Here is a 57,671-nt window from a genome sequence, read left to right on the forward strand (position 1 = left end):
CGCTGGTGGGCATGGGCGTGGAGCCCGGCCTGAGCGACGTCTTCGCCCGGTACGCGTCCGATCACCTGTTCAGCGAGATCGACGAGCTCGGCACCCGGGATGGCGCCAACCTGGTCGTGCGCGACGAAGCCGGAAACGAGATCTTCGCGCCGTCGTTCAGCATCTGGACCACCATCGAGGAGTGCCTGAACCCGCCGGTGATCTTCGAGAAGGACCGCGGCTGGTTCACGACGCCGCCGTTCAGCGAGCCCGAGGTGTTCGACTTCCCGGAGGGCATCGGCCCGGTGGAGTGCGTGAACGTGGAGCACGAAGAGGTGCTGCTCATGCCGCGCTGGCTGGATGCGAAGCGGGTCACCTTCAAGTACGGCCTCGGCGAGGAGTTCATCGGGGTGCTGCGCACCCTGCACCTGCTCGGCCTCGACAGCGTCGCGCCGGTGCGAGTGCGCACCGCGGACGGGCAGGCGTCGGTGGCGCCGCGTGACGTGGTCGCGGCGAGCCTGCCCGACCCGGCCACGATCGGCCCGCGGATGACCGGCAAGACCTGCGCCGGCGTCTGGGTGACCGGCCTGGGCCTGGATGGTGCGCCGCGGGAGGTCTACCTCTATCACGTGAGCGACAACGAGTGGACGATGGCGGAATACGACGCCCAGTGCGTGGTCTGGCAGACCGCGCTGAACCCCGCGATCGCCCTGGAGCTGCTCGCGACCGGGGTATGGACCGGCACCGGGGTGCTCGGCCCGGAGGCCTTCGACGCCCAGCCCTACCTCGACCTGATGGCCGCTCCCGAACCCGCCGGCTACGGCCAGCCCTGGGGCCTGGACCAGCGCACCCCCGCCCCCCGCTGACCCGCCTCCGTCAGCCGCGTCCGTCTTCGTTGGTTGAGCGAGTCGAGAACCCGTGCGGTGCGTGCTGCTCGTCGGCGGCTGCGCTTTTGCTGCGGAGTTCGATGAGGGTTTGGCCGGGGTCGACGGATGCCGGGGGCCGTAGCCAGTAGCGGCCCCGGTTCTCGAAGATCTGCCAGCCCTGGTTGTGCAGCAGCCGGTGGTGCGGCCCGCAGAGCAGGATGCCTGACCGAATATCGGTCGCCCCATGGTCGCGCACCCATTCCTCCAGGTGGTGGGCTTCGGTGCGGGAGGGCGGTCTGTCGCAGTCTCCCCACCGGCAGCCGCCATCTCGGGTGGCCAGGGCGAGGCGTTGAGCCTGACTGAATATCCGCTCTTCCCGGCCGAGGTTCAGTGGTTGGCCGTCGGTGTCGAGGGACACCTCGACAGTGCCGAACGTGCAGATCAGCCGGTCGATGGTCTCCTGGGACACCGGCGCCAGATTGCCCTCGAGAAAGCCGTGCCCGGTGCCATCCGGGACCGGGATGAGCACCGTGGTCCCCTCGGGAGTGAGAGTTCCGGCACGGTCAGGGTGCCCGACCGGGCGCTGGGTGGGCGCGGTGACCAGCACACGCACCGCGGGGAGGCGACCGCCGAGGATCCGGTTCGGGTTCACCTCGCTGCCGGCCTTGAGCAGGTCGATGAAGGTGTCCGCGGCCATCTGCCCGGTGCTGCGCGGGTCGTCCTGAACGGCCTGAGCCCATGCGGCCCGGTCCGGGTCGACGAAGCGGACTCCACCGCGCCGCGGGCCGGTCAGGCTGTCGTAGACGGAGAGGATGAACTCGCCTTGTTCCGGCGGGAACAACCCGTGCACGTGCACCTGACCGGCGTCGGTGGTCCACACCCGCAGGTACCGGTCGTCCCAGGCCTTCTTCTCCCGCTTGGCTATGCCGGCTTCATCGAGGGTGTCGCGCATCCGACGAGACCGCCGAAGCAGCTGGTCCACGTTCATCCGCGTCGCCTCACCCAGAAGGGTCTTCACGGCGTCGGTGAGCACCGCCCCGGTGACGACGGCATCAACATCGCCCAGGCCGGTGCGAATGGCGTGCGCGGCGGTCACCGAGAGGGTCCCGGCGTTCACGGCCGAGGAGATCGGCCAATGCCAGGGCAGTGCCGCGGAATGCTCCACGAAGGCCTGGCCGTCGAAGAGGCCGCCCGACCCGGCCGTCTCAGGTGGTGCGTCCGAGCCGTCCGGCCCGCCGCCGGCCACGTCGAACAGCCGGAGCGCCACCTCCGCTTCCTCTTCCGCCTGATGCGCCTGAGCAGCCTCGGTGTCGGCGAGCATTCGACCCACGTCGACCAGCTTGAGAGCGTCTCTGCGCGTCGACCCGGTCATGGTCTGGATCAGCTCGTCCGGCGAGGTGAACCCCTGCCGCGCCGCCAACCCCTTCTGGCCCAGCTCGGGCCTGGAGCGGTGGGAGAGGGTCTTCGCCATCCATACCGATCTGGTCTCGACCAGGCCGCGCAACCGGGCGAGAGCACGCTGACCGGCGAGAAGCTCGGTATCGCTGAGGGAGTCATAATCGGCGCTGCAGACGCCCAGACCGGCCACCGCCTCCACCGCGGCCAGCAGTGGCTCAGTATCCGACCGCTCAGCCGCCACGGGCACGGCCCCGGGGGAGAAAACTTCTTCGATGGTGGACATGCAGTGAGAGTATCCCGATATCGCATACGTGTGTGAGAAAATCTCGCATTGTGGATAACATTCTTAGGCCTGCTGTCCCTGGCTTTCGATGCTCGGCGCTCCGGTCACCGATTCGGGGTCGCTGCTAGGGTGAACGCCTGCGGTCGTCCTCCCGATGGCCCATAAATGGGGGATTTAAGAACACTGTGCTGACTCCGCAAGCGGCTATCAAGTCTGTTTTCCGCAACTACGCCACCCTGGCCGGACGGGCCCCGCGCAGCGAATTCTGGTGGTTCGCACTGTTCCAGACCGTGCTCGTCGGGGTCGTGCTGCTGCTCGGCGCTCTGGGCGCGGGCATCGGCACACCCGAGCGCGGCGAGATGCCGGTGTCGATAGGTCTTTCCATCGGCGTCGTCCTGCTTCTGGCCCTTGGCCTCACCATCCCCAACATCACCGTCTACGTGCGCCGCCTGCACGATGCCGATTTCTCCGGGTGGCTCTACTTTCTTGCCTGCATCCCGTACGCCGGCACCCTGGTCGTCCTGATCTTTGCCCTGCTGCCCAGCCAGCCGGCCGGCGCGCGTTTCGACGCAGTGACGAACACCGGCACCGCCACGCCGCCGTGGACCCCGAGCCGGCCGATCTCCTGACCCTCGCCCAGTCTCCGAAAGGACCCGCCTGACGTCTCTGCAAAAAGCCATCACCCCGCAGACCAGCAACGCCTACCTCACCGCCGGCTTCGACCGGGTCTACAACTTCGTGGTCACGGTGCCCGACGCCGCCTTCGCCACCACGTCCGCGCAGCTCTTCGACGTGCACGCGCTGGGCTTCCCGGCGTCACCATTCACCTGCGACGACCGGTACGTCGACCTGATCCGGTTTCCGGCCCGCGCGACGATGCGGCTGGAGAAAGCGGTCGGCGGCACGGAGCAGGCCACCCGGGCGCTCACAGGCGGCAAGTCCGTGGGACGGGCGACCCCGTTCTCCCGCTACATCGGCACCCTGGCTGAGTTCAACGGTGCGCACCTCACCGCCGACGTGATCGACCAGGGCCGCCGCATCGTCCTGGCGACCGACACCAAGCCCGGCGACGAACGCTTCGTGCGCACCGGGCGCGGCAGGTGGAAGTACGAGATCCCGTTCGACCAGGCGCAGGGCATCATCGAGCTGGACATGGAGGCCAAATGGAACGGCCTGAACCTGCGTCCTGGGCGGAGTAGCCCGCCCGGTGCCGCCGGCACAGCTCGTGCTCGACCGGCGGCGCTAGAGTCTCCCCATGGATGACGACGATTACGAGAGCCGCCCGGTCGGTTTCATGGGAAAGATGCGCGGCGGGCTCAAGGGGCTCACCTGGGTGCTGATTCTGTCCCTGATCGCCATCACGGTCGGCGCCACGTCGCTGCTGTTCCTCTTTCAATAGACCGGATGTGCGCGCCGCCCCGGTAGCCTGACGGTGGGGGCGCACGGCCTCTGTCGGCCTGCGCCGACTCGATGGAGCCGACGAAAGAGACCCCATGCTGACACCCGCCGCGGCGATTGCCTCCGTTTTCCGTAAGTACGCCGACTTCACCGGCCGGGCGCCGCGCAGCGAATACTGGTGGTTCGCTCTGCTGCTCTGGGTCTTCTTCGGGGCACTGTCGCTGCTGCAGCTGATCCCGACCGGCATCGACCGGAACGGGTACCCCTCGCACAACTTCGAGCTCGTCTACATGCTGGTGGCCCCGATCGTGGCGATCGGCGTGCTGCTGCCCGGCCTCGCGGTGCTCGTGCGCCGGTTGCACGACGCGAACTTCTCCGGCTGGTTCGCGCTGCTGGGCCTGATCCCGGGCGTGGGAGCCATCATCCTGCTGGTCTTCACCCTGCTGCCCAGCAACGCCGCCGGCGCCCGGTTCGACGTGACCCGGCAGCCGAAGGCGCCCGGACTCTCCTTCCAGGGCTCGGGACTGCGCTAACCGCCTACCGGGCGCGGATGCGGGATGATCTCCCTATCGAGTGGGACCATCCGGCAGACGAAAGCGGTGCGCGCATGATCAACGGGGACGTCTCCTTCTGGTGGAACCAGATCGGCCGGCCGGCGCCGCGGCCGCCGCTGCCCGGTTCCACCCGCGCCGACGTGTGCATCGTCGGCGCCGGGTACACCGGCCTGTGGGCCGCGTACTACCTCAAGAAGGCCGCCCCGCAGTTGCGCATCGTGATCCTCGAGCAGCGTTTCGCCGGCTACGGCGCGTCCGGCCGGAACGGCGGCTGGCTGACCAACTCGGTCACCGGTGGGCGCGAACAGTACCTGCGGAGCCACGGCCGTGACGCGGCCGCCGGTTTCCAGGCCGCCATGAACGACACCGTCGACGAGGTGAGCAGGGTCGCCGCGGTCGAGGGCATCGACGCGGACATCGTCAAGGGCGGCGAGTTCACCGTCGCCTACGACCGGCCGCAGCAGCGGCGGCTCGAGGCCGCGGTGCGGGCCGAGCAGGCCTGGCCGCACACGGATGTCGAGCTGCTGAGCGCCGAGGCCGCCACGGCGCGCATCAACGTCGCCGGCAGCACCGGCGCGATGTGGCACCCGCACTGCGCGCGCATCCAGCCGGCGAAGCTGGTCGCCGGGCTCACCAGCGCCGTCCTGGCGTTGGGCGTGGAGATCTACGACGACAGCCGGGTGAGCGAGATCACCCCGCACACCGCCCGCACCCCACACGGCACCGTGCAGGCCGAGTTCATCGTGCGCGCCACCGAGGGTTTCACCGCCGGACTGGCCGGGCTGCACAGGGCGTGGCTGCCGATGAACTCGTCGTTGATCGTCACCGAACCGCTGCCCGCGGCCGTCTGGGCCGGCATCGGCTGGGACGACCGGGCGACCCTGGGCGACATGGCGCACGCCTACATGTACGCCCAGCGCACAGTGGATGACCGCATCGCCATCGGCGGCCGTGGGGTGCCGTACCGGTTCGGCTCTCAGACCGACTCCGACGGCCAGACCCCGGCGAGCACCGTCGAGGCGCTCACCCACATCCTGCACAGGTTCTTCCCCGGCACCGCGGATGCGGCCATCGAGCATGCCTGGAGCGGCGTGCTGGGCGTTCCCCGCGACTGGGCCGCGACGGTGGGCCTGGACCGGCAGACCGGTCTGGCCTGGGCGGGCGGCTACGTGGGCACCGGCGTGGCGACCACCAACCTGGCCGGTAGGACGCTCACCGACCTGATCCTCGGCCGCGAGAGCGCCCTGACGGCGCTGCCGTGGGTGAACCACCGGGTGCGCAACTGGGAGCCGGAGCCGCTGCGCTGGCTGGCCGTGACCGCCCTGTACCAGGCCTACACGCACGCCGACCGGGCCGAGCTCACCCGCCGCCGCAGCACCTCGCCCCTGGCGACCCTCGCCGACCGGGTCTCCGGCCGCGGCCACTAGCTCGGCATCCGCCCGCTGCCCGCGTCGCCGAACCCTCGATTCGGGCGCCGTCCTGTGGTGTACTCGTGGAATGAGCGTTGCTGAGCAGAGCGTGACCGAGGCCTACAGGCTGGCCACCATTGCCGCGGCGTCGGCCGCGGTGACGGTGCGGACGGCGGAACCGCGCGACCTCGATGGCATCATCGGCCTCTTCGAACGCACCTGGGGGGTGGGCCGCAGCCCCGACCGGGCGATGCTGCTCGCGCTCGACTTCGCGGGAAACCCGGTGCTGCTGGCCACCCAGCACGGCAAGCCGGTCGGCGCGACGCTCGGGTTCCTGGGTTGGACCGACGGGGTGCACCTGCACTCGCACATGGCCGCGGTGGTGCCGTGGCACCGGGGCGGCGGCGTGGGCTACGCCCTCAAACTCTTTCAGCGTGCACTGTGCCTGGAGCAGGGCATCACCGAGATGCGCTGGACCTTCGACCCGCTGATCCGCCGCAACGCGCACTTCAACCTGGTCAAGCTCGGGGCCGAGGTGACCGGGTTCCTACCCGATTTCTACGGCCGGCTCGACGACGTCATCTCGGGCAGCGACCGCAGCGACAGGTTCGAGGTGCGCTGGAGTCTGGACTCCCCGAGGGTGCTGCACGCGCTCGCCGGGGGACCCGTCCGGGACTGGACCGCCGTGACCAGCTGGCCGCTCGACGTGGATTTCGAGCAGCTGAGGGCCGACGACCCTGTCGGCGCCGCCCGACGCCGGGAGGACTCCAGGCTGGTCTTCGCCGAGGCGCTCGGCCGCGAACTCCGGCCAGAGCTCACGGCGGACAACGACTACGTCTTCACCACCGACGCCAGCGACCCGCGCGGCTAGGGTTCGGCCGCCGGGGGAGTCGGCGGTCAGGAACCGTCAACGGCCGAGGTCGGCGCCGGGGTCGAAGTCTTGCGGTGCCCGGCCGGTGATCCGGCGTTCGAACCAGTACAGGAGTTCGGGGCGCAGCCGGTTGAGCTCGGTGAGGGTCATCGGGTCCGGCACGCGCACCACGGGGGCGCCCAGCTCGTCCACGACCGTGTCCATCGCGCCGCGAGAATAGAACTGGCCGCGCATCCGCACCAGGAGCTGACCGTCGGCGCCGGTCACGAATAGCTGCGGGTGCGTGTCGATCGCGCCGCTCTGGTACAGCTCGAGAACCACGACACTGGCGACCTGCTCCACCGGAAAACTTGTCACCTGGCCGAAGAAGCCCCGCTCGGAGATGCCGGTGTCGTCGACCCAGACGCAAGTGCGCAGAAAACCGACGATGCCGACGGAGGCCCCGAGCATCACCAACAGCTGCACGATGAGGACCGGCATCCACTCCCCGAGGGGGATGGTGAGCCAGTAGAGGACGGCGAAGACGGGGGCGAAGAAGGCCAGGATCGAGAGGGTCGTCTGACGCAGCAGATGCCCGTGGGGTCGCAGCACTTGCACACGCAAGGCCGTACCCGTGATTTTGCCCACCCTCGTATCCCCTCCCCCCGGTGTACTACAGAGTATGCCCCATGCCCCGGCAACCCAGTAGACACCGTTCGGGGGGGTACGCGCGAGAGGACAGGGCGAAGAATCTCGTGCGCACGGGTTCGCCCAAGGGTCGTAGAGTGACACAGTGAACTCGCGGGCGAAGACGGGGCCGGGCCTCGGCCGGCCGAGATTCCGCCTGCACCCCGCCCAGGCGGTGGCCGCGGGTTTCGCCCTCACCATCCTCCTCGGCACCGGACTGCTCTCATTGCCGATCGCCAAGGTCGGCCCCGGCGGTGCGTCGTTCGCTGAGGCGATCTTCACGGCCACCTCCGCGGTCTGTGTCACCGGGCTCACCGTGGTCGACACCGAAACCTTCTGGACCCCGTTCGGCCAGGTCGTGATCCTGGTCCTGATCCAGATCGGCGGTTTCGGCGTGATGACCTTCGCGTCGGTGATCGGCCTGGCCGTGGTGCGACGGTTGTCGTTGCGCTCCCGCGTCACCGCCGCATCCGAGGTGCGCAGTGTGGGCCTCGAGGACGTCAAGGGCCTGGTGCTCGGTGTCGTCACCATCTCGCTGATTGTCGAGGGTGTCGTGGCGGTGCTGCTCAGCCTGCGGTTCCTGTTCGGCTACGGCGAGCCGGTCGGCCGGGCGATCTGGTTCGGGGTGTTCCACTCGGTGTCCTCGTTCAACAACGCCGGTTTCGCGCTGTTCAGCGACAACCTGATCAGCTACGCCGTCGACCCGTTCATCTGCCTGCCGATCGCGGCCGCCGTGATCCTGGGCGGGCTGGGCTTCCCGGTGATCGTGCAACTGCGGAAGCACCTGCGGTCCCCGCTCCTGTGGAGCATGAACACCCGCATCGTGCTCGCCGGCACCATCACCCTGCTGGTGGCCGGCACGGTCTACATCACCGCCGTCGAATGGTCCAACCCGGCCACGCTCGGCCCGATGGACTGGCCGGCGAAGATCCTGGTGGGCTTCTTCCAGTCGGTTCAGACCCGCACCGCCGGGTTCAACAGCGTGGACATCGGGGCGATGGACTCCGCCAGCCTGCTCGGCATGGATGTGCTGATGTTCATCGGTGGCGGGCCGGCCGGCACCGCCGGTGGTATCAAGATCACCACCTTCGCGGTGCTGTACTTCATCCTCGTCGCCGAGATCCGTGGCGACGGGGTGGTGAACGTGTTCGGCAAGCGGCTGTCGCGGGCCGTGCACCGGCAGGCCATCTCGGTGGTGCTCCTGGCCGTGTTCGTGGTCGTCGCGTCGACGGCCGTTCTGATGGTGCTCACCGACCTCACCCTCGACGTGCTGCTGTTCGAGGCGATCTCGGCGTTCGGCACCGTCGGGTTGTCCACCGGCATCACGGCGAATCTGCCGCCGGCCGGTCAGGCCATCCTGATCATGCTGATGTTCATCGGCCGGCTCGGGCCGATCACCTTCGCCTCCGCCCTCGCCCTGCGCGAGCACCCGGTAACGTACGAACTCCCGAAAGAGAGGCCCATCATTGGCTAAGTTCAGGTCGTCGTCGTATTCCCTGTTCGGCCAGCGGCAGACCGCTCGCCTGGCCGAGGAGGACTCCGTGGTGGTCATCGGCCTCGGCCGGTTCGGCAGCGCCCTCGCGCTGGAACTGATGGACAGCGGTACGGAGGTGCTCGGCATCGACGGCGACGAGGAGATCGTGCAGGCGCACAACCGGCTGCTCACCCACGTGGTCCGGGCCGACTCCACCAAGGAGGAGACCCTGCGGCAGCTGTCGGTGCCGGAGTTCAGCAGCGTGGTGGTCGCCATCGGCAGCGACATCCAGGCGAACATCCTCACGGCGTCGCTGCTGATCAAGATGGGCATCCCCAACATCTGGGCCAAGGCGGTGAGCGAACCGCACGGCGAGATCCTGCGCCAGCTGGGCGTCAAACACGTGATCTCCCCGGAGAAGGACATGGGCAAGCGCGTCGCGCACCTGGTGCGCGGGGTGATGCAGGACTACATCGACATCGGTGAGGACTTCGCCCTGGTGAAGACCGCCCCGCCCCAGGAGATCCTCGGCAAACCCCTGAGCGAGACCAGGGTACGCACGGTGCACGGGATCACCGTCACAGCCTTCCACCGGGCCGGCCAGGGCTGGAGCTACGCCACCATGGAAACCGTGATTCTCGCCGGCGACATCATCCTGGTCGCCGGGCAGACCGAGCGCGTCGAATCGTTCAGCCGGCTGCCGTGACGGGTCCCGTCGAGTTCCTCACCGGCACCGCGCTCGGCACCAGGGTCGTGGTGCGCACCCGCATCGCCGGCGGCTACACGGATGCCCTCGGCTACCTCCGCTCCTGCGACACCACGCACTGCACAGTGGAGACCAAGCGCGGCACCCTGACGCTGGCGCTCGCCGAGGTCGTCGCCGCCAAAGAGGTGCCGCCGCCCCCGCCACCCCGCCCCCGCCGTCACGTCGGCGAGTAGCCCCGCCCGACAACTGTTGCCCGTGCGGACTTCTGCGTCCGGCGCACCGGGCGCAGAAGCCCGCTTCGGCAACAGTTGCTGCCGGGGCGTGAACTGGGCGCGGCCCGCGGACGGGTTGCGGCTCACCCGGGCGGCAGGGCCCCCGCCCGACGCCGCAATGCCGCGCGCAGCCGCTCATCACCGGCCAGGTCCACGGCCCGGTCGTACGCGGCGCGGGCATCCGCCACCCGCCCGGCCTCGGCGCAGAGGTGCGCCCGGGTGGCCCAGAACGGCTGGAACGACGCCGTGTCCGGGCGGTCCCCGGCCACCGCGTCGAGCACGTCGAGTCCGGCCGGCGGCCCGTCCACCTCGCCGATGACCGCGGCCAGCGCCACCCGGGCGCCCGCGGTGGGGGAGAGGCGCACCAGTGCGGTGTGCAGGGTCTTCAGCGCCGCCCAGTCCGTCACCCCCGAGCGGGCCCGGTCGCAGTGCGCCGATTGGATCGCCGCTTCCAGCTGGAACCGGCCGATCCGGCCCAGCGGTTGGGCGCGCCGCAGGTAGCGCTCCCCGCGCTCGATGAGCGCGGTGTCCCACAGGGCCGGGTCCTGGTCGTCGAGGGCGACGAGCTCACCGGTGCTGCTGATCCGGGCCGGCAGCCGCGCGATCGAAAGGGCCAGCAGGGCGGCCAGGCCGAGCACCTCCGGCTCCTCGGGCAGCAGCGCGGCGAGGGTCTCGGCCAGGTACAGCGCTTCGCCGGCCAACGAGTCCGGCGCCGCGCGGGCATCCGGCTCGGCGCTGGCCCAGTCGATCGCGTAGGCGCCGTAGACGGCCTCGAGCACCGCGGGCAACCGCTGGGGCAGGTCGGTGAGCGACGGCAGCACGAACGGGATGCGCGTGGCGCGGATGCGCCGCTTGGCCCGCACCAGTCGCTGCGCCATGGTCTGCTCCGGCACGGCGTAGGCGGAGGCGATGTCGGCCGCGGTCAGGCCGAGCACGGTGTGCAGCATCAGCGGGGTGCGCACGGCCGGGTCGATGGCCGGGTGCGCGCAGACGCAGAGCAGCTCGATGCGCTTGTCGGGAATCGCCTCGGTGTCGAGGGACTCGAGCGCATCAATGCCCACCGTGCCGGCGCTGCCGACCCAGGCGTCCGGCCCCGGGCGCCCGGGCCCGTTTCCCGTCGATCGGGCGCCGTCCCGCGCGGGGCCGTCGAGCGCGCCCTCCGCCAGCGGGGCACGCAGCCGCACCGCCGCGGATTTCCACAGGTCCCTGAGCCGATTGCGGGCCACGGTGAGCAACCATCCCTCCGGATTGTCGGGAACACCATCGCGCGGCCAGGTGATGAGCGCGCGCTCGAAGGCGTCCGAGAGCGCGTCTTCGGCGGCCGCGATGTCGCCGGTGGGCGCGGCCAGCACGGCGAGCAGGCGCCCATAGGAGGCGCGGGCGGCCAATTCCGCCCGCGCCAGGGCGGTCACGCTACCTGGTGCCATTCGCCGTCGGTGAACACGATCGCCGACGGGCGCACCTCGATCGCCCCGTACTGGGCGGCGGGGCATTTCCCGGCCCAGTCGAGGGCGGCGTCGAGGTCGGGCACCTCGATCACGAAGGTGCCGTTCAGCCGTTCCTTGGTGTCGGCGAACGGGCCGTCCTGAATCTGCAGGGCGCCATCCCGCAGCGACACCGTCGTCGAGGCCGACACGGGCTGCAGGATGTCGGCGGACACGAGCACGCCCGCCGCGTCGAGGGCCTTGCCGTAGGCGTCGAACGCCGCCCGGCCCCATTCCATGTCCACTTCGGTGATTCCGGCGTCCCCGGACTCCTGGCTGATGACGAGAAGCGAATATTGCATGACCTGTCCTTTCACGCGTAACGGATACTGACACCCCCATGACGACTGAACCAGCCCGAAATCGACATCCGGGCGACATCCGGGCGGTAACTGTTGCCCGTGCGGACAAGTGCGCCCGGCGCACCGGGACCATTTGTCCGCTTCGGCAACAGTTGGGCGCGGCTCAGGCGGACGGAACCGCCACGGTCGCGGGCGCCGCGTCACGGCCGACCCGGCCCACCAGCAGCAGGCCGCCGACCGCGAGCAGCGCCGAGAGCGTGAACGAGGCCGTGTAGGTGGCGGTGCCGCCCAGCGGCGCGAAGGCCACGAACACCACGGCCGTGGCCGCCAGGGCCAGCGCCGCGCCGATGGAGTCGGCGATCAGCAGCGCCGAGGAGTTGAAGCCCTGCTGCTGGGGCGCCGACAGCCGCAGCACCCGGCCGCTCTGCCGCGGCACCAGGGTGCCCATGCCGGCCCCGGCGACGGCCCAGCCGGCGATGGCGACAGCGGGCGCCAGGCCCAGGGCGCTGGTCAGCGCCGACGCGGCGATCGCCACCAGCAGCAACGCGCTGCCCAGCAGCATGCTGCCCGCATCGCTGAGCACCGTGGCGTACCGCCCCTGCAACCAGGACGCCAGCGCCCAGGTGACCCCGGCGCAACTCAACGCCAGCCCGGCCAACACGGGGGAGAGCCGGTACTCGCCGGTGAGCAGCGCCGGCAGGTACACCTCGGTGGAGAGGAACGCCCCCGACACCAACCCGCGGATCGTCATCACCACGGGCAGTCCACGCCGGCCGCTGAGCGTCCCGGCCGGCAGCAGCGGACGCAGCGCCACCCCGGCCAGCACGAACGCGGCGCCGGTGCCCACCCACAGCAGCGCGCCGGGCAGCTGCGCCGCCATCGACGCGCAGAGCACCGCCGCCGCCGCACCCAGCGACCACAGCGTGCGCGACAGCCGCCACGGTTCCCGCACCCCGACCGGCCGCTCCCGTTCCGCCGCGGCGATCGCAACCAGCCCGGGCCGCAGCATCCCCATCGCCGCCACCACCAGCACCACCACGCCGAGGAACACCCACCGCCAGCTGGTGTACTCGGCCACCAGACCCGCGATGAACGGCCCGATCAGCGACGGCACCACCCAGGCGCCGGCGAAGGCGCCGAAGATCGCCGGATGCATCCGCTGCGGGTACACCCGCGCCACCACCACATACAGCGACACGCTCAGCGCCCCGCCGCCGAGGCCGTGCACCAGGCGTCCCACGATGAGGGCGGGCATGGATGCGGCGGTGCCGGCGATCACGAGCCCCACCACGAAGAGCACCACCGCGGTCAGCACCACGGGCACCGGCCCTGAGCGGTCCGCCCAGTTGCCCGCGGCGACCATGCCCACCACGCCCACGGCGAGCGGACCGGAGAACGCCAGGGCGTACAACGAGTCGCCGTCCAGCGCCGCACTGATGATGGGCATCACCGTGGTCACGGCCAGGGCCTCGAACGCGGCCAGGAAGATCAGCGCGAGGATCCCGACGGTGACCCAGACGTACTCCCGGCCGAAGATCGAGGCCGGGCGCAGCGGGACCGAAGGCGGCGAGGAGGGGAGGGGCACGAGAGCGATAGTAGGACCTCAACCGTGGTTGAGGTCAACCGCACCCCCTAGGCTGTGTCCAACAAGGGTTCACCACCGGGGGGTTGTGTGTGACGGATTTGCGGATTGACGTGGCGTTCTTGAACGCGCTCTCGGCCACGGTCACGCTGGCCGCATCCGAACTGGAGTTCACCGGCTGGCGGTTCCGTACGCCCGGCGCGCAACTGCAGTCGGATTCGGTCGAGGCCGCACTGTCGGCGAGCACGTCACAGCAACTGGCCCGGGCGCAACTGCTCGAGGCGCTCATGGTCGAGGCCGGTCGATATCCGTCCACGGCCGCGGATGCCTTCCTGGCCGCCGATGCGAGCCTGGCACGGACGGACTTCTGACCGTGTGGACTCATGCGCACCCAGGCCTGGGCGATCCGGCAGGCATCCTGCACGAGGCGCGCACCCGCCAGAACAAGGCGGCGGCGCTGCGGGCTATGCAGACGAGCTTGGCCGGCGCCCGGGCCGATGCCGGCAGTGCGGAGTGGTCGGCACTGTCCCGGGACGCGTACGTGGCGCGGCTGGAGTCGATAGCGCCCGACGTCGACCTGCTCATCCGCGGCCTCGACGCGCAGGCGGATGCCCTCGGCCGGTACTCGGTCGAGGTCGAGCAGATTCAGGAGCTGGCGGTGGCGCTGGAGAGCCAGCGCCTCGCGGCACAGATGGATCTGATGACCTCCCAGCGCGAGCTGTCGACGGCGCACCTCGGAGGGGGCGGGGAGGGCTTTTTCGCCGATCCGACCGGGGAGAAGAACCGGGCCAGAATCGAGGGGCTGATCACCGACGAGCAATCCCGGCTCGCCGGACTCGCCGTGCAGGCCGAGGAACTCATCCACCGCCGATACGCCGCCGATGCCGCGTGCGTGCAGGGGCTGGCATCGGAGGGCGTCCTCGGTGCGACGGCGCAGTTCACGGCGGCCGCGATCTCGACTGCCACGCCAGAGACCCTGCTGGCGAAGCTGGCGCTGCTGCCCGAACGCGACCTGGCCGTGCTGCTGGCCACGCATCCGGATCTCGTCAAGCAGGCGTTGGGCGCCGACCCGGCGGCGGTGCAGACCTGGTGGGCGAGCCTGGCAGCACCCGGCAGCACGGAGCTGTCGGCCGCGCAGCTCGCCCTGATCGGCGGCGCTCCAGCGATCGTCGGCACCCTGAACGGGCTGCCCGCACTCGTGCGCGTGGCCGCCAACCGCCTCAACGCGGGCACCAGGCTCGCCGAGATCGACGCCGAGGTCGACACCCTCGCACGGTCCCCGATGCCCTCAATCGAGGCGTATTACGAGAGGACCGACAAGCTGGCCGAGTTGGAGAAGGAACGGGTCTACCTGCAGCGCACCGTCGACGGCAAGAACCAGCTCTACCTCTACGACCGGGCCGAGTCCCGAATCGTGGAGATGCTGGGGACCCCCTCCGCGGATACCCAGCACCGCGTCACTTACGTGCCCGGCACGATGAGCAATATGGCCATGTTCTATGACGGCTCCGTGCAGGACTTCTCTGCGTGGTTTGTGAAAAGGCATCCCGACACCGTGGCGTTCGTCTACAAAGACGGTCTGTTTCCGGGTGACACTGACGGGCCGTTGGGCGACGACGCCGGATATTGGGCGGAAAAGGCCCTGGGCACGCCGGCGGGCGTACTGGATGCGAATTCGGCCGATTTCGCCGAGAAGGCGGGCCAGACCCTGGCCGACTTCGAAACCGGGGTGGTGCTCGACCCGCTCCTCGCCGGGGCCGAGAAGACGGCCTTTGCCCACAGTTGGGGGCTCGCCGACGTCACGTCGGCGGAGAGCCACGGAGCCACCTACGACTCGGTGGTCTCGCTCTCCGGAGCCTGGATGCCGGAGGATTGGGCGCCCAATCCCGCTACGACGTACTCGGACTATTCCTACTGGGACGCTCTGCAGGTCGCGCAGGGCACCGGCGTTGTGGGTGACGGGAACAACCCGCGATCGAGCGAGGCCTTCGAGGTCGGGGAGTACTACCAGGGACCCGACCCCGTGATGACCCGGGATTGGTATGGGCGAACGGTTCCCGATCCGGGCGTACTGCTGGACAATCACAATCTTGTCGCGACCGACCGTGGAGCCAACCGACAGGTCCTCGAGGACATCGAGAAGGAAATGTACAAATGAAACTGAAACGTCGAACAGTCGAAATCGCAGTATCCGCGGTGCTGGCTTTGACCGTGAGCGTGTCGGTGGCGTCGTGCGCGATGTCGCCAATGGAGGAGACGAAAGCTATGGATCTGAAGACGGCGAAGGGCATTGCGTTGGCGATGGAGGACGAGGCTGCAGCGCTTGTGCCGGTGGAGAACGCCGGAGAGCAGACCCAGTTCGAGACGGCACCGCTGTTGGGCTGTGGCGACGGGCTGTACTCGTGGTCTGGGCGGTCGTCGGTCGCGTTGGTCGGCGGGGCGGATGCCGAGGCGATCCTCGAGTCGATCGCCGTCATGTGGGAGCAGATGCCCGGTGTCGTGGTGGAGCGACAGGACGAGCGGGTCGACATGACGGGTAGCCAAGGCGATTTTTACAGTGCCGGAGTCTGGGAGTCCGGAACGATGCTGAAGATTGATTCGTTTTCGCCGTGTTTCCCACTCGAAGACGGTCAGCATCCTTCGGACGAGTACTGAGTCGTGGGCGAACCACAAGGGAAGTTGCGCGTGATGGCGCGTGCGGCGGTGCGGGCTCTGACCGTGGATGCCGAGGCGATCTAGTAAAGGCGGAGATTTTCGCGACCCGCGGCATCCGCCGGCCACCACACCCGGCGTGTCGCAAAAAACCCCGCCTTCAGGTGCGCTGGGCGACGTGGGGCGGGGTCTTGAGCTGGAACTACTGGCGGAGAATGGGGGATTCGAACCCCCGAGGGCTTTCACCCAACACGCTTTCCAAGCGTGCGCCATAGGCCACTAGGCGAATTCTCCTAAGCCGATCGATTCGTGAAGACAACGACCAGGGAAAATCTTACCTGCTTCCGGGGGCCCCGAGTGACACGTCACCAAACCGCCGGTTTTGGGCCCGGGGCCCGGACGCCCTAAACTGGCAATGGCTCCTCGCGTGGCGCTATCTCAGCCAACTCCCCCAGGACGGAAACGTAGCAAGGGTAACTGGGCTCTGGTGGGTGCGCGAGGAGTTTTACTTTGCCCGGATGCGCCAGCGCCGCCCCGGCAAACCGGTCAGACTACCTCCCCAACTGTTCACTTGTCGGGACCAACGTCCCCCGCTCATCCGCCTGCCCGCTCCTAGACTTGGACGGCGCTACGAGCGCCAACAGAACACTTGGAGACCGCGATGGAACATGCCGCTGACACCACCTCATTCACCTGGCCCAGCCGCCTGCCGCATGCGTTGAGCGCCGAAGCTCTCGCCAGCGTCGACGCGTGGTGGCGAGCCTCGAACTATCTCTCGGTCGGGCAGATCTACCTGCTCGACAACCCGCTGCTGCGGGAGCCGCTCCAGAAAGAGCACATCAAACCGCGGCTGCTCGGCCACTGGGGAACCACCCCCGGCCTCAACTTCCTCTACGCGCACCTGAACCGGGTCATCCGCGAACGCGAGATCAGCACCCTCTACATCACCGGCCCCGGCCACGGCGGGCCCGGCATGGTCGCCAACGCCTACCTCGACGGCACCTACTCCGAGGTCTACTCGAGCATCGACCAGTCCGAAGACGGCATCAAGGGCCTGTTCCGCCAGTTCTCCTTCCCCGGCGGCATCCCCAGCCACGCCTCACCCGAGACCCCCGGCTCGATCCACGAGGGCGGTGAGCTCGGCTACGCGCTCAGCCACGCCTACGGCGCCGCGTTCGACAACCCCGACCTGCTCGTGGCCGCCGTCGTCGGTGACGGCGAGGCCGAAACCGGCCCGCTGGCCACCAGCTGGCACTCCAACAAGTTCGTCGACCCGCTGCAGGATGGCGTCGTGCTGCCGATCCTGCACCTCAACGGCTACAAGATCGCCAACCCCACCATCCTGGCCCGCATCCCCGAGAGCGAACTGCTCGAACTCATGCGCGGCTACGGTCACAACCCGCACATCGTCTCCGGCGGTTTCGACGGCGAAGACCCCCTGGCCGTGCACCAGCGCATGGCGCAGACCATGGACGAGGTGCTCAACGAGATCGCCGCGATCAAGCGCGCCGCCCTCGCCGGCGACACCAGCCGGCCGCGCTGGCCGATGATCATCCTGCGCACCCCCAAGGGCTGGACCTGCCCGCCCGTCATCGACGGCGTACAGGTGGAAGACTCCTGGCGCTCGCACCAGGTGCCGCTCGTCAACGCCCGCGACACCCAGTCGCACACCGACGTGCTCGAATCCTGGCTGCGTTCGTACCGTCCGGAGGAACTCTTCGACGACGCCGGCGCCCCCGCCGCCAACATCACCGCGCTCGCCCCGCACGGCGACCTGCGCATGAGCGCCAACCCCGTCGCCAACGGCGGGCTGCTGCGCCGCGAGCTCAAGCTGCCCAACTTCCGCGACTACGCGGTGGAGGTGCCGACCCCCGGCGCCACCGTCGACGAGGCCACCAAGGTGCTCGGCATCTGGATGGCCGACGTCATCCGCCAGAACCCGGACAACTTCCGTATCTTCGGACCGGACGAGACCGCCTCCAACCGGCTCGCGCCATCCGTCTACGCCGCCACCGACAAGCAGTGGAACGGCGAATACCTGCCCGAAGACACCAACCTCGCCCGCGCGGGCCGGGTCATGGAGATGCTCAGCGAGCACCAGTGCCAGGGCTGGCTCGAGGGCTACCTGCTCACCGGCCGGCACGGCGTCTTCAACTGCTACGAAGCGTTCATCCACATCATCGACTCGATGTTCAACCAGCACGCCAAGTGGCTCAAGGTCACCCGCGAGATCCCGTGGCGCCGCTCCATCTCGAGCCTGAACTACCTGCTCTCCTCGCACGTCTGGCGCCAGGACCACAACGGTTTCAGCCACCAGGACCCCGGCTTCATCGACCACGTCGTGAACAAGAGCGCCGACGTCGTGCGGGTGTACCTGCCCTTCGACGCCAACACCCTGCTGTCGATCTACGACCACTGCCTGCGCAGCGTCGACTACGTCAACGTGGTCGTCGCCGGCAAGCAGCCGGCGCCGAACTGGCTCACCATGGACCAGGCCGTCGCGCACTGCGAGCGGGGCCTGGGCATCTTCGAGTGGGCCGGAACCGAGATTCCCGGCACCGAACCCGACGTGGTGCTCGCCGCCGCCGGCGAGGTGCCCACCCTCGAGGTGCTCGCCGCCGCCAAGATCCTGCGTGAGGCCATGCCCGACCTCAGCGTGCGCGTGGTCAACGTGGTCGACCTGATGCGCCTGCAGAGCGAGGACGACCACCCGCACGGCCTGAGCGACCGGGAGTTCGACGCCTACTTCACCGCGAACAAGCCCATCGTGTTCGCCTACCACGGGTACCCGTGGCTGATCCACCGGCTCACCTACAAGCGCCACGGCCATGGCAACCTGCACGCCCGCGGGTACAAGGAGAACGGGACGACGACGACGCCGTTCGACATGGTCATGCTCAACGACCTCGACCGGTACCACCTGGTGATGGATGTCATCGACCGGGTGCCCGGACTCGGAGCCCGTGCCGGACTGCTTCGCCAGCAGATGCAGGATGCCCGCCTGCGTGCCCGGCAGTACACCCGCGATCACGGAGAAGACATTCCCGAGGTCACCGACTGGGTGTGGGCTGGGAACGATGCCGCGGCAGCCGCTGCGCGCGCACTGGATACCACCGGCGGGGATAACGTATAACCGTGGCTCGAAGCATTTACATCACCTCCGCCGAGGGAAATACCGGCAAATCTACTATCGCCCTGGGTGTTCTTGACACCCTGTTGCACTCCATCGAGCGGGTGGGTGTCTTCCGTCCGATCGCTCGCTCCAAGCACAAGCCCGACTATGTGCTGGAACTCCTGCTCAATCACCTGCAGGCCCGCAAGCCCGTCGGTACCCACTCCGTCGCGCAGCCGGCGCTCAGTTACGACGAGTGCGTCGGCGTCACCTACGACGATGTGCACGCCGACCCGGATGCCGCGCTGGCGCGCATCGTGGCCCGTTACAAGGCCGTCGAAGCGCAGTGTGACGCCGTCGTGGTCATCGGCAGCGACTTCACCGACGTCGGCAGCCCGACCGAACTGGCCTACAACGCCCGCATCGCCGCGAACCTCGGCGTGCCGGTGTTGCTCGTGCTGGCCGGCCGGGTGGCCTTCGGTCAGGGCGAGGGGCTCAACCAGAGCGACCAGCTCGGCCAGAGCGAACCGCGCACCAGTGACGACATCCGCCAGCTCACCGATGTGGCCCTGACCGAACTCGCGTCAGAGCACGTCTCGCTGCTGGGCGTCGTGGTCAACCGCGCCGACCCCGCCAACCTCAACGGCCTCATCGCCGCGGTGCGCGAGGGCGTCGACAACACCCCGGCCACCGCGGATGCACTGCACGCCGCGGTGGTGCCCGTCTGGGCCATCCCCGAGGACGCGTTCCTCGTGGCCCCGAGCATGAAGACCATCCTCGAAGCCACCCACGGCACCCTGGTGCAGGGTGACCCGGAGCTGCTCTCCCGTGAGGCGCTCAGCGTCGTCGTGGCCGCCATGTCGATGGTCAACGTGCTGCCCCGCCTGGCCGAGGGCGCCGTTGTCGTCATCCCCAGCGACCGCCCCGAGGTGCTCCTCGCCGCCCTGATGGCCAACTCGTCCGCGACCTTCCCGTCGCTGGCCGGTGTGGTTCTCGTCGGCGGTTTCGCGCTGCCCGAGTCGATCGAGCAGCTCATGAAGGGCCTCGCCCCGTCGGTGCCGATCATCCGCACCGACCTGGCCTCCTACGAGGCGGCCCTCCGCATCACCCACACCCGCGGCCGCCTGGCCGCCGACTCGCAGCGCAAGCACGACACCGCCCTGGCGTTGTTCGAGCAGCACGTCGACGGTGCGGCCCTGCTCGACCGGCTCAAGGTGAGCCGCGCCGACGTGGTCACCCCGCTGATGTTCGAGTACACCCTGCTCGAGCGTGCCCGGCAGAACCGCATGCGCATCGTGCTGCCCGAGGGCGACGACGACCGCGTGCTGCGCGCCGCCGCCACCCTGCTGGCCCGTGATGTGGCCGACCTGATCATTCTCGGCGAAGAGTTCGAGGTGCGCTCGCGCGCCATCGGCCTGGGCCTGGACATCGCCAAGGCGCAGGTCGTCAGCCCGTTCGACGACGTGCTGCGGATGCGTTTCGCCGAGGAATACGCGCGCCTGCGCTCGCACAAGGGCGTCACCATCGACCAGGCCCGCGACGTCGTCACCGACGTCTCGTACTTCGGCACCATGATGGTGCAGCTCGGCCTGGCCGACGGCATGGTCTCCGGCGCATCGCACACCACCGCGCACACCATCCGGCCCAGCTTCGAGATCATCAAGACCCGCCCCGGCGTGTCCGTGGTCTCCAGCGTGTTCCTGATGGCCCTGGCCGACCGGGTGCTCGTCTACGGCGACTGCGCGGTCAACCCCGACCCCACCGCCGCCCAGCTGGCCGACATCGCCATCTCGGCGTCGGAGACGGCCATCGAGTTCGGCATCGAGCCGCGCATCGCGATGCTGTCCTACTCCACCGGCGTCTCCGGCAACGGAGCGGACGTCGAAAAGGTGCGGGAGGCCACCGCGATCGTTCGCGAACGCCGCCCCGACCTCGCCGTTGAAGGCCCGATCCAGTACGACGCCGCGGCGGATGCCGCCGTGGCCGCCGCCAAGATGCCGGACTCGGACGTGGCCGGCAAGGCCACCGTCTTCATCTTCCCCGACCTCAACACCGGCAACAACACCTACAAGGCGGTGCAGCGCAGCGCTGGCGCCGTGGCGATCGGCCCCGTCCTGCAGGGCCTGCGCAAACCCATCAACGACCTTTCCAGAGGAGCCCTCGTGCAGGACATCGTGAACACCGTGGCGATCACCGCCATCCAGGCCGCATCGCTCGCAGCGGTGGTGGCAGCCGTATGACCGCCATCCTCGTCATCAACTCAGGTTCGTCCTCGTTCAAGTACCAGCTGATCGACATCGACACCGAGACCGAACTGGCCGGCGGACTCGTCGAGCGCATCGGTGAGGCCAGCGGACACGCCAGGCACACCAACACCGCCTCGGAGGCCGGCCGCCAGGAAGCGAACCTGCCGATCCCCGACCACACCGCCGGTTTCGACGTCATGATCGCCGCGTTCGCCGAGCACGGCCCGCAGCTGTCCGACGCCAACCTCATCGCCGTTGGCCACCGCGTCGTGCAGGGCGGGGCCATCTTCACCGGCCCCACCGTGATCGACGACGCCGTTCAGCAGCAGATCAGCGACCTCGCCGACCTCGCCCCGCTGCACAACCCCGCCCACGTGCAGGCCATCGTCGCGGCCCGCACCAACTTCCCCGACGTGCCGCACGTGGCCGTCTTCGACACCTCGTTCCACCTCACGATGGCGCCGGCCGCGTACACCTACGCGATCAACACCGAGTTGGCCGCCAAGCACGACATCCGTCGGTACGGTTTCCACGGCACGTCGCACAAGTTCGTCTCAGAGGCCGCCGCGGAGTTCCTCGGCCGTCCCCTGAGCGAGCTGAAGACCATCGTGCTACACCTCGGCAACGGTGCGTCCGCTACCGCCGTCGACGGCGGCAAGTCGATCGACACCTCGATGGGCCTCACCCCGCTGCAGGGCCTGGTCATGGGCACCCGCTCCGGCGACATCGACCCCGCGGTGCTGTTCCACCTGCACCGCAAGGCCGGCCTGTCGATCGAAGAGCTCGACACCCTGCTCAACAAGAAGAGCGGCATGCTCGGCCTCACCGGCAACGGTGACATGCGTGACGTCGAAGACGCGGCCGTGGCCGGCGACGCCGTGGCCCAGGCCGCGCTCGACGTCTACTACCACCGCATCCGGGGCTACGTGGGCAACTACATGGCCCAGCTCGGCGGCCTCGACGTGATCGTCTTCACCGCCGGTGTCGGCGAGAACTCCGGCATCATCCGCGAGGGCGCCCTGCGCGGCCTCGAGGGCCTCGGCATCGAGATCGACCCGGCGAAGAACGACCCGTTCTCGCGCGTCGCCCGTGTCGTGTCGACGGATGCGTCCCGCGTCACCGTGCTCGTCATCCCCACCAACGAGGAGCTCGAGATCGCCCGCGAAACCCGCGCGGTCATCTAACAGCTCGACCGCTGGTCGAGACCTCACAGGCGGAGATTCTCCCGACACGCCGCACCCGCTGCGACGCAGCGCGGCGTGTCCCGAGAATCTCCGCCTGTGCTGTCGGTCTACGCCGAGCAACGGATGCCGACGGGCCGACCGCGAGTAGAATTCCGGCGTGCGCACACTCCTCAACCTGATCTGGCTCGTCCTCTCCGGCTTCTGGCTGTTCCTCGGCTACGTCGCCGCCGGCATTGTGCTCTGCATCCTGATCATCACGATCCCATGGGGCATCGCCTCGTTCCGCATCGCCGGTTATTCGCTCTGGCCGTTCGGCCGCACCGTCGTCGCCAAGCCGTCGAGCGGAGCCTTCTCGTTCCTCGGCAACGTGATCTGGGTGATCCTGGCCGGCTGGTGGCTCGCCCTGGCCCACATCGTGTCGGGCATCGCACTCTGCATCACCATCATCGGCATCCCGCTGGGCATCGCCGACTTCAAGATGGTGCCGATCTCGCTGGCGCCGCTCGGCAAGGAAATCGTGCCCACCGGCGGCGGTGCGTTCGACCAGGCCCGCGCCCAGCGCACCGCGGCCTAGCCGAACCACGCCGGCGCGCCCGCGAACGCCGCGCGTCCGGAGGCACCGGACCACCGTGCCGGGTACGCTATTTTCCCGATTCGGCGTGACGTTTGCGGACCCGCCACCGTCCTACCCATAGCGGCGCCCGCCATCCAGGACAGGGCAACGAGAGCCCTAAGGGGAAATGGACATGGGAAAGCTCATCTCCGGCGCCACCGAGGTCGATTTCGACGACCGCGCGCTGGTGCACTTGCAGAGCGTCATCGGCTCCAAGCTCCGCCGCGGCGAGAGCTTCGCCCTCTTCTGGAGCGACCCTGCCGCGCCAGACGACGCGCGGCCCAGTCTGTGGCTGCACCCCGGCATCCCGCTGTATTTCAAGTTCACCGGGACCGCGACTCCCAGGCTCAACCGTGCCTGGATCGAGGTGCTCGCGACGTCGGCCGACAGTGCAGACGGGTTGCTGTTGAGCAGCGAACCGCGGGGTCGGGATGCCGACCAGAATCACACCGACTGACCAGGTCGGAGTGAGATTTCTTCACGCTGGAGCATGACAGGTGCGGTGTTCGGACCGTCTAAGAAGCAGCAGAGCATGTCAGGCGGATGCCCGGCAGGGCTTTCCCACCGCACCCCGCACCATCCTTCAGAGGAGAACATCATGACGTCAGCACCCAACGACCCGCGTCCCACGACACCGAACGACCAGCGCGCCACGGCACCCCACGACTCGCGCCCCATGGCACCCGACCCCCTCGAACCCGCCGCACCGCCGGCGACCTCGGGCACCACCATCCGCCAGGATGTCGTCGCCAAGCAGAAGGCGCAGTTCGGCGGCATGAAGTTCGGCACGGCGTTCTTCGGCTGGCTCACCGCCACCGGCGCAGCCGTGCTCCTCACCGCGCTGGTGGCCGGCGCCGGCGCAGCCGTCGGCCTCGGCAACGAGGCCGACCCCGCGCAGACGGCGGATGCCGCGGCCGAGAACGCCTCGACCGTCGGCCTGATCGGTGCCATCGCCCTGGCCGTCGTCGTCTTCGTGTCGTACTTCTGCGGAGGTTATGTCGCCGGCCGTATGGCGCGGTTCAGCGGCGCAAAGCAGGGCATCGCCGTGTGGCTGTGGGCACTGATCGTGGCCGTGGTGCTGGCCATTGTGGCCGCTATCGCGGGAAGCCAGTTCAATGTGCTCGCCAACCTCAACAGCTTCCCTCGGATCCCGGTCCAGGAGGGCGACCTGGCCCTGGGCAGCATCCTCACGGCCGTTGCGATCGCCATCGTCAGCCTCGGCGGCGCGATGCTCGGCGGCCTCGCCGGCATGCGGTTCCACCACAGGGTCGACAAGGTCGGCCTCGGCAAGTGAGCAAAACCGGCTCACACTGCGTGAGCTGACTCGCCTCCCCCGGCGAGAGTGAAGGGCCCCGGTGACACAGTCCCGGGGCCCTTCGGTCTGCCGGCCGGCAAGGCGGCGTCGGCTCTTACTTCTTCGGCGCGGTCTTCGGTGCGGCCTTTCCCGCCGCCTTCGCCGGGCCGTACGACACGTCCACCTCGGCCATCTCCATGTCGGCGGTGGCCTGGATCAACTCCATCAGAGCCGGATCCAGCCCGGGCGCGAACTCCTCCATCCGCTCGCCGGCGATCACCGACGGCACACCCTCCGGAGCCTGTTCGTCGGCGACCAGGTTCGTGCCGTCCTTGGAGGGGGACATGCCCTGGAAGATCTTCCCCGCCTCCGACTGGCCGGCGAGGTCGAAGGTGTACTGCTTGCTGTGCAGGTTGAGATCGAGCAGCTTCTTCACCTCGGGGAACTTCTCCGCATTGGTCTTCGGAATCGGCAGCAGGGTGTTCCAGTGCACCCCCAGGGTCTCGAGCGCCTTGGCGTATGCGTTCTCGTGAGCCTGGTCCCGCACGATCAGGTAGGAAAGCGTGGAGCGGGCCGTCTTGTTGTCGGTCATCTCGTAGATCCGGCACTTCTGCAGCCGGCCGGTGGACTCCAGCATCAGGTTGTAGAGCAGGTCAAGCACGAGGTTGCCGGAATTGTAGACGTAGCTGCCGCTCCACGGATTGCCGACGGCGTCGACCGGCAGCGCGCCCTGGGCGCCCACCAGGTAGTGGTGGATGTTGCTGTGGTCGAGGGCGATCTCCAGCGGGATGGCCCCGCCGGCGCCGGCCTTGTCCAGCGGGTCGGTGACCTTGCCCTGATAGCGCGGTGAGCCATCCAGCAGCCGGGAGATGGTGGTGCCGATCAGTTCGACGTGGCTGATCTCTTCGGTGCCGATGCCCTGAATCAGGTCGCGGTACGGCTTCGCCGCGGGCCCACGGAAATTCATCGACTGGAACAGGTACTGCATCATGGTGCGCATCTCGCCGAACTGGCCGCCGAGGCCCTCCTGCAGCGCGTTGGCCGCTGCCGGATCCGGCTCGTCCTGCGCGATGTCGTGGATGAGTCGTTGCACGTGGAAATACATAGTTGTCCTTTCCTGGGACGTGGTGGATCAACGGTCGGATTCGGGTGGTGTCGGGGGTCAACTCGTGGTGTCGTGGCGTTTCGCGCTGTCTTCGCGCAGGCGCCGCCCCGCGATGATGTCGGCACGTTCCTTCTCGGCGGTTTTGTCGCTCTTGCGGGTGTCCCGCGGTGGCAGCTGGATGTCTTCTTCCGCCTTGATGCCCGCCTGCAGCTGGCGGCTGCGCTCGAGTTCGGCGTCGAACTCGGCGCCGAACAGCAGGGCGAGGTTGGCGATCCAGAGCCAGAGCAGGAACACCACGACGCCGGCGAGCGAGCCGTAGGTGCGGTCGTAGTTGGAGAAGTTGGTGACGTAGAGACCGAACAGGAACGACGCGATCACCAGGGCCACCAACGCCAGCAGCGCGCCCAAGCTGATCCAACGGAATTTCGGCTGCTTGGCGTTCGGGGTGGCGTAGTAGAGGATTGCGATGATCAGCACCGCGGCCAGGGCCAGGATCGGCCACTTGAGGATGGACCACACTATCTGCACGGTTTCGCCGAGGCCCAGAGCACTGCTCACGGCATCCGTGACGGGCCCCGACACGATCAGGACCACGACCATGATGAGGATCAGCAGGATGGTGACGATGGTCACCACCAGCTGCATCGGGCGCAGCTTCCAGAACGGTCGGCCCTCTTCGATCTCGTAGATCCGGTTCATGGCCCGGCTGAACGCGCCGACGTAGCCGGATGCCGACCAGATGGCCAGCACGATGCCGAAGACGAGGGCGAACCCGGCGGCCGGTGACGAGCTGAACTGTTCGAGAGGCTCGCGCAGCACGTCGGCCGTGCCGCCGGGGGCGACCTCGTTGACGAGGTCGAGGATGGTGTCGGTGGAGCGCTCGCCCTGACCGAACACGCCCAGCAGGGAGATCAGCGCGATCAGCGCCGGGAACAACGCCAGCACGGCGTAGTAGGTCAGCGACGCGGCGATGTCCGTGCATTGGTCGGCGGTGAATTCGCGCATGGTCTTGCGCATCGCGTACTTCCAGGACGGCTTCTTCACCTCGCCCGGCGAATCCGGCTTGCGTGGATCGTCGGGCGAGGGAGCGCTGTTCTTCGTGTTACGGGTGTCGTTGCGGGCCACCGGTGCTGCTCCTCGTCATCGTCTGGCGGATGGTGCGGGTTTCGCCGTCAGCCGGCGGTGCCCTGGCCGGCGTGCTTGGCGGTGTCGCGCACCTCGTCGGCGGATGCCGTCGTTTCGGACTTGACGGTGTCGGCGGCATCCGTGGCCGTGCCCTTGACGGCGTCGGCGGCGTCGGCGAGGGGCTCCTTGAGGTTTTCGCCCATCTGCTTCGCCGCGTCGGCGACCTCCTGGGTCAGTGGCTCAGCGGCCTCCTTCACGTTGGCCGCGATCTTCTTCTCCGCGGTGCTGGCGGGCAGGAGAGACGACGCGAGCCAACCCACGCCGAAGGCGATGAGACCCACCGCCAGCGGATTGCCCTTAACCTGGGAGGCCGCGTCGTGAGCGGTGCCCGAAACGTTGCCGGTCGCTGCGCTCACGGAGTCGCCCAGGTCGGAAGCCGTGCCCATGACCTTGTCCTTGGCCGAACTGAACACGCCCCGCACCTTGTCCTTCTGGCGGTCCATGATCTTGCTGGGCGTCACCTTGTCGGCAAGGGCGTCGACGTCGGCGCCGAGGCCCCGGCGGGTGTCTTCGATCTGGCTCCGAAGAACCTCGGGGTCGGTGCTGGATTCGTCGTAGGTGCTCATCGGTTTTCCTCATTTCGTTTCAGTGCGTCAGGAATCTGCTTCAGGGAGTCGACCGTCTTGGGCGCTCCCGTGATCGTCTTCATCTCTTTGCGCCCGCGCGAGTAGAGCACGGCGGCCACGATGCCCCAGACGACGGCAACGATCACGGCCGCCCAGGCGATGTCGATGACGTGTCCGAGCCCCCACCAGGCCGCGAACGACAGGAACAACACCGTCAGGTGGCCGGCATAGCCGGCACCGCCCAACAGTCCGGCTCCTTTGCCGGCGCGAGTGGCCGACTGCCGTAACTCGGCCTTGGCCAGCTCGACTTCCTGGCGCATGAGAGTGGACACGTCGCGGGTCACCTCACTGAGCAGGTCGCCCAGTGAGGTCTCTTCGGCCTTGCGTTCAGACGGCGTGGGCATGTCAGTCATTGCGGTGCTCCGTGTAATTCGGGTACTCCGCCGTGAGCGGGGTGCCTACGCCGGTGGCGGTGGGCGTAGTGGGGGTGTCGAAGGCCGTGTCGATTCCGGTGGTGGCGCCGGTGCCGAACTCGGTTCCGCCGCCGGTGGGCGCGGTGGCCGGGGTGCTGCTGTCCGTAGAGGCGGTCTCGGAGGAGTCCTTGGCCTCGGCGATGACCGAGCGGGTCAGGCGACCGGCCACCACACCGGCGACGGCGGCGATGCCGATGAACATGCCGGGGCTGCGCCGGGCGTAGCCCTTGACCTCGTCGAGGAGGGCGCCCGGGTCGCGCTGGTCGAGCCAGTCGGCGATTCCGGCGGCACGCGAGGCGGCCTGGTGGGCGATATCGCTGGCCACACCCTGAGTATCGGACTTATCGGCCATCGCACCCAGCTCGTCGCCTAGGGAGCGGAGACCGGCGGCGACCCGCTTCTGTTGCGCGGCCGCCTGGTCGGCGAGTTCGCCCTGCGTCTGGCGATAGAGGTCCTTGGCTTGCTGCTTGGTCTCGCTGCCGACCTTGTGCAGCTCGTCTTTGGCGACGCCGGCGACGTGCTGGCCGGCGGCGACCGAGGTATCCTTCACCTCGGCGGCGCGTTCTTTGGCATCGGGGCCGGCTCCGCTGTCGGACGCCGTGCTGGTGTCCAGGTCGGGGTTTCCCGGGACGGATGCTGGGTATGTATTCGACATGACTCTCCTAGATGAATCGAGGTGTGCACGACGCCCGGCATCGACGTCTGTGTCGTGTTCGGGTTCATCCTTTGTCGTGTCAGCCGCGATTGCAAGCACTCTGAGAGAACCCGCGAAAACAAGTTTTTTCCGTGACGAATCGCCGATTTTGCCGTCTATTTAAGGGGAACGGGATTCAACACATCACCGTTGGCGGGGGTAGCGAACACCCCACAACGGGGGGTATGATCCCGTCACTCCAGCGGACGCTCGTGTCGCCTCCGTTGTTCCCGCCGAGCATCCTCGACGACGCGTTTGATCACGAGGAACGTGGTCTCCCACTCGTCGAAGATATGGCACGGCGTGTCCCGAAAAACTCCGCCTTTGCGGGCGCGCGGCCGCCCGGGAACCCCGGGCCGGGTGCCTAGCGGGGTGGGGGCGCGGTGCTCGCCCGCACGACGAGGTGCGTGGGCACGATGGTGGTACCGGGGCCCACGGCCGCGGGGGAGTCGATCTGGCGCAGCAGCTTCTCGATGCAGAGCCGCCCCACCTGGCCGAAGTCCTGGTGCACGGTGGTCAGTGGCGGCCAGAAGGCATCCGCCTCGCGCATATCGTCGAAGCCCACGACGCTCACGTCGGCCGGCACCGAGCGGCCGGCCTCGTGCATCGCCCGCATCACGCCGAGCGCCATCTGGTCGTTGGAGGCGAAGATCGCCGTCACCGACGGGTCGGCGGCCAGCGCCACCCCGTGCCGGTAGCCGCTCTGCGCACTCCAGTCGCCCTCGAGCACGGGCGGCACCGGCGCGCCGGCCGCCTTCAGCGTGGCCCGCCAGGATGCCGTGCGGCGCCCGGCCGAGAACGACGACTCCGGCCCGGCGATGTGCCAGACCGTGCGGTGCCCGAGGTCGAGCAGGTGCTGGGTGGCCAGCCGGGCACCCTCGGTCTGGTCGGTGTCGACCACCGTGTAGCGCTCGCCGGCGTCGGAATCGACGATCACGACGGGCAGCCCGGTCGGCACGGTCACGTCGATCCGGTCCAGGATGTGCGCTTCCATGATGATCACGATGCCGTCCACGGCCTGCTCGGCGAGCCGGTTCACGGCGCCGGCGACGGCGCCCTGGGTGGGCAACGCCACCGGGATCAGGGTGATCGAGTAGCCGGCCTCGGCGGAGGCCGTGGCGACAGCGTCGAGGGTGCGCATGTTGCCGAAGCTGGACAGGCCGAACATGATCACGCCGATGGTGCTGAACTTGCCCGACTTCAGCGCGCGGGCGGCGCTGTTGGGCCGGTAGCCGATCTCGTCCATGGCGGCGAGCACCCGGTCGCGGGTGTCGGCGTCGACGTTGCTGCGACCGTTCACCACCCGGGAGACGGTCTGCGAGGAGACGCCGGCCAGCGCGGCCACATCCGCCATCGACGGCAGGCGCTGCGCGCGGGCCGGGGGAGCGGCCGAAGAACCGTCTGTCGTGCTCGCCGTTGCCACGTGCCCTCCCCGGTCCCGAAAAAAGATTTCCGTATGTTTACGTAAACATGCTAGCGTGCTTACACGTCATGTTTACGTAAACATGGCGTCAGTTTCATCGTCCGTTGCATCACCATACCGAGTCAGAGAAAAAGGCATGACGACGCTGTCAACACTCCCCCCCAGTGGCCAGACACGCAGTGCACGGGCCCAGCCGAACCGCCGCAAGCCCAAGCCCCACGTGCAGAAGCGCGACTGGACCGGCTGGAAGTTCATCGGCCCGTTCATGATCGTTTTCGCCCTCGTGCTGATCGCCCCGGTGCTCTACTCGATCTACCTCTCCTTCTTCAAGGACCAGCTGGTCGGCGGCAACTCCTTCGTCGGCTTCGAGAACTACGGCCAGGCGCTCACCGATCCCAAGTTCTGGGAGTCGATGGGCCGGGTCACCCTCTTCTTCGTCGTGCAGGTGCCGATCATGCTCGGCATCGCCCTCTTCGCCGCCCTCGCCATCGACAGTGCCCGCCTGCACCTGTCCAGCTTCTTCCGCATCGCGATCTTCCTGCCCTACGCGGTTCCCGCCGTGGTCGCCACGCTCATGTGGGGCTTCATGTACGGCACCAAGTTCGGCCTGGTCGGCAACCTCAACGAGTTCTTCTCGATCGCCATCCCCAACCCGCTGGGCAACACCTGGGTGCTCGCCGCGATCGGCAACATCGTCACCTGGGAATTCATCGGCTACAACATGATCCTGTTCTACGCCGCCCTCCGAGTGATCCCCACCGATCTCTACGAGGCCGCCTCGCTCGACGGCGCCAACGCGTTCCGCATCATCCGCAGCATCAAGATGCCGGCGCTGCGCCCCGCCATCGTCATCGGCGGCATCTTCAGCGTGATCGGCAGTTTCCAGCTGTTCAACGAGCCCAGCATCCTGCAGTCTCTTGCACCCAACACCATCTCCACCTATTTCTCGCCGAACATGTACGCCTACAACCTGTCGTTCTCGGGTCAGCAGTACAACTACTCGGCCACCATCGCGATCATCGTCGGCCTCATCACCGCCGTCATCGCCTACATCGTGCAGAACTCCGGTTCCAGGAAGGAGGCCTGACATGTCGACGACTGACCAGACCCACGCCCCCGCCGCGCAGGCGAAAGCCCCGCGGATGTCCCGCTACACCAGCGAGAAGAAGGCGGGCACCTCCAACCAGGGCCTGCACACCAAGAAGTCCATCATTCTCACCATCATCATGGGCGCCCTGCTGATCTACAGCCTGCTGCCCCTGTTCTGGCTGTTTGTGAACTCCACCAAGACCCAGGCCGAGCTGCTCAACTCGTTCGGCCTCTGGTTCTCGGGCGACTTCGCCCTCTGGGACAACATCGTGGCCACCCTCACCTACAACGACGGCGTCTTCGTGCGCTGGTTCGGCAACACGGTGCTCTACGTCGTCGTCGGCGCCGGCGGTGCCACCTTCCTCGCGGCGCTCGGCGGCTACGGCCTGGCCAAGTTCAACTTCCCCGGCAAGAAGGCCGTCTTCGCGGTCGTGCTCGGCGCCGTGGCCATCCCCGGCACGGCCCTGGCGGTGCCGACCTTCCTCATGTTCAGCCAGATGGGCCTCACCAACACCCCGTGGGCGGTCATCCTGCCCTCGCTGATCAGCCCGTTCGGCCTCTACCTGATCTGGACCTACGCCATGGACGCGGTGCCCACCGAGGTTCTCGAGGCCGCGCGAATGGATGGTTCGGGCGAGTTCCGCACCTTCTTCACCATCTCGCTCAAGCTCCTGGCCCCCGGCCTCGTCACGGTGCTCCTGTTCACCCTGGTGGCCACCTGGAACAACTACTTCCTGCCCCTGATCATGCTCAGCGAACCCACCTGGTACCCGCTGACCGTGGGCCTGAAGCAGTGGAACATGCAGGCCCAGACCGTGGGCGGCGATGTCATCTACAACCTCGTCATCACCGGGTCGCTGCTCACGATCGTGCCGATCGTCGTGGCGTTCCTCTTCCTGCAGCGCTACTGGCAGTCCGGCCTCGCCGCCGGTTCCGTCAAGGCGTAGCCCCCACTACCGATCCACCCCCGCACCATCCGTCATCCGCAGCACCGAACATCCGTTTACAAGGAAGTGAAAGGCACCCCAATGAAAGCACCACACAGCAACACGCGCCTGCGCCGCACCGCACTCGCCGTCGCCACCGGACTCGCCCTGAGCGTCTCCCTGGCCGCCTGCGCCTCCACCGGCGGAGGCGGAGCCGAGACCGGCACCGCAGCCGACATCGAGGCCGCCCTGCAGGAGGAGACCACTCTCACCGTCTGGGCCTGGGCCCCGGCCGTGGAAGACATCGCCACCGCGTTCGAGAAGAAGTACCCCAGTGTCACGGTCGACGTGGTCAACGCCGGCACCGGCAACGACCAGTACATCAAGCTGCAGAACGCGATCAAGGCCGGCTCCGGCGCACCCGACGTGGCCCAGATCGAGTACTACGCGCTGCCGCAGTTCGCTCTCTCCGAGGCCCTCGTCGACCTGAGTGACTTCGGTCTGGACTCCCTCGAAGACCAGTACACCGCCAGCACCTGGGGATCGGTGAACCTCGACGGCGGCGTCTACGCCCTGCCGCAGGACTCCGGCCCCATGGCCATGTTCTACAACCAGGCCGTCTTCGACCAGTACGGCCTCACCGTTCCCACCACCTGGGACGAGTACATCGCCACCGCCGAGAAACTCCACGCGGCCAACCCGAACGCCTACATCACCAACGACACCGGCGACGCGGGCTTCGCCACCAGCATGATCTGGCAGGCCGGCGGCCAGCCGTTCACCACCACCGACTCCACGAACGTCGAGATCAACCTGCAGGACGAGGGCTCGAAGAAGTTCGCCGACACCTGGAACCAGCTCATCGAGAAGGACCTCATCGCCCCGACCACGAGCTGGAGCGACGAGTGGTACCGAGGCCTCGGCGACGGCACCATCGCCACCCTCAACATCGGCGCCTGGATGCCCGGCAACCTGGAGACCGGCGTGCCGGAAGCATCCGGTGACTGGCGGGTGGCCCCGCTGCCCGTCTACGAGGCCGGCGATGTCGCCAGCGCCGAGAACGGTGGCGGCGGCGACGCCGTGCTTGCCCAGAGCAAGAACAAGCTCGCAGCGGCCGGCTTCGTCGAGTTCATGAACTCCGGTGAAGGCACCCAGATCTCCATCGACGCCGGCGGCTTCCCGTCCACCGTCGCCGACCTCGAGTCCGAGGAGTTCCTCGGCGCCGAGAGCGAGTACTTCGGCGGCCAGAAGATCAACGAGGTCCTCGTCCAGTCCGCCAAGGACGTCGTCGAGGGATGGAGCTACCTGCCGTTCCAGGTCTACTCGAACAGCATCTTCTCCGACACCGTCGGCCAGTCCTACGCCGACAAGACCGACCTCAACACGGGCCTGACCGACTGGCAGAAGGCCATCGTCGCCTACGGCAACGAGCAGGGCTTCACGGTCACCGAGTAACGCAGCGGCACAGGGTGGGCCCGTCCGACCGGACGGCCCACCCTTTGCGCACCATCAGCTTCCAACCAGAGGATCTCCTTCGTGTTTCACGCCCGGCTCAGCATCACCCGCGACGACATCGTGGCCCCCGTCTCACCCCGGCTCTTCGGCTCGTTCGTCGAGCACATGGGCCGCTCGGTGTACACGGGTATCTACGAACCCGGGCACCCCACCGCCACCGCGGATGGCTTCCGCCAAGACGTGCTGGACCTCGTGCGTGAGCTGAACCCCAGCCTGATCCGCTACCCGGGCGGCAACTTCGTGTCGGGTTTCCGCTGGGAAGACAGTGTCGGCCCCGACCGCCCCACGCGCCTGGATGTGGCCTGGCACTCCGTGGAGACCAACGAGGTGGGCCTGCACGAATTCGCCGACTGGGCCGAGAGCGCCGGCGTCGAGATCATGCAGGCCGTGAACCTGGGCACCCGGGGCATCGCCGAGGCCGCCGCCCTGCTCGAATACTCCAACCACCCGGCCGGCACCGCGCTCAGCGACCAGCGCCAGGCCAACGGCCGCACCGAACCGTTCGGCATCCGCGTCTGGTGCCTGGGCAATGAAATGGACGGCCCCTGGCAGATCGGCCACAAGACCGCCGAGGAATACGGCCGCCTCGCCGCCGAAACCGCCCGCGTGATGAAGTGGGTCGACCCCACCATCGAACTCGTCGTCGCTGGCAGCTCCAACGCCGAGATGCCCACCTTCGGCAGCTGGGAACGCACCGTTCTCGAGCACACCGCGGAGCTCGTCGACCACATCTCCCTGCACGCGTACTACGAGGAAAAGCCCGGCGACCTCGGCAGTTTCCTCGCCTCCGGCGTGGGCCTCGACCGCTTCATCGGCGACGTCGCCCAGATCATCGACGAGGTCACCGTGGAGCAGGGCCTCGACACATCCATCGGCATCAGCGTCGACGAGTGGAACGTCTGGTACCAGACCCGGTTCAACGAGGTCGACAAGGAACCCCTGTTCGCCGGCGACTGGAACACGCAGCCGCGCCTGATCGAGGACGAATACAACGTCAGCGACGCCGTGGTGGTGGGGTCCCTGTTGATCTCCCTGCTGCGCAACAGCGATCGGGTCAGCATGGCCAACCTCGCCCAGCTCGTGAACGTCATCGCGCCGATCCGTTCCGAGCCGAACGGTCCGGCCTGGCGCCAGACCACCTTCTTCCCGTTCGCTCTCACCGCAACGGCCGCCCACGGCGACGTGCTGGCCGCGACCATCCACTCCGACACCTACGACACCAGGGAACACGGCACCGTCGACCTATTGGATGCCGCGGTGACCGCTACTGACGAGGAGATCGTCTTGTTCCTTGTCAACCGTTCCAGCTCCGACCCGCTCACCCTCGAGGTAGACCTGGCCGGCGCCCCCGCCGACTCGGTGCTCTCGGCGCAGAGCCTGTTCGCGCCGGAGGGTGGTGACCGGTTCGCCGCCAACACGGTGGATCATCAAAACACCGTGCACCCGGTCGACTTGACGGATGTGACACTGGCCGACGACGGCACCGCCGCCACGGTCGTGCTGCCCGCGCTGTCCTGGTCGATCGTGCGTCTGGCCGCCAAGGCTGCAGCATGAGCGCCGTGAGCTCGACCATTGCGACCGATCGCTGGGTGCGCTGGCCCGAGGCGCACACCCTCGCCGACGGCACCGAGAGCCTGCCCGCCGACGCCGCCCGCATCGGCTACGGCGCCGACTACAACCCCGAACAGTGGCCCGAAGCGGTCTGGGCCGAAGACATGCGCTTGATGCGCGAGGCCGGTGTCAACATCGTCAGCGTCGGCATCTTCTCCTGGGCGCTGCTGCAGCCCACCCCCGACAGCTGGGATTTCGGCTGGCTCGACCGCGCCATCGACCTGCTGCACGCCAACGGCATCGCCGTCGACCTGGCCACCGCCACCGCCAGCCCGCCGCCGTGGCTCACCGAATTGCACCCGGAGGTGCTGCCGGTGAACCGGGTCGGCGAGACCATCTGGCCCGGCGGCCGCCAGCAGTGGCGTCCCACCTCACCGGTGTTCCGCCGCTACGCGCTGGCCCTGGTCGAGAAAATGGCCGAGCGCTACGCCGACCACCCGGCCCTGTCGATGTGGCACATCAGCAACGAGCTCGGCTGCCACAACGTCTACGACTTCTCGGACGACGCGGCAGCGGCGTTCCGCGCCTGGCTCGAGGCCCGTTACGGCACCCTTACCGAGCTCAACCGGGCCTGGGGCACCGCCTTCTGGTCGCAGAACTACACCTCCTGGAACCAGATCCTGCCGCCGCGGCTGGCCGCGACACATCCGAACCCCACCCAGCAGCTCGACTTCGCCAGGTTCTCCAGCGACGCCCTCAAGGACTACCTCGTCGCCGAGCGGGAGATCCTGCGCCAGATCACGCCCGACGTGCCGATCACGACCAACTTCATGGTGATGGGCGAATCCCGCGGCATGGACTACGCCGACTGGGCCGGCGAGATCGACCTGGTCTCCAACGACCACTACCTGCTCGTGGCCGACCCCGCCGCGTTCGAGGAGCTGTCGTTCTCGGCCAACCTCACCGGTCAGATATCCGGCCGGGCGCCGTGGTTCCTGATGGAGCACTCCACCAGCGCCGTCAACTGGCAGCCGGTGAACCAGGCCAAGACCCCCGGCCAGCTGCGCCGGGACAGCCTCACTCACCTGGCCCACGGCGCCGACGCGATCTGCTTCTTCCAGTGGCGCCAGTCCCTGGCCGGCGCCGAGAAGTTCCACTCCGCGATGCTCCCGCACGCGGGGGAGAACAGCTCGGTGTTCCGGAGCGTCACCCGCTTCGGCGGCGAACTCGCTTCCCTGGCCGAGGTCGCCGGCAGCCGCACCAAGCAGGCCCGCATCGGCATCCTCTTCGACTGGGACTCCTGGTGGGCCTCCGAACTCGACTCGCACCCCACCGAGCTGCTGCGTTACAAGGCCGAGGCCATGGCCTGGTACACCGCCGCGCTCACCAATGGCCTGCAGGCCGACATCGTGCCGGCCCGGTCGGTGCTGAGCGGTCACGGCCTGGCCGGGTACGACGTCGTCATCGCGCCGATGCTCTACATCGTGCCGCAGCCGCTGGCGGATGCCCTGGCCGACTATGCCCGCACCGGCGGCCACCTGGTGGTCGGCGTGTTCTCCGGCATCGCCGACGCCGACGACCACATCCACCCCGGTGGTTACCCCGGCGCGTTCCGCGAGCTGCTCGGCGTGCGCGCCGAGGAGTTCGGCGGCCTGCAGCCGGGCCAGACCGTCGGCCTGTCCGGCGACCTGCCGGCCGGGTCCACCGGGTCGCTGCTCACCCACGACGTCACCGTGGCCTCCGATGTCGAGGTGCTCGCCCGCTTCCAGGGCGGCCCGTTCCCCGGTGTGCCGGCGGTGACCAGCCGCGTGGTCTCGACGGAGTCCGGCGGCCGGGCCAGCTTCGTCGCCACGGTCCTCGACCCCGACGCGCTGGTGGCGTTGGTCGGCCGGTTCGCCGCCGCCGCCCGCATCGTCTCGCCGCTGCCGGATGCCGTGCACGGCATCGTGCAGCTCGCCGTGCGCCAGTCCGACGACACGGAGTATCTCTTCTACATCAACCACTCCGACCAGGCCGTGACCGTACCGCTGGGCAAGGCCGACGGCACGCTCGTGGCCGTCGACCTCGGCGGCAGCACCCTCGCCGCGGACTCGCTCACCCTCCCGGCCACCGGCGTCGCCGTGCTCGGCCGCGCCCGAACGGCGGCCTGATCATGGGCGCGTTCGAGATCGGCGACGAGGATTTCCTCCTCAACGGTGAGCCGTTCCGGGTGCTCGCCGGGGCCATCCACTATTTCAGGGTGCACCCTGATCATTGGGCCGACCGCATCCACAAGGCCCGCCTGATGGGCCTGAACACCATCGAGACCTACGTGGCCTGGAACGCGCACTCGCCGGCTCGTGGCGGTTTCGACACCGAGGGCCAGCTCGACCTGGCCCGTTTTCTCGACCTGATCGCCGCCGAGGGCATGTACGCCATCGTGCGGCCCGGCCCGTTCATCTGCGCCGAGTGGGACAACGGCGGCCTGCCCGGCTGGCTGTTCACCGACCCGGCCGTGGGGGTGCGGCGGAACGAACCGCTCTACATGGCGGCCGTGGCCGAGTACTTCGAGCAACTGCTGCCGATCGTGGCGTCCCGGCAGATCGACCGGGGCGGCCCGGTCATCCTGGTGCAGATCGAGAACGAGTACGGCGCCTACGGCGACGACAAGGATTACCTGCGCGCGCTCGTCGAGCTCAACCGGGCCGGCGGCATCACGGTGCCGCTGACCACCATCGACCAGCCCACCGACCAGATGCTCGCCGACGGCAGCCTGCCCGAGTTGCACAAGACCGGCTCGTTCGGCTCCCGCGCCATCGAGCGCCTGGCGGTGCTCCGCCGCCACCAGAGCACCGGCCCGCTGATGTGCGCCGAGTTCTGGAACGGCTGGTTCGACCACTGGGGTGCGCACCACCACACCACCTCCGCCGAGGACTCCGCCCGCGAGCTCGACGACCTGCTCGCCACCGGCGCCAGCGTGTCGCTGTACATGTTCACCGGCGGAACCAACTTCGGCTTCACCAACGGCGCCAACGACAAGGGCGTCTTCCAGCCCACGGTTACCTCCTACGACTACGACGCGCCTCTCTCGGAGAGCGGTGAGGTCACCGCCAAGTACCTCGCCTTCCGCGCGGTGCTCGCCAAGTACGCACCGGTGACCGGGTCGTTGCCGGCCCCGGCCGTGCCCGCCCCGGCCTTCGAGGTGTCGCTGGACGAGTCGGTGTCGCTCTGGGAGGCCCTGCCCGAGCTGGCCGACGTCACCGTCGCCCCGGCCACCGGTCTGCCCAGCATGGATGCCCTCGGCCAGTACACCGGGTTCGCCCTGTACCGCAGCCGGGTGGCTTCGGGCTCCCGGGTGCTGTCGTTCGCCGAGGTGCGCGACCGCGCCCAGGTGTTCGTGGACGGCAATCCCGTCGGCGTGTTGCACCGCGACCACCACGACCGCTCGATCAGCCTGCCGCCGGGGGAGCGCCTCGACCTCCTCGTGGAGGACCAGGGCCGGGTCAACTACGGCCCGCGCATCGGTGAGGACAAGGGACTGATCGGCCCGGGCACCCTCGACGGCGCCGACCTTGTTGACTGGCAGGTGCTGCCGCTCGACGTCGACGGGTTCGTCCGCTCCGGCAGCGCCCTGTTCACCCCGCAGGCGCCTCGCCGCGGCGTCGTGATGCACACCGGCCCGGTGGATCTGGACCTCGATGTGGATCTCGACCTATCCGTCAACCTCACGCCCACCCCGACTCCCACGCTCACGGCGGCCCCGGCGATCGTCGTCGCCGAGTCGCTCAGCGGCCCCGCATTCGCACGCGGCCGATTCGCCGCCGAGCCCGGGGTGGACCTGTTCCTCAGCACCGCCGGCTGGGGCAAGGGCCAGGCCTGGATCAACGGCTTCAACCTCGGTCGGTTCTGGGACCGTGGCCCGCAGACCACCCTCTACGTGCCCGGCCCGGTGCTGCAAGCCGACAACGAGCTGGTCATCCTCTGCCTGCACGGCACCGAGAGCACCCTGGCCCGCTTCGTCCCCCGCCCCGACCTCGGCCACACCGACTTCTAGCCCGCCCAACTGTTCCCCGAGCGGACAATTGCGCCCGGTACGCCGGGCGCAATTGTCCGATTCGGGCACAGTCGCGCCGCTTCGCCTGCCGGGGACAGCCCGCGGCCCCGGTGCGTAACGGCAGAGCCGGGCGGATGCGCATCCGCCGCCCTGTGCAGGAACCAACCGGGGTGTCAGTGGCAGCAAGTACGATTGACCTCGTGGTTACCGCCCTGTATCGCCGTTACCGGCCAGAGACTTTTGCCGAAATGATCGGTCAGTCCCAGGTGACCGATCCACTCATGACCGCCCTGCGCACCAACAGGGTCAATCATGCCTATCTCTTCAGCGGACCTCGCGGCTGTGGCAAGACCACCTCCGCCCGCATCCTCGCCCGCTGCCTCAACTGCGCAGAGGGCCCCACCGACACTCCCTGCGGCGTCTGCCCCAGCTGCGTCGAGCTCTCCCGCGACGGCAGCGGCTCCCTCGATGTGGTCGAGATCGACGCGGCCAGCCACAACGGTGTCGACGACGCACGCGACATCCGCGAACGCGCCATCTTCGCGCCGGCCCGCGACCGCTACAAGATCTTCATCCTCGACGAGGCGCACATGGTCACCCCGCAGGGCTTCAACGCGCTGCTGAAGATCGTCGAAGAGCCGCCGGAACACGTGAAGTTCATCTTCGCCACCACCGAGCCCGAGAAGGTCATCGGCACCATCCGCTCGCGCACCCACCACTACCCGTTCCGGCTGGTGCCGCCGGCGCCCATGCTCGACTACGTGCAGCAGCTCTGCGACAGCGAGAACATGACCGTCGCGCCCGGCGTGCTGCCGCTCGTGGTGCGTGCCGGCGGCGGCTCGCCCCGCGACACCCTCTCGCTGCTCGACCAGCTCATGGCCGGCTCCGAGACCGACGCGATCGAGTACGAGCGCGCCGTGGCCCTGCTCGGCTACACCCACGCGACCCTGCTCGACGACGCGATCGACTCCATCGCCGCCCGCAACTCCTCGGCCGCGTTCGACGCCGTCGACCGCGTCATCCAGACCGGTCAGGATCCCCGCCGCTTCGTCGAAGACCTGCTCGAGCGCATGCGCGACCTCATCATCGTGGCCGCCACCAGCGCCGCCGCCGCCGCGGCCGTGCTCCGCGGCGTGCCGCAGGACGAACTCGACCGCATGCACGTGCAGGCGTCCAAGTTCGGTCCCGCCGAGCTGAGCCGCACCGCCGACATCCTCAACGCCGCGCTCACCGAGATGACCGGCGCCACCTCGCCGCGCCTGCACCTCGAGCTGATGATCGCGCGCGTGCTCGTCCCCGCCACCGACGACAGCACCCGCGGCGCCCTCGCCCGCGTCGAACGTCTCGAGCGCCGCATCGGCGTCGACGGCGGCAGCACGGATGCGCCGGCCGACGCCGCTCCCGCCGCCGCGGCCCCGCGCACCCCGGCTGCTGCACCGGCGCCGCGCACCCCTGCCGCGGCATCCGCCCCGCGCACCCCCGCCGCACAAGCGGCCCCTCCGGTCGCGACCCCGCCGGCTGCGACGACCGTCCCTCCAGCCGCCCCAGGCTGGGCCACCCGGACGCCGGGCACCCCCGCTGCCGTGCCGGTCGAGCCCGCGTCCGCGGAAACCACCAGCCCGGCCGCCGATGTCAGTCCCGCCGGCCCGGCCGCCGACCGTCCCGATCCGACCGCCGAGACGCCGCCCGCGGCCCCGGCTGTGCCCGTCGGTCCGGTCACCCTGGCCCAGATCAAGGACGCCTGGCCCCAGATCCTCGAGGCCGTCAAAGAGGTCAAGCTCAGCGCCTGGCTCGTGGTCTACACCGCCCGCGTGCTCGATCTGCGCGGCGAAGACATTCTCGTGCTGTCCTTCCCCAGCGAGCAGGACATGCAGGGCTTCAAGGCCCAGCAGGCTCCCGGCCAGGGCGTTAGCGAGTTCCTCCGCGGCGCCATCGTGAAGGTGCTCGGCCTGCGGGTGAAGTTCATCGCCCGCGCCGACTCCGAAACCTTCGCGCCCGCACCCGCGTCCTCTGCCGAGATGCCCACCTCCGGACCAGCTGCCCCGGTGCGCCAGGGCAACTCGTCCGCAGCGGGGCAACTCGCGGAGGGGACCTCGACGAGCACCCCGACGACTTCGGCCGCGGCCGTCGACCTGCCATCGGCCGGTCCCGCCACCTTCGGTGGCCCGTCCGGCGCTGCCACCGCCAGCCCCACCGCTGGTACCGGCCCGGCGTCGGCCACATCCACCGGCACCGCCACGGCGACCCTCGCACCTCCGACCACCTCCACAGGGTGGGCCACCGTGGTCATCCCCGGATCCGCTGCGGCCCTGGCCGCGGCCGAGACCGCGGCCGGTGAACCCATCGTTGTCCCGCCCGTCCTCGGGGCACCCGGCAAGGCGTCCTCCAGTGCATCCACCGGGGCACCCGCCAGCGCGCCGACCGGCACCCCCGCCGGGACAGCCGGCGCGCCCGCCGGCACCCCGGACGGCACCCGCGCCCCGACCGACACAGGCACCCCGGATGGCACCGCCCCGTCGTCAACATCCGCCGCCGCACCCCGATCTGCCGCACCGCAGTCCGCGCCGGCCTACGACTACGCGCCCGAGCCCGACTTCGAGCCGCCCTTCGACGAGGAGCCGCCGCCCTACGACGACCTCCCGCCGGACCCGCAACAGTTCTCCGCGCCCCCGGAATCGCCCCGCGGCACCCGGCCGGCCACCCAGCAGGCCCCCACCCAGCAAGCCCCCGGCCAGCAGCAGCCCGGACAGTCGCCGACGGCATCCGCACCGACCGCTCCCGCCGCATCAGCCCAGCGCGGGGGAGCGCAGGGCGCCCCCGGCCGGCGCGCGCCCGCGTTCGCCGAGAAGCAGCGCTACGGCGAGGCCGTGGTGCGCGAGATCCTCGGCGCCACCTTCATCGAGGAACAGCCGCACGACCCGATCTCGCGACAGAGGAACGATAACTAAATGTACGAAGGCATCGTTCAGGAACTCATCGACGAGCTCGGCCGGCTGCCCGGCATCGGCCCCAAGTCGGCGCAGCGCATCGCGTTCCACATCCTGCAGACCAAGAACTTCGACGTCACCCACCTGGCCAATGTGCTGCTCGAGGTGCGCGACAAGGTGAAGTTCTGCGAGATCTGCGGCAACGTGTCCGAGCAGGACACCTGCATGATCTGCCGCGACCCGCGCCGCAACCCCACCTCGATCTGCGTGGTCGAAGAGGCCAAGGACGTCGTCGCCATCGAGCGCACCCGCGAGTTCAAGGGTCTGTACCACGTGCTCGGCGGGGCGATCAGCCCCATCGACGGCATCGGCCCCGACGACCTGCGCATCCGTCAGCTGATGACGCGCCTCGCCGACAACACCGTGCAGGAGGTGATCATCGCCACCGACCCCAACCTCGAGGGCGAGGCCACCGCCACCTACCTCTCCCGCCTGCTGACCACCCTCGACATCAAGGTCAGCCGCCTGGCCTCCGGCCTGCCCGTCGGCGGCGACCTCGAGTACGCCGACGAGGTCACCCTGGGCCGTGCCTTCGAGGGCCGCCGCACCGTCACCAGCTAGCCCGCCTGCCCCTGGGCTCGCCCGCCACGTATCCGCCCGCGCGGGCATCCGTCGCGGTCCGCGGCCGGGTGTCATGACAACTGTTGCCCGTGCGGACATGTGCGCCCGGTGTGCCGGCAACATTTGTCCGCTTTGGCCACAGTTGCGCCCGAATGCCGGGCAGCGTCGGCACCCGGCGGGGCGTCAACCCCGAGCGAAGGAGGTTCCGGCCAGACAGTTTACGGAATTGCGTACATATTCATGAGGAAAGTACGTAACAATAGTTGAATGACGTCGCACGATGACCAGGCCCATGAACTCGCCCAGCTGCGTGACCGGGTGGATGCGCTCGAACGGGCCATGCGAGCCGTCCTCAGTCCGGATGCTGCGTCCGTTCAGTCCGAGCCGGAGTCCGCTCCACCGGGCGCGTCCACGCCGCAGGTCCCCGCCGCCGCCGCTCCGTCTCCCGCCACCGACGTCTTCTGGGCGCTGAACACCGTCAAGTCGATGGTCCCGGCACCCGGCGCAGTGCTCTACACCGGCAGCGTCACCCTGCCCGGCGGGGGAGCGGCCGACTGGCAGTACGCCCTCCACACCGAGGACATCCTCGCCCGGGACTGGAGTCGCCCGTCGTCCACCTCCGCCCTGGCCGCCCTCGGCCACCCGGTGCGACTACGGCTGCTGCAGGCCATCGCCACCGGCACCGTCGCGGTGTCCGAGATCGCCGCTCTCGAAGGCGTCGGCACCACCGGGCAGGTGTACCACCACGTCAACCAGCTGATCGCAGCCGGCTGGGTGTACTCCACGTCCCGCGGCCACTACGGCATCCCGCCCGAGCGGGTCGTGCCGCTGCTCACCGTGATCCTCGCCGCGGGAGGAATCTGATGCCCGCCACCGCGCCCGCATCCGCGCCCGCATCCGCGCCCGCTCGGCGGCAATTGTTACCCGTGCGGACAAATGGTGCCGGTGCGCCGGGCGCAATTGTCCGGATTGGCAACAGTTGAGCCCGACGACGCGCTCGCCGACCACGCCTGCCCCACCTACCCGCCCGCCACTCGACGGAGGTTTCCGATGAAACGCCCCGCCCTCATCCGCCTGGCCATCGACGGAGGTCGCTCATGAAACGCCCCACTCGCACCCGCCTGATCGCCGCTGCCGCCGCCCTCGCCGTCATCGCGGTGGGCGTGCTGGCCGCCCCGCGCCCGCCCACCCTCTCGACCACGGTCACCGGCGATGTCGAACTCGCCCGCAGCCTCGCCAACGGGGCCGCCATCGAACCCGGCGCCCGCGACACCCTCGTCACCGCCGTCATCGACCCCGACGGGGTCACCTACGCCGGCCTCGGCGCCGACGAGACGACCGAGTTCGAGATCGGCTCGATCACAAAAACCTTCACCGCGCTGCTGCTGGCCCAGGCCGTCGACCGCGGCGAGGTCACCCTGACCGACCCGGTCGGCGACTACCTCGACCTCGGTGACAGCGCCGCTGCCGACGTCACCCTCGCCGACCTCAGCAGCCACCGGTCCGGCCTGCCCCGCATCGCGGTCACCGTGCCGGCGCTGACCACCAGCCTGTAGAACAGCTACCGCGGCAGCGACCCGTACCCGTACGACCTCGACGCCCTCCTCGAGCACGCCAGCGCCTCGCCGCTCACCGACCCCGGCACCGTCGCGTACTCCAACCTCGGCGTCGCCCTGCTCGGCCAGGCTCTCGCCGCCGCGGCCGGAACCGACTACCCCGAGTTGGTGCAGGCTCGCATCTTCGACCCCCTCGGCATGACCGACACCTCGATCGCGATCACCGCGGATGCCCTGCCCATCGGTGCCCGCACCGGCTACACCACGGCGGGCCGCCCGGCGGATGCCTGGACCATGTCCGCCTACGCCCCGGCCGGCGCCATCCGTTCCACCGTCGCCGACATGGCGCGCTACGGCCAGGCGCTGCTCTCGGCCGACCCGGCCCTCGGCGTGGACCCTGCCACGGTGCTCGACCCGCAAGGTCCCGCCGGAGCCGGCCCGCTCATCGGCCTGGCCTGGTTCACCCAGGCGCCGGAGGACGGCACCGCCACCTGGCACAACGGCGGCACCGGCGGGTTCGCGAGCATGATGGCCCTCGACCGGGCCGCCAACCGGGCGGTGATCGTGCTGGGCAACACCGCCACCAGCGTCGACGCCCTCGCCATGTCGATTCTGGAGGAGAACAAGTGATCGCCTGGATCCCATTCATCGTCGTGGTGGCCTTCGTCGGGGGCTTCACCGTCTCGGCCTGGTCACCGCGTTTCGGCGCCGCCCGCGACCGGCTGGCCCTGGCCACGGATGGTCTAGCCGCCGCCGGCATCCTCTTCGCGAGCCGGGCGCTGGTGGACTGGACCTCGACCACGGTCTTCGCCTGGTACGCCCTCGTGCTGCTCCTGGCCGTCGCCGCCGTGGGCGCTGTTCTCCGTTGGCGCAGCCTGCCGCCGCTCAAGGACCCCACCAAGCGCACTCGCCGCACCGTCGGCGCGGGTTTCGCGGCGGTCGTGATCCTCGGCCTCGTGGCGGTCACCAACCTCTAGCCCACGGACCCGGCCGGCCCACCGCCGCAACTGTTGCCCGTGCGGACATTTGCGCCCGGTGTGCCGGCCACATTTGTCCGCACCGGTAACAGTTGCACCCGGGCCGTGCGCACGGCGTCACATGAACGCCCGAGAATACGAACGCATTTAGGATGGGAGCGCGGGATGTCGCCGCGTACCCGGAAGCCAGGAGTGCCCACGTGAGCCTGATCGTGCAGAAGTTCGGCGGATCATCCGTTGCCGACGCCGAGAGCATCAAACGCGTTGCCAAACGCATTGTCGACACCAAGAAAGCCGGCAACGACATCGTCGTGGCCGTCTCCGCGATGGGCGACTCCACCGACGAGCTGCTCGACCTCGCCCACGAGGTCACCCCGATCCCGGCGCCCCGCGAGCTCGACATGCTGCTCACCGCCGGCGAGCGCATCTCCATGGCCCTGCTCGCCATGGCGATCAAGAGCATGGGCTACGACGCCCGCTCGTTCACCGGCAGCCAGGCCGGCATGATCACGGATGCCCAGCACGGCGCCGCCCGCATCGTCGACGTCACCCCCGGACGCCTGCGGGATGCCCTCGACGAGGGCGCCATCGCCATCGTCGCCGGCTTCCAGGGCTTCAACCGCGACACCAAGGACATCACCACCCTCGGCCGCGGCGGCTCCGACACCACCGCCGTCGCCCTCGCCGCCGCGCTCGGCGCCGACATCTGCGAGATCTACACGGATGTCGACGGCATCTTCAGCGCCGACCCTCGCGTGGTCCCCAAGGCGCACAAGCTCGAGCGGGTCTCCAGTGAAGAGATGCTCGAGCTCGCCGCCGCCGGCGCCAAGGTGCTCTACATTCGCGCCGTGGAATATGCCCGCCGGCACGGGGTCACCCTGCACGTGCGGTCGTCGTTCAACAACAACACCGGCACCATTGTCTACAACCCGGGCGCCACCAGCCCGTACGCCACCGAAATATTGAATGGAGAGCCCGTGGAAGAGCCCATCATCGCGGGGGTCGCCGCCGACCTCAGTGAGGCCAAGGTCACCGTCGTCGGTGTCCCCGACATCCCCGGCAAGGCCGCGCAGATCTTCAAGATCGTCGCCAAGACCAACGCCAACGTCGACATGATCGTGCAGAACGTGTCGGCCGCATCCACCGGTCTGACCGACATCTCGTTCACCCTGCCCAAGTCGGAGGGCCAGCAGGTACTCACCGCGCTCACCAACGAGCAGGCCAACGTCGGTTTCGCCGGCCTGCAGTACGACGACCAGATCGGCAAGCTCGCCCTGGTCGGCGCCGGGATGCGCACCAACACCGGGGTATCCGCGAAGCTGTTCGAGTCGCTGTTCGAGGCCGGCATCAACATCGAGATGATCTCCACCAGCGAGATCCGCATCTCCGTCGTCACCCGCGCCGACACCATCAACCAGGCCCTGCGCGTGGTGCACACGGCCTTCGGGCTCGACAGCGACGACGAAGCCGTCGTGCACGGCGGCACCGGCCGCTAAGGCCCCGTCCCACCCGCGCGGCAGCCAACTGTTGCCCGTGCGGACATTTGCGCCCGGTACGCCGGCACCATTTGTCCGCATCGGCAACAGTTGCTCCCCGCGGCCCCCCCCCGGGCACCCACCGGCCCGCCGGCCCACCGGATGCCGAAACCCGCGCACCCCCGGCATAACTCCTGCAATTTCTGCCAAAAACTCCGGTTTTGTCCCGTTTGGGCTCCAACCGGGGAGAATTGCAGGAGTTATGCGCATCCCGGCACGAGACCGACCCGCACCAGACTTGACTGAGTAAGGACCACACAGTGACCAGCACCGCAGCCACCAGCACCGAAGCACCCCGCCGCGCCGGGATCAACATCGGCGTCGTCGGCGCCACCGGCCAGGTCGGCGCCGTCGTGCGGCGCCTGCTCGAGGAGCGCGACTTCCCGGTCGCCAGCATCCGCTACTTCGCGTCCGCGCGCTCTGCCGGCACCGTGCTGCCCTACAAGGGCGAGCGGATCGTCGTGGAAGACGCCTCCACCGCCGACCCCAGCGGACTCGACGTCGCGATCTTCTCCGCCGGCGCCACCCTGTCCAAGAGCCAGGCGCCCCGGTTCGCCGCGGCCGGCGTAACCGTGGTCGACAACTCATCGGGCTGGCGGATGGACCCCGACGTGCCGTTGGTGGTCAGCGAGGTCAACCCGGAAGCCATCGACCAGGCCGTCAAGGGCATCATCGCCAACCCGAACTGCACCACCATGGCCGCCATGCCGGTGCTCAAGGTGCTGCACGACGAGGCCGGCCTCGAACGGCTCATCGTGAGCACCTACCAGGCGGTCTCCGGCAGCGGCCTGGCCGGCGCCCAGGAGCTGGCCAGCCAGATCCGCGCCGCGGCCAGCGACGACAACCTCCTCCAGCTGGTGCACGACGGCTCCTCGGTGAGCATGCCCGAGCCCACCATCTACAAGCGGCCGATCGCGTTCGACGTCATCCCGCTGGCCGGGTCGATCGTCGACGACGGCCTGTTCGAGACCGACGAGGAGAAGAAGCTCCGCAACGAGAGCCGCAAGATCCTCCAGCTGCCCGAACTTCTCGTCAGCGGCACCTGCGTGCGGGTGCCGGTCTTCACCGGCCATTCGCTGTCGATCAACGTCGAATTCAGCAAGCCGATCTCCGTCGCCCGCGCCACCGAGCTGCTCAGTGACGCGCCCGGCGTGCAGCTGAGCGACATCCCCACGCCGCTGGAAGCCGCCGGCGCCGACCCGAGCTTCGTGGGCCGCATCCGTCAGGACCCCGGTGTGCCCAACGGCCGCGGCCTGGCGCTGTTCATCAGCAACGACAACCTGCGCAAGGGTGCCGCGCTGAACGCGGTGCAGATCGCCGAGCTCATCGCCGCGAAACTCGCGACCCACGTCGACATCGGATAGGCCCGCAGGCACGCGGTCGAGGTCCGCTCCGCTAGTGTCAGAGCTTGTGGAGACGATCAGGGCAGCAGGAACCGGGAGCCGGGTGGCTTTCGCCGTATTCGCGGCGACCGCGCTGGCGCTCATCGGCTCCGCGCTCATCCAGCTCGTTCTCGGCGGCAACGCTGAACACCTGTTCATCGCCCTGACGGCCGTGGCCATCACGGGCATCCTCGACATCCCCCGGCTCCGGCTGGGCACGGTGCCGCACCGCAGCCCGGTCGTCAGCCTGCCCATCGTGGTCGTGCTGGCCGTCGACCCGGTCTTCGCGCCGCTGATGTCGGTGGGCCTGGTCTGCCTGGGTGTTCTGATCGTGGTTTGGGTCCGCGCCCGACGGCCCGAATTGGCGTTGTACGCGGCCGGGCTCACGGGTCTGGGCGGTGCCGCGTTCGCCGGCGTCCTCGCTCTGCTCGCGTCCCTCGACGTGACGGCCGCCGGCGTCGCCGCCGCAGCAGCGCTCGCCTACTTCACCACGGTGGTGGCGCTGGAGGCTGTCCGCCGGCGGTTCGACCGGACCGGCCTCGACCTCGGCCCCGGACGACAGTACTCGGTGCCCCGTCTGGTCCTGATCGGCGGCGGGTTCGCCGGGTTCTGCGCCCTGATCAGCCAGTGGACGCATCCGTTCTTCGACACGCGCACCGATACACTGGCCACCGCCGTCACCCTGGTGCCGCTCGCGATCGTCGGCGGCGGCACGATCCTGCTCGTGCGCGCCATGTCGATGCGCCGCCGTCTGGCCGGCGTGGTCGACGGGGTCATCGATCTCAACGCCACGAACCACTTCGTCAAGTCCGGCGGGCAGGCCACCCCCATCACCATCAGCCCGGCCAGCAGCAGCGTCGACCTCGCCAGCGTGCTGCGTCGCGCCGCCATCGCCACGGTAGGCGTCGAATCCGCCGGCATCCGGCACGAGCCGGCCGGCCTGGGCGAGATCGACGCCCCGCTGTCGATCGGACCGCTCGGCCAGTACCTGGTGGCCCGCCGCGACGTGATGGACTACCCGTTCACCGGGGATGACCGCCGCGCCCTGCAGGCCCTCGCGCACACCGCCGACGTGGTCTACGCCGCCCGGGAGAGCATCGGCGGACTCACCATCCGCGCCAACACCGACCCGCTCACCGGGCTGCCCAACTACGGTGCCTTCCAGGATGCCCTGGCCAACATCAACGACCACCGCGACTACTCCGAGGCGCTGGCCGTGCTGTTCATCGACCTCGACGACTTCAAACGGATGAACGACCGCTACGGCCACCAGGCCGGCGACGAGATCCTCAGTGAGATCGGTCGTCGACTCAGCGCCGTCATCCGCCCCTACGACGTCGTCGCCCGTGTCGGCGGTGACGAGTTCGTCGTCATCCTCACCCGGCTGTCGTCGTTGGCCGAGGCGAAGCTGCTGGCCGAGAACATCATGGAGGCCACCGGCGAGCCCCTCGCCGTCAGCGGCACCGTGCTCAACCCGATCCTCAGCATCGGCCTGGCCTACTCCGCGCACCGCGAGACGGATGTCAACCAGCTGCTGCGCGATGCCGACCGCAGCATGCTCGCGATCAAGAAGTCCCGCCGCCGCGGCGGCCCGGCCAACGAGAGCAGCATCAACATCTCCGGGCACCGCTCGTCGCAGATGAACGACATCGTCGCTCGCGCCATCGACGAGGACCTGCTCGAACTGGCCTTCCAACCGATCGTGAGCCTGGTCACCGGCCAGATCTGGGCCTTCGAGGCGCTGGTGCGGTACTCCGACCCCGAGCTCGGCCCGTTGTCGCCGCCGTCGCTGGTGGAGAAGGCCAAGAGCCTCGGCCGGCTCGACGCGCTCACCCGCCAGGTGGCCCTGAAGGCGATGGCCGCCGCCGCGGACTTCCGGCTGATCGAACCGCGCATCGTCTGCATGACCATCAACGTCGAGGCCGGCCAGATCCTGCCGCAGCGGGTCGGCAGCTTCGTCGAAGAACTGGCCGACCGCTACCCGGGCATCTCGCTCTGCCTCGAGCTCAACGAACGCTCCGTCGCCCGGGTGTCCACCGCGGTGCGCGCCCAGGCCGACCACCTCCGCGACATCGGCATCATGATCGCCCTGGACGACTACGGCTCCCAGGATTCCTCGGTCGACGCGCTGGTGCGGATGCCGATGGACATCCTCAAGATCGACAAAAGCCTCGTCGACGACCTCGACGATGTGCGCCAGCGTGAGGTGCTCACGGCCCTGCAAGGTTTCGGTGACAACCTCGAGTATTCGATGATCGTGGAGGGTGTCGAGAACGAGGCGATGGCCACCCATCTCTCCGCGTTGGGCATCCGCAGCGCCCAGGGTTTCCACTACGGCGTGCCGCGCAGTTTTGAAAAGACCCTCGCCCGCCTCGAAGAGTTCGGGGCTGCCGCGGTACTGCCCGTGCGCGCCGCGTCTGAGCTTCCCCTCTGAACGCTAGGGTCGCAGTATGGTCGAGCAGAGTTTGAGGTTGCCGCACGTCGGCGTGCGGGAGCGCGTTGAGCGGTCCGTTTTCCTCTCCCAGCTGCTCCTGGCCGCGGCCACCCTGCTGCTCGTCGCGGTCACGGTCGCCAAGGACGCGTCCATGTTCGTGGAGCCGCTCTACTTCCTCGGCGTCATGGTCATCTTCGCCACCACCGGGCTGGCCGCCGCCGTGCCCTGGCGCCGGCTGCCCAAGATCTGGATCATCGTCCTGCCGCTGCTCGACATCGTCGGGCTCACCCTGGCGCGCGAGGCGCAGCCGCAGCTCGGTGTCAGCTTCCTGCTGGTGTTCCCGGTGATCTGGCTGTCGACCCACTTCGGTCAGGCCGGCGCCGCCGGCAGTGTCATCTTCGCCAGCGTGCTGCTCTGGGCCGGCCTGCCGTTGAAGCTTCTCACCGACCCGAACAACGCCACCGGCTACGCCACCTCGCAGGCGCCGCTGCTGGCCGTCGTGACGATCATGCTCGCGTTCGTGGCCTCCGTCACCTACACCACCAACCGGCGGGCGCTGGCCCAGCGGGTGCTGCTCACCCAACAGGCCGGACTGTTCGAGGCGGCCCTGCAGCGCTCCCGGCGCCAGGAGCAGACCCTCGACGAGATCTTCAACACCGTCGACTTCGGTGTGGTCGGCTACGACAGCGACGGACGGGTCAACTTCGTCAACCGGGCCCAGCGGTCCATGCTGACCCGGTTCGGCGTCAGCGACGGCATCGGCCTGGCCACCATCGTCTACAAGGAAGACGGTGTCACGCCCTTCGACGGTCCCGACCGGCCCACCCAGCGCGCCATCCGCGGTGAAACCGTCGACAGGGTCACGGTGTGGCTGGGTTCCCCCGACCAGCCGCAGGCCGCCGTGCTCGTGTCGGCCCGGCCCATCCACGACCACACCGGCCGGTACGACGGCGGCGTGATCGTGACCCGCGACGTCACCGCCGAGGTGCGGGCCGTGCAGGCCAGGGACGACCTCGTCGCCTCGGTCTCCCACGAGCTGCGCACCCCGCTCACCTCGATCCTGGGCTACCTCGAACTCGCCCTCGACGACGAGACGATCGACCCCGACACCCGCCGGATGCTCGAGATCGCGTCGAAGAACTCCGACCGGCTCCTCGAAATCGTCTCCGGCCTGCTCACCGCGGCCAGCGAGTCCAAAGAGGGTCTCGCGCTCACCGTCGCGCCCTGCGACCTGTCCGCGATCATCACGGAGGCCGTCGAGTCGGCCGAGCCGCTCGCCGCGCAACGCGGCATCCGGTTCGAACTGGCCGAGCTGGTGCCGATCACGGTCACCGCGGACGCCTTTCGGCTGCGCCAGGTGATCGACAACATCTTCTCCAACGCGATCAAGTACAACGTGGAGTCCGGCAAGGTCAGCGTCGAGGTGCTGGAGGTGTCCTGCGGCATCGAGGTGCGCGTCGCCGACACCGGCCGGGGCATGAGCGAAGACGAACAGGGCAACCTCTTCGACAGGTTTTACCGGGCCGACTCGGTGCGGGGCTCCAGCGTGCACGGCACGGGACTGGGCCTGAGCATCAGCCGGGACATCATGCGCGAACACGGCGGCGATCTGCGCCTGGAGTCGACCAAAGGCAAGGGGACGACGGCAATCGCCACGCTCCCGGTAAACAGAGGTTGAGCGTGGCACGCCGCGCTCAACGGGGGACAACATGCACCTAGACGGACCCACCCTGCAGATGATCAGTGGGTTGATCACGATCCTGTGCGGGGTCTCATTCATCTTCAACACCGCGCTTAACCGCAACGACCCGCCCGGCCGTCTGTGGAGCCTCGCGTTCGTGGCGGGCATCATGGTGGCCGTCGGTTACGGCGTCTACATTGTCAGCGCCGAGGCATGGTGGTCGATCACCTTCGCCAACGTGTCCCTGGTCATCGCCGTCGGCGCGCTCTGGTCGGGCAGCAGGGTCTACAACGGCCGCGGCTCCGGCTTCGCCGTGGTGGGCGGCCTGGCCTTGGTCGTGGGCGTCATCAGCCTCCTCCCCGGCGCTGACGGCGGCGAGTGGGCCGGGGCTGCCCCGCTCTGGCTCGTCGTGGCGCTGATGGGCGCCTTGGGTGGCACCGAGGCCCTGCGCGGCCGGCTCCGCCGCAACGTCAACGGGCGGATCTTCGCGCTCGTGCTCTTCGTCGTCGCCCTCTTCTACTCCGGCCGCGCCATCGTCTTCACCGTGGACGGCGTCGACAGCGCCACCTTCATCACCTACTTCGACTCAGGCACCACCTCGATCCTCAACATGGCGCTCATCGTGACGGCCTGCGTCGCCACGTCGATCCTGCGCGCGGAGCGGGTCGGCAGCAACGCCGTCGGCGACATCACCGTGGGCATCCATTCGGCCGCGGGCGTGCTGTCCGGCACCGCGTTCCAGCAGGCCGCCACCGACCATCTGCAGCGGGCCGAACGGGCCGAGCTGGGCCTGGCCCTGATCGGCGCGGACATCGACAACCTCCCCGAGATCAACACGGCGTTCGGGCGCGTCACCGGTGACGAGGCCATCGCCCGCTTTGCGGACACCCTCCGCGGCAGCGCGCCACTGTTGGCGCAGATCGGACACCCGGCTGCCGGCCGCTTCTACGTGCTGGCCGCCGTCGGATCCGCCACCGAGGCTCTCACCATCGTGCAGCGGATGCAGAACGCCCTCGTCGACGGACCGATGGGGGAGTCCTACAAAATCCGGCTCACCGCGAGCTTCGGCATCGGGGACACCTTCGACCACGGGTACGACCTCGCGGCCCTCACCGCCGCGTCCGGTCGGGCCATCGACGTGGTCAAGCGCCGCGGCGGCAACGACATCGCCGTGACCACCGAAGCCGCCGTCACCCGCGACCCTTAACCGCGAAACAGCCGGCGGTGGCCTAGGGCACGATCGCGACGGTGATCTGGTCGCTGGCGGTCTGCTTCGCGAACGAGGCCGAGGTGGGCGTGGTCTGGATGAGCAGCTCGTAGGTGAACGACAGTGTGACGCTGGTGGCCGTCGGGTCGAGGGCCGACAGCACGTAGGTCTGTCCGTAGCTGTACGGCGCCTTCATGAGGTAGCCGGGCGCCATGGTGGTCTGGTCCACGAAGGGTGCGGGGGGCTCCAGCGCGCCCGTGGGCCCGGTGACGGCCGTAATGACGGTCATCTTGGACAGGAACACGTCCTGGCCGTCGTCGGTGCCGAGCGTGGCGCTGAGCGAGAGGCTCACGGGCTTGTTCGCGGCCGCGGTCCACTCGCCCATGTTCAGGCTCGAGGAGTAGTCCACGGTGAGCGCCGCATCCCCGGCCGTGATCTGGTGCCGGGTCGATCCCGTGGCCAAATCGTTCTCGATCGCCGTGATGGTGGCCTTGGTCTTCGGGGTCGCGGACGGGCTCGCCTCGAGGCCGGCCCAGGGGGCCTGACCGCAGGCGGAGAGAGTAATCGTGAGGCCGGCCGCACAGGCCAGCGCCGCGAGGCGGGTACGGGTTGACGTCGTCATGGGATCCCCCGGGGGTGCACTGGTGCGCGCGGGTGCTGCGCTGGTCTTGAGCATATCTTGTGAGAACCTTGCCCCCGGCCGGGGGTCAGACCGTGTTTTGCCCTGGCACAGTGGGGACTGTGAATGACAGCAAGAACGCCACCCAGACCGCGCCCAGCCCGGATGCCCACGCCAACGAGTTCAATTCGATGGTGGAGGGCCTGCCGACGTACCGGTCCACCGTGGGCTGCATCGTTCCCGCGTACAACGAGGCCGACTCCATCGCCGGCGTGCTCGACTCGCTGCTGGCCCAGACCCGGCTGCCCGACGTCATCCACGTGGTGGTCAACAACACCACCGACGACACCGTGAAGATCGCCAGCCAGTACGCCGGCCCGCACGAGGTCGTCACCGACGGCGTGATGCAGTTCACCGAGGTGTTCGTGCACGACATCGGGGTCAACCCCGACAAGAAGGTCGGCGCGCTCAACTACGGCTTCTCGCTCATCGAGGGCTGCGATTTCCTGCTCGGCGTCGACGGCGACACCACGGCGTCGCCGAACGCCGTGGAGCAGCTCGAGGCCGAGATCTCCTCGGACACCCGCGTCGGCGGCATCTCCGCGATCTACAGCATCGACGACACCGTGATCCAGGGCCTCGTCCCCAGCTTCCTCATCGCCGGCCAGCGCGCCCAGTTCGCCGCGTTCAACATGCAGAACATGCTCCGCGGCCGCAACATGGCCGTGCTCGGCGGCCAGTTCTCGATCTTCTCCATCAAGGCCCTGCGCGAGGTCATGGTCGACAGCCACCAGGCCACCCCGTGGGTCAAGGACAGCGAGGTGGAGGACTCCCTGCTCTCGCTGCAGATCAAGAGCGCCGGCTACCTCACCAAGATCAGCGCCCAGGCCCGCGCCAACGTGGGCGGCATGACCACGCTGCGCGGCCTGGATGCCCAGCAGGTCAAGTGGAACTTCGGCGCCATCGAGCTCATGTGGCCCGGTCAGCGCGGCGACACCAAGGGACAGCCGTTCCACCCCAACCTGCGCCTGCGCTGGCTCGAGAACTTCTCCATGATCGTCAACGTCATCACCCGGGTGATGTTCTTCATACTGCTGTTCGCCTCGCTCTCGATCGACGCGTTCGTGTTCAGCCCGATCTGGCTGATCCCGCCGGTCATCGCCATCCTGCTCAACTTCCGCACCGCCATGTCGATGAAGAGCCGCACCTGGAAGGACATCGTCTTCGCAATCGGGTTCCTTCCCGCCGAGATCTACATGTGGGTGCGGATCGGCCACTTCGTGCGCGCCTGGACCAAATTCGCCAGCAACAAGCAGGTCGACAACTGGGCCGAGCAGGCCAAGGCCGAGCGCGGCTCCGGTAACGCCTACCTGGTACCCCTCCTAGTGGGACTCGCCGCGGCCGCCGCGATGGTGTTCATCTGGTTGCAGCTACCCATCATGGTCCAGTCCACCATCCTGTGGATCGGATGGCCGATCCTTGGAGTGACCACAGTGCTGCAGACTTTGACTATGTTCTTCACACTGATCAAGCGTCACCGCGGCTACCGGGTGTGAGCGCCCACATCGAGGCCCTCGCCCTGCGCAAACTGCTCGCCCAGATGGGCGGCGACCAGAATATGCAGCGCCGCTTTGTGCACGACTTCGTGCACCTGTGGCACAGCCGGTCCCAGCGGCTGGCCGTGGCGCTGACCCAACGATTCCCGGATGCCGAGGAAGCCCACGTGGTGTTGCTGAGCATCCGCTCGAGCAGCACCATGGTGGGGGCGGTCACGGTGGAGGCCACCGCCGCGATGATGCACGACGCCCTGCGCGACGGTGACATCGAAGGCTCGGTGAGTCACATCAGCCGCCTCAACGAGGTCGGCGAGTTGGCCTGCTCCGACCTGGCCACCATGTTCGCGCTGCAGCGCTAAGCCGCGCCCATCCCGTCGGTCGAGCCTGTCGAGACCCCGCGACCCGAAAACGACCCCTAGTACGAGTCGCGCCCGGCCTGATCCGACGCCGCCAGCCGGTAGCCCACGCCACGCACGGTCTCCAGCCAGCGCGGGGCGGTGAGGCTGTCACCGAGCTTGCGCCGCAGGTTGCTCAGGTGCGCCTCGACGGCACGCTTGTCGGCCTCGTTCACGTAGTACGACGTCACGTAGCTCTCGCCGCGCAGCAGCAGCGCCAGGTCGGCCTTGCTGCGCACCCGCCGCTTCGACTCGAGCAGTGCGGCCAGCAGGTCGAATTCGGTGCGGGTCAGGTCCAGCTCAGTGGTGCCGAGCATGGCCAGGCGCATGTCGTTGCTCAGCCGCAGCCCGTTGTGCTCGATCCAGTCGTCGGCCCGTGCGTCACTGCTGGCGGATGCAGCGGTGCCGGCCTGGGGAAGCGGCACGGTCGCGACGTGCTGCCCGCTCATCGCAACCGGGGCCAGGCTCGGCGGCAGGTCGGCCGCCGGGGGAGCGGGCGCGGTGACCGGCGGAACGTACGCGGGGGTGTACTCGGGTTCCGCGGCGAGCTGTGCGCCGGCGGTCGGTGCGTACGCGGGGGCGGCGGGCTCGGTGATGACCTCGGTACCCTCCGGCGGCAGTGCCAGCCGGGGGCGGCGCAGCATGGCGTCAATGCGGGCGCGCAGTTCGCGCGGCCGGAACGGCTTGGTGAGGTAGTCGTCGGCGCCGGACTCCAGGCCCTGCAGCGTGTCGATCTCTTCGTCGCGGGCGGTGAGCATCACGAGGTAGGTGGCGCTGAATGCGCGAATCCGCTTGGCGGTCTCGAACCCGTCCATGCCCGGCATGCTCACGTCGAGCGTGGTGACGATCGGGTCGTACGCGCGAACCGCGCGCACCCCGTCGAGCCCGTTGCTCGTGGCGATGGTCTTGAACCCGGCCTGGGTGAGTACGGCTTCAAGCAGATGGCGGATGTCTGCGTCGTCCTCAATAATGACCGCTACCCTGCGTATTTCCCCGGTCGTCGACATACCTGAGTATATTACGCGGGTCGAGCATCCATCAGATAGACCCGATTCGGCCCGCCGCCCGGCTACCAGCCGGCAGCGGCCGCGAGCTCGAGGGCCCGCTCGTTCCACCATTCGCCGGCGGCCGGACCGCCGTTGCAGGTGCCGTCGCTCTCGCCCGGCTCCTTCACCCACAGATTCGCGTCGCGCAAGGCCCCATCCGTTGTGGCCTCGGGAGTGCCGCCCAGGGCCCGCCCGGCGGGGTTGCACCATTCGCCGTTGCCGCCCCGGCCGTTGCGCGAGGTGTCGACGACGAAGTGGGCCCCGCCGGTGAGCGCGGAGACCGCCTCACCGAAGGCCTGCTCGGCGGCCGAGTCGTTGTAGTTGGAGACGTTGGTCGCGAAACCGCGCACCTGCGCGACGCCGGCGCGGTTGAGCAGATCGGCGGCGGTGGCCGGGGTGAGCCAGTCGGAGTGGCCGGCGTCGAGGTAGACCGTGGCGACCGTGGGCGCAAAAGCGGCCACGCCCTGCTGAATCTGTGCCACCCTCTGCTCGACGTTGCCGCACTCGGTGGCCAGCGCCAGCGCATCCGGTTCGAGAATAACCACGGATGCCTTCAGCGTCAGCGCCGTCGCGATGGAGGCCACCCAGGTGGGATAGTCGCTCTCCGAGAGGCCGCCGGCCGAGAAGTTGCCGCAGTCGCGGTCGGGGATGCCGTAGACCACGAACACCGGCGTCTGCCCGACCTCTTCGGCGGCATCCGCGATGGCGGTGACGTCGGCCTGCACGGTGTTCAGCGGGTACTTCTCCGGCATCAGCCAGATCGCGGAGGGCTGCTCGGCCAGCTTGCCGAGGGTGGCGGCCGCGGCGGAGTCCGGGTCGGCGACCGCGGC

The 57,671-nt window shown here is 68.8% G+C and carries 50 protein-coding genes, 1 tRNA gene, 1 other RNA gene and 1 pseudogene (2 of these 53 running past the window's edge); 38 read left to right on the forward strand and 15 right to left on the reverse strand.

The window, feature by feature from the left end; genetic code table 11:
- Positions 1-845: the 3' portion of a saccharopine dehydrogenase family protein gene (locus tag RCH12_RS01880; protein ID WP_327015872.1), read on the forward strand. Its footprint begins 436 nt before the window's first position; the window shows 845 of its 1,281 coding nt (coding positions 437-1,281); its start codon lies beyond the left edge, outside the window; it ends in the stop codon at positions 843-845.
- Between the two features lie 10 nt (positions 846-855).
- On the opposite strand, the gene RCH12_RS01885 is transcribed toward RCH12_RS01880, so the two are convergent.
- Positions 856-2,526, reverse strand: coding sequence for an HNH endonuclease signature motif containing protein (locus tag RCH12_RS01885; protein ID WP_327015873.1), 1,671 nt, complete (start codon positions 2,524-2,526; stop codon positions 856-858).
- A gap of 185 nt (positions 2,527-2,711) precedes the next feature.
- On the opposite strand from RCH12_RS01885, the gene RCH12_RS01890 reads away from it, so the two are divergent.
- The 6 genes from RCH12_RS01890 (at position 2,712) to RCH12_RS01915 (ending at position 6,758) form a co-directional block, all read left to right on the forward strand.
- Positions 2,712-3,155 (forward strand): DUF805 domain-containing protein, encoded by a 444-nt coding sequence (locus RCH12_RS01890; RefSeq protein WP_327015874.1) that lies wholly within the window; start codon positions 2,712-2,714, stop codon positions 3,153-3,155.
- A gap of 109 nt (positions 3,156-3,264) precedes the next feature.
- Positions 3,265-3,789 carry a hypothetical protein gene (locus RCH12_RS01895; RefSeq protein WP_327015875.1) on the forward strand — a complete coding sequence of 175 codons (525 nt, stop codon included), beginning with the start codon at positions 3,265-3,267 and terminating at the stop codon, positions 3,787-3,789.
- Positions 3,782-3,925, forward strand: a complete 144-nt coding sequence (locus tag RCH12_RS01900) for a hypothetical protein (protein WP_165787989.1) — start codon at positions 3,782-3,784, stop codon at positions 3,923-3,925. Before RCH12_RS01895 ends, RCH12_RS01900 begins: the two co-directional genes overlap by 8 nt.
- Positions 3,926-4,019: 94 nt before the next feature.
- Complete coding sequence (locus RCH12_RS01905) at positions 4,020-4,457, forward strand: DUF805 domain-containing protein (protein WP_103432757.1); 438 nt, start codon at positions 4,020-4,022, stop codon at positions 4,455-4,457.
- A 74-nt stretch (positions 4,458-4,531) separates the two neighbouring features.
- Positions 4,532-5,905 (forward strand): NAD(P)/FAD-dependent oxidoreductase, encoded by a 1,374-nt coding sequence (locus RCH12_RS01910; RefSeq protein ID WP_327015876.1) that lies wholly within the window; start codon positions 4,532-4,534, stop codon positions 5,903-5,905.
- Between the two features lie 70 nt (positions 5,906-5,975).
- Entirely contained in the window at positions 5,976-6,758 is a 783-nt protein-coding gene (locus RCH12_RS01915) for a GNAT family N-acetyltransferase (RefSeq protein WP_327015877.1), read from the forward strand.
- A 36-nt stretch (positions 6,759-6,794) separates the two neighbouring features.
- On the opposite strand, the gene RCH12_RS01920 is transcribed toward RCH12_RS01915, so the two are convergent.
- Positions 6,795-7,349, reverse strand: a complete 555-nt coding sequence (locus RCH12_RS01920) for a hypothetical protein (RefSeq protein WP_327015878.1) — start codon at positions 7,347-7,349, stop codon at positions 6,795-6,797.
- A 181-nt stretch (positions 7,350-7,530) separates the two neighbouring features.
- Between RCH12_RS01920 and RCH12_RS01925 the strand changes: the two genes are divergently transcribed.
- Genes RCH12_RS01925 through RCH12_RS01935 form a run of 3 tightly spaced genes read left to right on the forward strand, consistent with a single transcriptional unit; the run spans position 7,531 to position 9,837 of the window.
- Positions 7,531-8,898 carry a TrkH family potassium uptake protein gene (locus tag RCH12_RS01925; protein ID WP_207795576.1) on the forward strand — a complete coding sequence of 456 codons (1,368 nt, stop codon included), beginning with the start codon at positions 7,531-7,533 and terminating at the stop codon, positions 8,896-8,898.
- Positions 8,891-9,604 carry a potassium channel family protein gene (locus RCH12_RS01930; protein WP_240632356.1) on the forward strand — a complete coding sequence of 238 codons (714 nt, stop codon included), beginning with the start codon at positions 8,891-8,893 and terminating at the stop codon, positions 9,602-9,604. Before RCH12_RS01925 ends, RCH12_RS01930 begins: the two co-directional genes overlap by 8 nt.
- Positions 9,601-9,837: a putative acetyltransferase gene (locus tag RCH12_RS01935; RefSeq protein ID WP_088455122.1), complete on the forward strand. Its 237-nt coding sequence runs from the start codon at positions 9,601-9,603 to the stop codon at positions 9,835-9,837. Before RCH12_RS01930 ends, RCH12_RS01935 begins: the two co-directional genes overlap by 4 nt.
- A 122-nt stretch (positions 9,838-9,959) precedes the next feature.
- Here the strand turns inward: RCH12_RS01935 and RCH12_RS01940 are convergent, their stop codons facing one another.
- The 3 genes from RCH12_RS01940 to RCH12_RS01950 form a co-directional block, all read right to left on the reverse strand.
- A complete protein-coding gene (locus RCH12_RS01940) occupies positions 9,960-11,303 on the reverse strand; it encodes an RNA polymerase sigma factor (RefSeq protein WP_327015879.1) in 1,344 nt (447 codons plus the stop codon).
- Positions 11,285-11,662, reverse strand: a complete 378-nt coding sequence (locus RCH12_RS01945; protein WP_327015880.1) for a YciI family protein — start codon at positions 11,660-11,662, stop codon at positions 11,285-11,287. Before RCH12_RS01945 ends, RCH12_RS01940 begins: the two co-directional genes overlap by 19 nt.
- Before the next feature lie 163 nt (positions 11,663-11,825).
- Positions 11,826-13,247: an MFS transporter gene (locus tag RCH12_RS01950; protein ID WP_327015881.1), complete on the reverse strand. Its 1,422-nt coding sequence runs from the start codon at positions 13,245-13,247 to the stop codon at positions 11,826-11,828.
- 110 nt (positions 13,248-13,357) lie between these two features.
- Between RCH12_RS01950 and RCH12_RS01955 the strand changes: the two genes are divergently transcribed.
- The 3 genes from RCH12_RS01955 to RCH12_RS01965 are packed head-to-tail and all read left to right on the forward strand — an operon-like array spanning position 13,358 to position 15,899.
- Positions 13,358-13,615, forward strand: a complete 258-nt coding sequence (locus RCH12_RS01955; protein WP_327015882.1) for a hypothetical protein — start codon at positions 13,358-13,360, stop codon at positions 13,613-13,615.
- A 2-nt stretch (positions 13,616-13,617) separates the two neighbouring features.
- Positions 13,618-15,402: a hypothetical protein gene (locus RCH12_RS01960; protein ID WP_327015883.1), complete on the forward strand. Its 1,785-nt coding sequence runs from the start codon at positions 13,618-13,620 to the stop codon at positions 15,400-15,402.
- The gene (locus RCH12_RS01965; RefSeq protein ID WP_327015884.1) at positions 15,399-15,899 is read left to right on the forward strand and encodes a hypothetical protein; all 501 of its coding nucleotides are present in this window, start codon (positions 15,399-15,401) and stop codon (positions 15,897-15,899) included. Before RCH12_RS01960 ends, RCH12_RS01965 begins: the two co-directional genes overlap by 4 nt.
- 203 nt (positions 15,900-16,102) lie before the next feature.
- On the opposite strand, the gene RCH12_RS01970 is transcribed toward RCH12_RS01965, so the two are convergent.
- A tRNA-Ser gene (locus RCH12_RS01970) sits at positions 16,103-16,190 on the reverse strand.
- A gap of 120 nt (positions 16,191-16,310) precedes the next feature.
- Here RCH12_RS01970 and ffs point away from each other — a divergent pair.
- The 7 genes from ffs to RCH12_RS02005 all read left to right on the forward strand — a co-directional run bounded on the left by ffs (position 16,311) and on the right by RCH12_RS02005 (position 24,345).
- Positions 16,311-16,407: signal recognition particle sRNA small type (ffs, locus tag RCH12_RS01975), an RNA gene on the forward strand.
- Positions 16,408-16,557: 150 nt separating this feature from the next.
- A complete protein-coding gene (locus RCH12_RS01980) occupies positions 16,558-19,029 on the forward strand; it encodes a phosphoketolase family protein (protein ID WP_103432748.1) in 2,472 nt (823 codons plus the stop codon).
- A gap of 2 nt (positions 19,030-19,031) precedes the next feature.
- A complete protein-coding gene (gene pta, locus RCH12_RS01985; RefSeq protein WP_088455127.1) occupies positions 19,032-21,248 on the forward strand; it encodes a phosphate acetyltransferase in 2,217 nt (738 codons plus the stop codon).
- Positions 21,245-22,438 (forward strand): acetate/propionate family kinase, encoded by a 1,194-nt coding sequence (locus RCH12_RS01990; RefSeq protein WP_103432747.1) that lies wholly within the window; start codon positions 21,245-21,247, stop codon positions 22,436-22,438. Before pta ends, RCH12_RS01990 begins: the two co-directional genes overlap by 4 nt.
- Positions 22,439-22,595: 157 nt before the next feature.
- Complete coding sequence (locus tag RCH12_RS01995) at positions 22,596-23,012, forward strand: YccF domain-containing protein (RefSeq protein WP_327015885.1); 417 nt, start codon at positions 22,596-22,598, stop codon at positions 23,010-23,012.
- Between the two features lie 172 nt (positions 23,013-23,184).
- Positions 23,185-23,508 carry a DUF7882 family protein gene (locus RCH12_RS02000; RefSeq protein ID WP_327015886.1) on the forward strand — a complete coding sequence of 108 codons (324 nt, stop codon included), beginning with the start codon at positions 23,185-23,187 and terminating at the stop codon, positions 23,506-23,508.
- A 141-nt stretch (positions 23,509-23,649) separates the two neighbouring features.
- Entirely contained in the window at positions 23,650-24,345 is a 696-nt protein-coding gene (locus RCH12_RS02005; RefSeq protein ID WP_442784546.1) for a hypothetical protein, read from the forward strand.
- 115 nt (positions 24,346-24,460) lie between these two features.
- Here RCH12_RS02005 and RCH12_RS02010 read toward each other — a convergent pair whose 3' ends face one another.
- The 6 genes from RCH12_RS02010 to RCH12_RS02035 all read right to left on the reverse strand — a co-directional run bounded on the left by RCH12_RS02010 (position 24,461) and on the right by RCH12_RS02035 (position 29,722).
- Positions 24,461-25,450, reverse strand: a complete 990-nt coding sequence (locus RCH12_RS02010) for a manganese catalase family protein (protein WP_103432744.1) — start codon at positions 25,448-25,450, stop codon at positions 24,461-24,463.
- 57 nt (positions 25,451-25,507) lie between these two features.
- Positions 25,508-26,575, reverse strand: coding sequence for a YihY/virulence factor BrkB family protein (locus RCH12_RS02015; RefSeq protein WP_327015887.1), 1,068 nt, complete (start codon positions 26,573-26,575; stop codon positions 25,508-25,510).
- 47 nt (positions 26,576-26,622) lie between these two features.
- Positions 26,623-27,201, reverse strand: coding sequence for a DUF3618 domain-containing protein (locus RCH12_RS02020; protein WP_327015888.1), 579 nt, complete (start codon positions 27,199-27,201; stop codon positions 26,623-26,625).
- Positions 27,198-27,614 (reverse strand): phage holin family protein, encoded by a 417-nt coding sequence (locus RCH12_RS02025; RefSeq protein WP_103432742.1) that lies wholly within the window; start codon positions 27,612-27,614, stop codon positions 27,198-27,200. Before RCH12_RS02025 ends, RCH12_RS02020 begins: the two co-directional genes overlap by 4 nt.
- Entirely contained in the window at positions 27,607-28,329 is a 723-nt protein-coding gene (locus tag RCH12_RS02030) for a hypothetical protein (protein WP_327015889.1), read from the reverse strand. The genes RCH12_RS02025 and RCH12_RS02030 overlap by 8 nt, the downstream gene beginning before the upstream one ends.
- 403 nt (positions 28,330-28,732) lie before the next feature.
- Positions 28,733-29,722, reverse strand: a complete 990-nt coding sequence (locus RCH12_RS02035; RefSeq protein ID WP_103432806.1) for a LacI family DNA-binding transcriptional regulator — start codon at positions 29,720-29,722, stop codon at positions 28,733-28,735.
- A 205-nt stretch (positions 29,723-29,927) separates the two neighbouring features.
- Between RCH12_RS02035 and RCH12_RS02040 the strand changes: the two genes are divergently transcribed.
- The 16 genes and pseudogenes from RCH12_RS02040 to RCH12_RS02115 all read left to right on the forward strand — a co-directional run bounded on the left by RCH12_RS02040 (position 29,928) and on the right by RCH12_RS02115 (position 53,225).
- Entirely contained in the window at positions 29,928-30,878 is a 951-nt protein-coding gene (locus RCH12_RS02040; RefSeq protein WP_088455136.1) for a carbohydrate ABC transporter permease, read from the forward strand.
- A gap of 1 nt (position 30,879) precedes the next feature.
- The gene (locus RCH12_RS02045; RefSeq protein WP_442784547.1) at positions 30,880-31,827 is read left to right on the forward strand and encodes a carbohydrate ABC transporter permease; all 948 of its coding nucleotides are present in this window, start codon (positions 30,880-30,882) and stop codon (positions 31,825-31,827) included.
- An 81-nt stretch (positions 31,828-31,908) separates the two neighbouring features.
- Entirely contained in the window at positions 31,909-33,261 is a 1,353-nt protein-coding gene (locus RCH12_RS02050; protein ID WP_327015891.1) for an ABC transporter substrate-binding protein, read from the forward strand.
- A gap of 81 nt (positions 33,262-33,342) precedes the next feature.
- On the forward strand, positions 33,343-34,875 hold the full coding sequence (gene arfA / locus RCH12_RS02055; RefSeq protein WP_327015892.1) for an arabinosylfuranosidase ArfA: 1,533 nt from the start codon (positions 33,343-33,345) through the stop codon (positions 34,873-34,875).
- The gene (locus RCH12_RS02060) at positions 34,872-37,022 is read left to right on the forward strand and encodes a beta-galactosidase (protein WP_103432737.1); all 2,151 of its coding nucleotides are present in this window, start codon (positions 34,872-34,874) and stop codon (positions 37,020-37,022) included. Before arfA ends, RCH12_RS02060 begins: the two co-directional genes overlap by 4 nt.
- A gap of 2 nt (positions 37,023-37,024) precedes the next feature.
- Positions 37,025-38,905 (forward strand): glycoside hydrolase family 35 protein, encoded by a 1,881-nt coding sequence (locus RCH12_RS02065; protein WP_327015893.1) that lies wholly within the window; start codon positions 37,025-37,027, stop codon positions 38,903-38,905.
- Between the two features lie 200 nt (positions 38,906-39,105).
- Entirely contained in the window at positions 39,106-41,853 is a 2,748-nt protein-coding gene (locus tag RCH12_RS02070; protein WP_327015894.1) for a DNA polymerase III subunit gamma and tau, read from the forward strand.
- Positions 41,854-42,453, forward strand: a complete 600-nt coding sequence (gene recR, locus RCH12_RS02075) for a recombination mediator RecR (protein WP_088455142.1) — start codon at positions 41,854-41,856, stop codon at positions 42,451-42,453.
- A 267-nt stretch (positions 42,454-42,720) separates the two neighbouring features.
- The gene (locus RCH12_RS02080) at positions 42,721-43,317 is read left to right on the forward strand and encodes an ArsR/SmtB family transcription factor (RefSeq protein WP_327015895.1); all 597 of its coding nucleotides are present in this window, start codon (positions 42,721-42,723) and stop codon (positions 43,315-43,317) included.
- A 233-nt stretch (positions 43,318-43,550) separates the two neighbouring features.
- Positions 43,551-44,639 (forward strand): annotated as a pseudogene (locus tag RCH12_RS02085) (serine hydrolase domain-containing protein).
- Complete coding sequence (locus RCH12_RS02090) at positions 44,636-44,986, forward strand: hypothetical protein (RefSeq protein ID WP_327015896.1); 351 nt, start codon at positions 44,636-44,638, stop codon at positions 44,984-44,986. Before RCH12_RS02085 ends, RCH12_RS02090 begins: the two are co-directional and overlap by 4 nt.
- 200 nt (positions 44,987-45,186) lie before the next feature.
- Complete coding sequence (locus tag RCH12_RS02095) at positions 45,187-46,482, forward strand: aspartate kinase (protein WP_103432718.1); 1,296 nt, start codon at positions 45,187-45,189, stop codon at positions 46,480-46,482.
- 299 nt (positions 46,483-46,781) lie between these two features.
- Positions 46,782-47,885, forward strand: a complete 1,104-nt coding sequence (locus RCH12_RS02100; protein WP_327015897.1) for an aspartate-semialdehyde dehydrogenase — start codon at positions 46,782-46,784, stop codon at positions 47,883-47,885.
- A gap of 82 nt (positions 47,886-47,967) precedes the next feature.
- On the forward strand, positions 47,968-50,337 hold the full coding sequence (locus RCH12_RS02105) for an EAL domain-containing protein (RefSeq protein WP_327015898.1): 2,370 nt from the start codon (positions 47,968-47,970) through the stop codon (positions 50,335-50,337).
- Between the two features lie 16 nt (positions 50,338-50,353).
- Positions 50,354-52,015 carry a sensor histidine kinase gene (locus tag RCH12_RS02110; protein ID WP_327015899.1) on the forward strand — a complete coding sequence of 554 codons (1,662 nt, stop codon included), beginning with the start codon at positions 50,354-50,356 and terminating at the stop codon, positions 52,013-52,015.
- Positions 52,016-52,046: 31 nt separating this feature from the next.
- Positions 52,047-53,225 carry a diguanylate cyclase gene (locus RCH12_RS02115; protein WP_103478800.1) on the forward strand — a complete coding sequence of 393 codons (1,179 nt, stop codon included), beginning with the start codon at positions 52,047-52,049 and terminating at the stop codon, positions 53,223-53,225.
- 22 nt (positions 53,226-53,247) lie between these two features.
- On the opposite strand, the gene RCH12_RS02120 is transcribed toward RCH12_RS02115, so the two are convergent.
- Positions 53,248-53,847, reverse strand: a complete 600-nt coding sequence (locus RCH12_RS02120; RefSeq protein ID WP_327015900.1) for a hypothetical protein — start codon at positions 53,845-53,847, stop codon at positions 53,248-53,250.
- A gap of 119 nt (positions 53,848-53,966) precedes the next feature.
- Between RCH12_RS02120 and RCH12_RS02125 the strand changes: the two genes are divergently transcribed.
- Both RCH12_RS02125 and RCH12_RS02130 read left to right on the forward strand, forming a co-directional pair.
- Positions 53,967-55,400, forward strand: a complete 1,434-nt coding sequence (locus RCH12_RS02125) for a glycosyltransferase family 2 protein (RefSeq protein WP_327015901.1) — start codon at positions 53,967-53,969, stop codon at positions 55,398-55,400.
- Complete coding sequence (locus RCH12_RS02130) at positions 55,397-55,759, forward strand: hypothetical protein (protein ID WP_327015902.1); 363 nt, start codon at positions 55,397-55,399, stop codon at positions 55,757-55,759. The genes RCH12_RS02125 and RCH12_RS02130 overlap by 4 nt, the downstream gene beginning before the upstream one ends.
- 56 nt (positions 55,760-55,815) lie before the next feature.
- Here the strand turns inward: RCH12_RS02130 and RCH12_RS02135 are convergent, their stop codons facing one another.
- On the reverse strand, positions 55,816-56,802 hold the full coding sequence (locus tag RCH12_RS02135) for a response regulator transcription factor (protein ID WP_327015903.1): 987 nt from the start codon (positions 56,800-56,802) through the stop codon (positions 55,816-55,818).
- 62 nt (positions 56,803-56,864) lie between these two features.
- Positions 56,865-57,671, reverse strand: the 3' portion of a protein-coding gene (locus RCH12_RS02140; RefSeq protein WP_327015904.1) for a glycoside hydrolase family 6 protein. The gene runs 189 nt beyond the window's last position; 807 of the gene's 996 nt are visible here — the last part of the coding sequence; its start codon lies off the right edge, out of view — the gene reads right to left on this strand; it ends in the stop codon at positions 56,865-56,867.

Source organism: Cryobacterium sp. MP_3.1 (genome assembly GCF_035984795.1).
Lineage (GTDB): Bacteria > Actinomycetota > Actinomycetes > Actinomycetales > Microbacteriaceae > Cryobacterium > Cryobacterium zongtaii.

What these genes read in the sequence shown, in the direction of transcription:
- RCH12_RS02120 (WP_327015900.1), bottom strand. Translation starts at nt 53,847, where the DNA reads ATGACGACGTCAACCCGTACCCGCCTCGCGGCGCTGGCCTGTGCGGCC.
- RCH12_RS01945 (WP_327015880.1), bottom strand. Translation starts at nt 11,662, where the DNA reads ATGCAATATTCGCTTCTCGTCATCAGCCAGGAGTCCGGGGACGCCGGA.
- RCH12_RS01910 (WP_327015876.1), top strand. Translation starts at nt 4,532, where the DNA reads ATGATCAACGGGGACGTCTCCTTCTGGTGGAACCAGATCGGCCGGCCG.
- RCH12_RS02080 (WP_327015895.1), top strand. Translation starts at nt 42,721, where the DNA reads ATGACGTCGCACGATGACCAGGCCCATGAACTCGCCCAGCTGCGTGAC.
- RCH12_RS01980 (WP_103432748.1), top strand. Translation starts at nt 16,558, where the DNA reads ATGGAACATGCCGCTGACACCACCTCATTCACCTGGCCCAGCCGCCTG.
- RCH12_RS01990 (WP_103432747.1), top strand. Translation starts at nt 21,245, where the DNA reads ATGACCGCCATCCTCGTCATCAACTCAGGTTCGTCCTCGTTCAAGTAC.
- RCH12_RS02135 (WP_327015903.1), bottom strand. Translation starts at nt 56,802, where the DNA reads ATGTCGACGACCGGGGAAATACGCAGGGTAGCGGTCATTATTGAGGAC.
- RCH12_RS01885 (WP_327015873.1), bottom strand. Translation starts at nt 2,526, where the DNA reads ATGTCCACCATCGAAGAAGTTTTCTCCCCCGGGGCCGTGCCCGTGGCG.
- RCH12_RS01915 (WP_327015877.1), top strand. Translation starts at nt 5,976, where the DNA reads ATGAGCGTTGCTGAGCAGAGCGTGACCGAGGCCTACAGGCTGGCCACC.
- recR (WP_088455142.1), top strand. Translation starts at nt 41,854, where the DNA reads ATGTACGAAGGCATCGTTCAGGAACTCATCGACGAGCTCGGCCGGCTG.
- RCH12_RS01965 (WP_327015884.1), top strand. Translation starts at nt 15,399, where the DNA reads ATGAAACTGAAACGTCGAACAGTCGAAATCGCAGTATCCGCGGTGCTG.
- RCH12_RS02050 (WP_327015891.1), top strand. Translation starts at nt 31,909, where the DNA reads ATGAAAGCACCACACAGCAACACGCGCCTGCGCCGCACCGCACTCGCC.
- RCH12_RS02030 (WP_327015889.1), bottom strand. Translation starts at nt 28,329, where the DNA reads ATGTCGAATACATACCCAGCATCCGTCCCGGGAAACCCCGACCTGGAC.
- RCH12_RS02045 (WP_442784547.1), top strand. Translation starts at nt 30,880, where the DNA reads ATGTCGACGACTGACCAGACCCACGCCCCCGCCGCGCAGGCGAAAGCC.
- RCH12_RS02065 (WP_327015893.1), top strand. Translation starts at nt 37,025, where the DNA reads ATGGGCGCGTTCGAGATCGGCGACGAGGATTTCCTCCTCAACGGTGAG.
- RCH12_RS02000 (WP_327015886.1), top strand. Translation starts at nt 23,185, where the DNA reads ATGGGAAAGCTCATCTCCGGCGCCACCGAGGTCGATTTCGACGACCGC.
- RCH12_RS01905 (WP_103432757.1), top strand. Translation starts at nt 4,020, where the DNA reads ATGCTGACACCCGCCGCGGCGATTGCCTCCGTTTTCCGTAAGTACGCC.
- RCH12_RS02035 (WP_103432806.1), bottom strand. Translation starts at nt 29,722, where the DNA reads ATGGCGGATGTGGCCGCGCTGGCCGGCGTCTCCTCGCAGACCGTCTCC.
- RCH12_RS01940 (WP_327015879.1), bottom strand. Translation starts at nt 11,303, where the DNA reads ATGGCACCAGGTAGCGTGACCGCCCTGGCGCGGGCGGAATTGGCCGCC.
- RCH12_RS02115 (WP_103478800.1), top strand. Translation starts at nt 52,047, where the DNA reads ATGCACCTAGACGGACCCACCCTGCAGATGATCAGTGGGTTGATCACG.
- RCH12_RS02010 (WP_103432744.1), bottom strand. Translation starts at nt 25,450, where the DNA reads ATGTATTTCCACGTGCAACGACTCATCCACGACATCGCGCAGGACGAG.
- RCH12_RS02060 (WP_103432737.1), top strand. Translation starts at nt 34,872, where the DNA reads ATGAGCGCCGTGAGCTCGACCATTGCGACCGATCGCTGGGTGCGCTGG.
- RCH12_RS02110 (WP_327015899.1), top strand. Translation starts at nt 50,354, where the DNA reads ATGGTCGAGCAGAGTTTGAGGTTGCCGCACGTCGGCGTGCGGGAGCGC.
- RCH12_RS02040 (WP_088455136.1), top strand. Translation starts at nt 29,928, where the DNA reads ATGACGACGCTGTCAACACTCCCCCCCAGTGGCCAGACACGCAGTGCA.
- RCH12_RS02025 (WP_103432742.1), bottom strand. Translation starts at nt 27,614, where the DNA reads ATGACTGACATGCCCACGCCGTCTGAACGCAAGGCCGAAGAGACCTCA.
- RCH12_RS02005 (WP_442784546.1), top strand. Translation starts at nt 23,650, where the DNA reads ATGACGTCAGCACCCAACGACCCGCGTCCCACGACACCGAACGACCAG.
- RCH12_RS01900 (WP_165787989.1), top strand. Translation starts at nt 3,782, where the DNA reads ATGGATGACGACGATTACGAGAGCCGCCCGGTCGGTTTCATGGGAAAG.
- RCH12_RS02020 (WP_327015888.1), bottom strand. Translation starts at nt 27,201, where the DNA reads ATGAGCACCTACGACGAATCCAGCACCGACCCCGAGGTTCTTCGGAGC.